Below are 57,671 nucleotides of genomic sequence, written 5' to 3'. Positions count from 1 at the left end.
TGAAGACTTTTTGCACCTACAATTCTCATTGCTTTATCGACAATCGTAATGGCTGAATTCGTAATGGTGTGCTTGACAACTGCGACCTCATTTGTCAGATAGCCTCTTCGTGATTCATCATCATAGGCCTCCGCCACACTATAAATCAGATGCCTTGCCTGGATTAATTCCAAATCAATTTCTCCTAGTAATTGTTGAACATTTGGCAATTGACTAATTGGTCCATTCAGGCTGTTAGGTGAATAATTATTTGCAAAATGCACAGCATAATCACGTGCTGCCTGTGCAATTCCTAGATAACATGCTGGGATGTGAAGAAGCCAACCACTAAACGGAGCGCCACTTGGCTTTTCAGGAAGTTCAACAAGTTTTGACTCTTCGACTTTGACATTATCGAGAACGAGATCGTGACTTCCAGTTCCTCTCATTGAAATGACGTCCCATGTATGATCAATTGTTAGTCCTTCTAAATCTTTGTGAAGCAGGAAGAATCCTACTTGTTGTTGTTCTTCAATCCACGCAGATGTTAGAAAATATGTTAATACTGGAGAAGCCGTTGTAAATGTTTTACGTCCCGATAATACCCATGAACCATCTTGTTTTACCGCATTTGTACCAGGACGTCCTCCCCGAGTTGGACTCCCTGTTTGTGCTTCACTCACAGAGCGGTTCACTAAAGCTCCATTCAGAACTTCCTTGGCAAAGAATTCAAGATTTTTATCATTCCATAACCCTTTTCCGAAAAGTTCTCCGACAACTCCGAGATTCCATCCGATGGAAAGTGCTGTATTTCCATCAAAACTCGCTAATGTTTCTTGAAGGAGTACCATATCGTACACCTTTAACCCTTCTCCGCCGTAAGCTGTTGGAATTGTACTACTCGTATAACCCATTTGGATTAACTCTTGAATGTTTTCCGTAGGGAAGATGGCTAACTCATCAGTTTGTGCTGACGTATTTTTGAAATTCATTTCTTTCTTATACAACTTCTCTAACCAAGTCTTTTGACGTTCTGTTTTGACAAATATGCTATTCACCATTTCTCCCCCTAATGTCTTCTAATGAAGCTAAGCTATCTTTTAATTAGTAGTTTATATTATGCTAATCATTCCGATAGGTTTCATCGGAATTTAACTAATAGTAAGCTACGAATAATTACTCTGTCAAGATAATTCGCTTTTTTATGAATTTACGATAAAAAATACCCCTTTCTAAATCGAAAGAGGTATTAGCTATTATATGGTTAAAAGATTACTTAACTAACAGCCTCATACACGATGCCAATTTAATCAGAAATACAGACATCTGTAATTAAATTGTAGCCATTTTCATTGATTATAATATGATATTCTTTATTGCGCACTAACGGGCAGTAAGACCCCCCACTTCAAGTCTTCAAGGACACGAGATGAATAAGTGGGATCCCCCCTCTGATTGAAGATAACCTTCATTGCGCTCATATTAGTTCAGATTAAATGAAAGGCGAAAAAGTATTTTCAACATATATGCATCAAGCGTTAATTTGTAATTTTTATAGACATAAAAACTACTTTCAAGACTTTATGCCATAGAAGGAGGCGCTGCAATTATTCTACTTTTGACAAAAATCGTCTTGTCCTTTCCTCTTTTGGAGTTTGAAATATTTCTGCTGACGTTCCTTGCTCAACAATTAATCCTTCATCCATAAATACGATTCTATCGGCGACATCTTTCGCAAAGTTCATTTCATGTGTCACAATTATCATAGTCATTCCCTCTTGAGCCAAATCTTTAATAACTTGCAAAACTTCACGAACAAGTTCTGGGTCGAGAGCAGAAGTAGGTTCATCAAAGAGCATAACCAACGGATTCAATGCAAGCGACCTAGCGATTGCTACCCTTTGCTGTTGGCCACCCGACAGTTGGGCTGGATAATGATCACATCGGTCCCCAAGTCCAACTTTAATAAGCAATGCTTCTGCTAATTGCCTCGCCTCGACCGGCTTAGTTCCATGAATAGTAATTGGCCCTTCCATTACATTTTCAATGGCGGTTTTATGAGGGAATAGATTGAACGACTGAAACACAAATCCTGTTTTTTTCCTTAATTCTCTTATCATTTTTTTTCGTTTGCGTTCTATTTTTCCACCTGCAAGCACTGTAAACTCACCAATTTCAATGATTCCATCGGATGGCTCCTCCAAGAAAGTTAAACAACGTAAAAAAGTTGATTTCCCAGATCCACTTGGCCCCATTATTACGACCACTTCACTCTTATTTATAGTTAGGTCGATTCCCTGCAAAACTTCATTCAATCCAAAGCTCTTTTTCAAATTGGTAATTTGAATAATACTCATGGTTTTCTCCTCACATTAGTATTTTCAAATATTTTATTTAACGAACTAAATAGTTGGATGTTTTAATCTCTAGTTTGTTTAATAGCGTTGTAAAGAATGTTATGAGAACCCAATAAATTGCAGCGGCAATTAAATAAATCGTGAGGGGTTCAAATGTTTTTGCGATTATCAAGCTCGACATTTGTAATAATTCCGTTACAGTGATGACAGAGACAAGTGAAGTATCTTTAATAAGCACGATAAATGTGTTTGACAATGTGGGAATAGCAATTCGTAGACTTTGTGGCAGTATTATTCTCCTCAATGCTTGTGAATAGGTCATTCCCATTGACATTGACGCTTCCATTTGCCCATTGTCCACAGCAAGTATTGATGCTCGAAAAGATTCAGACAGATAAGCACCTGCATTTAGACTCAAGGCTAAGATCCCTGATGATATCGGATCTAAAGCAATTCCTACTTGCGGTAAACCATAGTAGATAACAAAAATTTGCACAAGAAGCGGCGTTCCACGGATTATTGAAATGTAGGTACTAGCGATCCCATTTAAGATTTTAACTTTTACTATCCTTACGATTGCGGTGAAAAAACCAATAATGAGTGCAATTACTATTGATATAGCTGCCAAAAAAATGGTCATCAACGTAGCCTTAAGTAGAGATGGTAATGAATCAATAATGATTGTGGCGTCCATACATCCTCCCCCTGTCAGACAAGCTACTCAGTAAAACCATTGACTATACTATGGTTTCCTCTTTGCGTTCAATTTCAATTCCTAAACTGGCCAACTCTTCAATAAATGGTTGAAACCGATCTTTGATGATTATGCTTTCTATTGGAACAACACCTGTCTCAGTTATTTTTTTCATAGCAATCCATTTGGCTGCCAATGAAGCAGGAATAGCAGTAGTTTTTGCCATTGAAGTGATATTCCGGCCATGATCATAGTAGTCAATCATTTCCCAAGTATACTTTGTGGACTTTCCACCTTTAACCCCGCTTACCTCAACCCTTACCACAGTAATATCTTCATTCGAATCTCCAACCATTTTTGTTGCTAGTATTTTTTCTGCTAATGCACGAGGCGTAGTTGTAATTCCATCAATTGTAATGGGATCGATATCTAAAAAACCTAATTCGCCTAAAACACTCATTTTCCCCCAATGTCCTGGATAGCGAACCGTTTTTTCATATAAATTTTTCACTTTATCTTTTAAAATGAACGCTGTGCTATGTGCATCTGTAATAACAGCTTCACAGACACCTACCGGATCTGGAAAAATAATCTTCTCTAGCCCTGAAAGAGGAGGCAACTTTACAAGTTTTCCATCTTTAACGGCCATTGCAGGTTTTGTATAAAGACCTAATACGCTTTCAAGACGGAAAACTACTTGATACCATAGTGGTGGAACAGGATATCTTGGAATGCCACCGCAAGTCATGATTGCCTCTTCTGCTTCATCTAACATCTCAATACCTTGCGCAGCTAAAAAGTTTGTTATTCCGGGAGCAACACCACAGCCAGGGATGATGATTACACCTGCTTCTTGTGCTTCGTTATCCAATGCTATTTTTTCATTAAAGTTTGATCCGACAAGGTCCACTAGATGGCATTTTGCTTTTATTGCAGCTTTTACGGCTAATAAGCTCAAAGAGTGTGGTAGACATGCCACAGCTACGTCTACATCTTTTAGCACTTTTGCAATATCATCCTCAGTTTCTAACGTGGCCACTTTCCCTATCACTTTGGGATTATTGGCGATTTCTAAACACTTATCAATACTCCCTTGACTAACATCAACAGCTGTAATTGCATCAATACCAGTAAATTTAGCAATTTCACTAACTACTGTCGTACCTATCATTCCGGTTCCCAATATGGCAATGTGCAAATTAATCTGCCCCCAATACTTGGTTTTTACATGTAATAAAACATAGAGCAATCAATATCTCCCCTTTGATCACTCTATGCTTACTTTTATTTGTCTAAAGGCTCTGTTCCAAACCATTTTTTATAAATATCATTATATGTTCCATCCTCTTTCATTTCACTCAATGCTTTATTTACTTCCGTAATAAAATCTTCGTTTCCCTTATTAACTGCCATCCCTATTTCATCTTTATTTACTATGTCACTTGTAATTTTTAATGGAAGGCTATTTTCTTTAATATTGTAGGCCATTAATAACTGGTCGTTGATAATGACATCCAACCTTTTATTCGTAAGGTCTTGAATATAGTCACTTACAGCTTTGTATAATTTCACGTCAGCACCTTCGACGCTATTCGCAACTTCTTCAAAAGTTGTTCCACCACCAACGCCGACTTTCTTGCCTTTAATGTCCTCAAGTTTTGTAATGTCATCGGTATCTTCACGAGTTATTAATACGGAACCAGTTATGACATACGGGTCAGTGAAATCAACGCTTTTTTTGCGTTCTTCCGTTACAGTCATCTGCCCAATGATGATATCAAATTTATCGGCCTTTAGACCGCCGATTAGTCCATCCCATTTTGTTGCAATAAAGTTGGCTTTAACACCTAATTTTTTGGCTATTTCATTGGAGATATCTACGTCAAAACCTTGAAACTCATCTTTGTCATTTAAAAAATTAAAAGGAGGATATGTGCCTTCGAAAGCTACATTCAATACTTTCGATTTTTCAATACGATCCAACACGCCTTTTCCGCTGCTTTCTTTTTCTTGCCCTTTTTCGTTATCTGTACCACAACCCACAATAATACCAATCATAAAAATCGTGATTAGTACCAAAATTAGATTCTTCTTCATTTCTTTTCCCCCTTCTATTTACATACTATTTTCATCTGTTTTCTCCATTTTTCATCAGATAAAACAGTTTAGTCTCATGTGAATTGAAAACGCTTACTAGCTTTCCATACACACTAGAATGGCAATAGAAACTAAAGAATCATACAACTAAAATACTGATAAAGTCACTGTTAATATAATCTATCCTGCCAATTTCCCCGTACTCAGTAGCGCAACTACCATCTTTCCTATTCCTTTATTATCGAACAAAGGTATTTGAAAGTCAATCTACATATCTAATAATTCAATAATTTCTGTAAATTTAACAAGTAAAAATTACCATATTTTGTATAGATTCATATCCTCAATAAATCGTTAAACATCGTGCGGTGTAGGCAGTGTTTTTTTCAATTATCGAACAAGAATATAGTCCAATTAAAATCGATTACTCAATAATTCGTAACAAGTTAATAGACTTTTGAGCGCTTTGGAACTCCAATTATAGCCATTCCGATGGAAATTGCCGTGTGCTAAACAACGGGAATTTGGACAGGTCCCTAACAAGAGAAATTCATTCTTTTTTCCTCTCGCCTCGTACTAAACAAAGCCAACACTAAAAATATGATATGAATTTTAAAAAACTCCTCCTTCTAATGTGCAAAAAACTTAGCACATTAGAAGGAGGAGTACAGACGTTACTCCAGATCCATTTGAAAGAAATGACCGTGTTTTAAGGAAATTACGTGACCATTAATATTCATATAGCAACCTTTTCCCTTTCGACTTATACATCGCCCCATCAGCAATTTGTATCAACTCTTGAAAATCTTGCCCATCATCCGGATAAATCGCAAAGCCAAGAGATACTCCTACAGATGGGAATTCCTCAAAGTTCTCATTTTCCAATTTTTGTTGAAATTCCTGTATATAATCTGACTCAAAATCATTAGTACTTGTAGGTACTAGAATCAAAAATTCATCTCCACCCCAACGTGCTACCCTATCACTCTTCTTAACAGACTTGTTTATAATATAGGCAAGATGGATCAATAGTTCATCACCTTTATGATGTCCATATGTATCGTTAATTTCTTTAAATTTGTTGAGGTCGATCATAATGACACCTAATTTTTGATTCTTATTTCTATTTGTTCGTGTGATTTCCCGAAAATATTTTTCTACCGTTCGACGGTTGTAAGTATCCGTTAAAGGATCTTTTTCAGAGTAGTATTTTACTCGATCGAACTGCATTCCACACCACAAAGCAACCGATAAAAAGATGAATGTCAAAATAAAAAAGTTCGCTTTAAATGGAAGCTCCAAATATTGATGATAATAAAAATACCGTAGAATATTGAATAAACTAACTACTAACATCGCGATTATTCTACCACTATATTTCATGTTATTCACTCATCTCCATATTTCCTATAGGTATAATACACCACTAAAGAACTACCCGCAACTTAATATGACAATCAACACATACTGAAAAACGATTGCAGCTATTTTGCAATCGTTTTTCAGTATGTATATAACTTTGAAACGTTTTACTTTTTATTTGCCGTCTCCCAAACGTTTTCAAGCCATGCTTCAAATTCATCGCCTTTGTCACCTTCATAGGTATCATACAAATCAAGTCTCATATTTTTCAACTTTTCTTTGTACTCTTCGAACGAGTGATCTCTTGGCAAGCTTTTCTTAATTCGAAGGAAAACTTTGTTGGCATCTTTAATCAGTTCAAATCGATTTCGTGGTGGTAATTCAACATCTTCACCAAATTTCACAAGATTACGGTGAGCGGCTTCTACCACTTTATATACGGCATCGTTGTTCATTCTGTGTAAAAGTACATCGATAGTCCGTTTATGTTTCCATTGTCCTAATTCTTCAATAGCTTCTAAACGTAGTCTCCAATTCGATGCTCGGTTAACTGCCTTCCGTAATTCATCGTAATTTGGCGGCATTTCGTTTTTAATTCCATTAGTCAAGTGATCCAATCTCCTTCTATTTCAATATCCTGTTTAGTTAAGGGTAACGCTACATATTAAATACAATACCCTTCAATATGTATTGTACCATTATCTGCTGAACTACATACCTTTTTTCATGTAATCATCTGTTCATATTCCGTTCACCTAGTCAGATTATAGTTAAGTTATTAAGAAATACGGGGGGCGCAAAGATGAATATTGCATGGAAAGAAATTAAGAAGAATAAAACAAAATTTATTATTTTAGGATCAATCATTTTTCTCGTCAGCTTTTTAACATTTATCATCTCGGGGTTATCGAACGGTTTATCACAAGATAACGCAGCGTTAATTAAAGATTTACCAGATGGTCAATTTTACATGAACGCTGATGCAAACGAAACATACAACCTTTCAAGAATAGATGAAAGCGTACAAACCACTGTTTTAAATGAACAAAAAGATGCAGCTGCACTCTCCATTCAGATGGGTTTTGTCAACGATATGGACGACAAGCAGTATAGTATAGCTTTCGTTACTTCAACAGATTCAAAATCGTTTGAATCTGTCGGTAAAGGAGAAGTCATCCTAGATCGTTCATTAGAAGATGAAGGGATTAAGGTTGGCGATATATTAACCAATAATCAGTTCAGTGGTGAATTTAAAGTAATGGGCTTTGTTGAACAAAAGAAATACAGCCATGCGCCTGTTGCTTTTATTAACATGGAAAACTATAAAGAAATTTACCGTGTCAATGAAATGCAATTGATTTTTGTACCAGGTACAGAACAAGCACCAGTGGTGACGGGTTTACAATCATTTTCAAATAAAGAATTCCTCAATACAATTCCAAGTTACAGTGCAGAACAGATGTCACTTAATATGATCATTTGGTTTTTGGTTGCCATTAGCGGAATGTTGTTCGCAATATTCTTCTACATGATGAACGTTCAAAAGATTGGATTATATGGCATCTTAAAAGCACTTGGCGTTAAAACAAGCAGATTGTTCGGTATGATGTGGTACCAGATGATTTTCATCACCGTGATTGCACTTGGACTGTCAGTTGCTTTAAGCCAAGGCTTCTCTTTAATTGCACCTCAAGGAATGCCATTTAGTTTAACACTTGAAACAACTGTTCAATTATCGGTTGTATTCCTTATCATTGGCTTTATAGGGGCGACGCTGTCCGGTCTGCAAATTAAAAAAGTAGAACCATTGCAAGCTATCCAACAAGGAGAGGTTTAATATGACGATTTTCACAATTGATGAAGTTACAAAAACATTTACGAATGGTGAAGTGGACGAACAAGTATTAAAAGGGATTAATATTTCACTTCGAGAAGGTGAAATAACAGCGTTAGTAGGCGCTTCAGGTTCTGGTAAAAGTACGATTCTTACAATAGCAGCGGGACTTCAAAGTGCAACGGACGGAAAAGTGCTATTTGAAGGTCAAAACATGACTGACATGAATCAGGATCAGATCAGAAAAATTAGAGCGAGCGAGTTCGGATTTGTCTTTCAATCCTCACACCTAGTCCCTTTTCTAACCGTAGAAGAACAATTATTGCTGATGCTTGACGTTTCTGAAACCAAGCTTAAAAAACGTGAACAAAAAGTGGAAGTCGAAAAAATCCTCAAATTGGTGGATATGAATCATCGAAAAGATGCCTACCCTGCTTCATTATCAGGGGGTGAAAAACAGCGTGTGGCAATTGCCCGTGCGATTATCCACAAACCGAAGATGTTGTTTGCAGATGAGCCGACAGCAAGCCTAGATTCTAAAAGATCGAAAGACGTCATGACATTGATCCGTGAGTTGACGAAAACATTGAACATTACAACGTTGATGGTAACTCATGATGAAGAAATGCTTTCTTTTGCGGATCATATCATTACAATGAAAGATGGATTGGTGTTATCTTAGAAAAATGCACCCTTGTATAACCGGGTAATTAAAAGTGATAAAACCGCTCAAATATTTTTTGCGAGATAGATTTCCATGAAAGTATAGTTAATTTTTCCCCTTACTATATCCTGAATATAGATTGCCCGAAACAGCCATTCTCTTACATGGCTGTTTTTATTCTTATCTCATATATTTATGTTTTTCAAACAAGTGTGCAAATGGATACTCTTATTTTTTGCGGAAGTATAAAATCCTATTAGCTTTCACCCGGATTTTTCTGATGAAAGTAATTAGGCTTAACGATGTCATTGCTATAAGGTTTGTGAAAGACATGAGTCGTTGCAGGCGAAAGTGGTGGAATCAGCCAAGTCCAATTTCCTGTAATACCTCGCCCTACTGTACACTCATTTTTTTCAAAGCTTTTAAATTGCTTGGCGGCAGTATGATGGTCGACTAACGTAACACCCGCTTTTTGATAAGAATTCAACACCGCAATATTTAGTTCTACTAGCGCTTTATCCTTCCATAGTGAACGGTTTGATCTTGTATCCAGTCCCATCAACTCTGCAACTTTTGGGAGTAGATTATAACGATCTTCATCCGCCAAATTTCTCGCACCGATTTCGGTTCCCATATACCATCCATTAAATGGAGCGGTCGGATAGTTAATCCCACCAATCTCCAACCGCATATCCGAGATAATTGGCACCGCATACCATTTTATACCCAGTTCTTCAAAACACTCTAGTTGTGGATGGGTAATCGGCACTTCTTTTACTAGTCTTTTTGGTATTTCAATGATTCGGGGCGATTCTCCTTCCAATTGAAAGACAAGAGGAAGAACATCATAAGGAGTCCTCTCCCCTTTCCACCCTAACATTTCGCACATCCTCGTAAATTCAACTGATGTAGAATCTCCAATAATCTGTTCAGCCTCTTCATATCCTGCGTAGCGTATAAGCTGATGGTTCCATATTCGTATCGGATCAATTCCGCCATGTCGTGGTGGGAAAATCGTAATCGATGAACGAATTTTTCCGTCATTTGTCGCATATTCAATATGGTTCAATAATGCGCTGTACACATCTTCAGCGGTTTCTAATGCCCTCTCGTCAAACACTTGAAGCCTGTCCCAAAATAAACGTCCAATACAACGATTATTATTACGCCATGCCATTCTAGCTCCATGTTGAAGTTCTTGCGAAGTATGGCTATACGTTCCAGTTTCATTTATTTCACTTCGCACTTCCTCTATTCGCTTCATCTGTTGCTCTGTTGTCATCCCAAGTTCTGCATAACATCTATGTATGAATTGCTCGGCTTCTAGATGTAATCTATGTTTTTCAGTCTGTAAACTCAAAGTTCATCATCTCCAATATTGCCAGTATACCATTCAAAATGAGCTTGTTTCTTCTTCAATTTAGCCAGCTTTTCGAACTTTGTGTTCTAATTAATGGAACACATAAAGTACTAGATCTCCCCTGTACTTACACATGTGTTGATTAACCAAAATTCACCAAAAAGACTTACTCAAATATCAAGTACTCCGTGTATAGTTGCTTTTGGTTCGCTTTGAATTGAACCACTTCTATACCATTATCGAGATGCCTTGAATAATTCATCGAAAGCGGACCGGAAATGATCCAGTGAATATGGAGTTTTTCAATCCTTTATTACCTGCACGTAATTCAATAAAATGGTTAATCAACAGACGTTTTATTTCTCCAAAAAAAACGCAAACCAATAGGTAATCGGTTTGCGCTGTTTCATTATGATCCCATTTTTCTACGGGCACTGCTAACTTTTTTTGCTTGTTGGCTTTGCATTTTTTTAGCAGATTGTGCTGGATTGCCTTTTGCGTTGTTATCAGCAGTTTGGTTCTTCTTCGCTTCTAACTGTTGTTGTATCACTTCTTTTAAGCTTATCTTTTTCTTTGGCGCTTCGTGTTCATTTGTTTCATTGTTTTCAGTCATTTAAAATCCTCCTTACTATTGAATAATGATTGATTTTACTTCTCTCTAGTATAACCGAAATTCGATGACTACTGGGGATTTTCTAAAATTAATTAAAAAACCTATAGTTTTTCTATTTTATCAGTCAATTCACATACGGAAATAGCATACGATTAGTCCCTAGACCATAATGCGTTCAATTTGAACAATAAAACCTAAATCATGACCTATATGATGACAAGAGTCCTTTTTATATAGGAATGCAACGATTTTCCTTTCTAATAATAACTGTTTTTGCAAGTTCTTGAAAAGTGTTCAAAAGTAACCTCCACAAATTAATGAAAGATGAAAAAAATCACCGAACAATTGGCAAGCTCTCTCAAACAACAATCGTTGGTATTAAAATAAAGCCAGAGAATTAAATAATGTATCGACGATTTTAACTGTATTTCTACTTTGAAGTATAGGTGCTACAGGCTGAAGGTCAATAATCCTGAGTTTCAACTCTCCCTGCCCCTTTCCTTCACAGCAAGTCACATTCCTGTACATGATAATTTTCATATTGTAAAGTAATTGATGAAATGTAGTAAGTAGAGGAAGTGGAATCATGTTAAAAAATGCTTTAGGACGTTTTCGTTTGATTGGTATATTGGAAGGCATTTCACTACTGATCCTATTGTTTATCGCAATGCCATTAAAGTATTGGTTCGGTATGAAGAGTGCAGTAACAATCGTCGGAACACTTCATGGCTATATATTTCTAGCTTATATCGCAGCAATTGTATATACGATGATTAAGGTGAAATGGCCGTTTAGGTTTACGATTGGTGCCCTTCTTTCAGCATTTATCCCCTTTGGCAATTTCATTTTGGACAGACGACTCAAAAACTTGAAAACGAACTAAAAATATATTTATATGTTGAACTAATGATTCTATATAATCTCCAGCAAAGGCATCCCCGAGCGTTGTTGAGAGGATTCTTTATGCCAACATATTATAGTATAATAGATTCTGTCAAAAAAAAAGCGAAGCCCATTTCAATAAAAGAGGCTTCGCTTTTTTTAATTTGCTTACGCAAGCCTATTTACTCTTTTATCTCAATTACTGTTGAATTATTTCCGGTTCACCCTAAAAATGAAGATTAAGAATAATAAGCAATCCCCTTCCTTATTTTTCCAACAAATGGTTTATTTTCAGTATTATGATTAGATTATTGAAAGCCAGCTTTATACAAATTAATTAGATTTAAATAAAATTCTTGTTAATGGTAACTTTTTGCTTTATTATAGAAAAATGTTATGGAGTAATCCGTAATTAATGATACTTAAGGAGAGTGGTATGATGAGGAATTATACAAAAGAAGACATTCGCAAATTTGTAGGAGAAGAAAATGTGAATTTCGTTCGACTTCAATTCACAGATATTTTAGGTATGATCAAAAACGTGGAAATTCCCATCAGCCAGCTCGATAAGGCGCTTAACAATAAAATGATGTTCGACGGCTCTTCAATTGAAGGATTTGTGCGTATCGAGGAATCCGATATGTACCTCATACCAGATCTTAACACATGGATGGTGTTCCCTTGGCCCTCAGGAAAAGGAAGGGTAGCACGTCTTATCTGTGATATTTCTCTTGCCAATGGTTCTCCGTTTACAGGTGATCCTCGTGGGAATTTAAAACGTGTATTGACAGAAATGAAGGAGCTCGGATTTACTGATTTCAATCTGGGACCAGAACCAGAATTCTTCTTATTCAAGCTCGATGAAAATATGCAACCGACAATGGAATTGAATGACAACGGCGGCTATTTCGATCTTGCACCAATGGACCTTGGAGAAAACTGTCGACGAGATATCGTCTTGGAGTTAGAGGAAATGGGCTTCGAGGTTGAAGCATCGCACCATGAGTGCGCTCCAGGACAACACGAAATCGACTTTAAATATGCGGATGTTCTTACCGCTTGTGACAACATTCAAACATTCAAACTCGTCGTCAAAACAATTGCTCGTAAACATGGCTTGCACGCAACGTTCATGCCAAAACCCCTTTTCGGTGTCAGCGGATCAGGTATGCATTGTAATGTTTCCCTATTCAAAGACGGTGAAAATGCCTTTGTTGACGAAAATGGTGAATTACAATTAAGTACAACAGCATATCAGTTCATGGCTGGCGTTCTCGAACATGTTCCTGGATTTACAGCAATTACAAATCCAACAGTTAACTCTTATAAGCGACTTGTTCCCGGCTACGAAGCGCCCTGTTACATCGCCTGGTCTGCCCAAAACCGCAGCCCTCTTATCCGAATTCCAGCATCTCGGGGAATAAGCACTCGCATCGAAGTCCGTTCCGTCGACTCGGCTGCAAACCCATATCTTGCAATGGCGGCTATATTAAAAGCAGGTTTAAATGGCATTAAACGTGAACTCGAACCGCCAATGCCAGTCGACCGCAATATTTACGAAATGAAACCTTTCGAACTTCAAGAATTAGGTATCGGGACACTACCTACTGACCTTGACCATGCACTCATCGCGCTAGGTAAGGATGAAATTATCCAAGAAGCTCTTGGCAATCACATTTTCACAAACTTTATGGCAGAGAAAAAATTAGAATGGGAAAGTTACCGAATTACCGTACACCCTTGGGAAGTTGAACGTTATATGAAGATCTATTGATAAAAAGGTCTCGTAAGAAGATAACAGACTTTTAAACCATTGAAACTTCGATACCCCCGATTCGGTAATATGGGATACTCACCATTCATTGCCTCTCTTTGCGTGTTTGTACAGTAGATGCTATCGACACATAGGAATAAGCAAAAAGAGTCCACGAAAGCTCTTTTTGCTTATTTTTTAATTATTTGTATAACAAAAAGTAGTTATTAAACTCAAAAGGAAATGGAATCAGATTTTATACGTTTTGCCAATCACTATTAAATATTTTGACATACTACCTAAATTGTTGTAAATTATTAAAGTGCGAACGTTCCAAACTAAACGAATGATATTATTCGGATTTCGAGGTGCTATCTATGGAAAACGTATTTGATTACGAAGATATCCAGCTGATTCCTGCAAAGTGTGTGGTAAATAGTCGTTCTGAGTGTGACACTTCTATACTACTTGGCGGACATACATTTAAAATTCCAGTTGTACCAGCAAATATGCAAACAATTATTGATGAAAGTATCGCTATCCAATTAGCTGAAAGTGGTTACTTCTATATTATGCATCGTTTTAACCCAGAAAAACGAGCAAACTTTGTTAAAGACATGCAATCACGTAGTTTAATCGCTTCTATTAGCGTTGGTGTTAAAGATGAGGACTACACTTTTATTGTACAACTAGCTGCTGACGAACTTACACCTGAATTCATCACAATCGACATTGCTCATGGACATTCCAATGCAGTCATTAATATGATTCAACATATTAAAAAGCATCTGCCTGAAAGCTTTGTCATCGCTGGTAACGTTGGCACACCAGAAGCCGTACGCGAACTTGAAAATGCCGGGGCAGATGCTACGAAAGTTGGTATTGGACCTGGTAAAGTATGTATTACAAAAATAAAAACAGGCTTCGGTACAGGCGGTTGGCAGTTAGCTGCACTACGTTGGTGTGCGAAAGCAGCTACTAAACCTATCATCGCAGACGGCGGCATACGTACACACGGTGACATTGCTAAATCGGTACGTTTCGGTGCTTCAATGGTCATGATCGGTTCTCTATTTGCTGGACACGAAGAATCTCCCGGTCAAACAATTGAAAAAGATGGACAACGTTTCAAAGAATACTTTGGATCAGCCTCTGAATTCCAAAAGGGCGAAAAGAAAAACGTTGAAGGTAAAAAAATGTACGTCGAATATAAAGGTCCACTAATGGACACTTTAGACGAAATGCAACAAGATTTACAATCGTCCATCTCCTATGCTGGCGGTAGCAAACTTGAAGCCATCCGAACAGTGGATTATGTCATTGTAAAAAACTCCATTTTTAATGGAGATAAAGTGTACTGAAAATTTATAGCTATTAAAAATCCAATCAAGATATTTTATATCTTGATTGGATTTTCTATTTAGGGAGATCTTAATTGAATGAAAACAACATCAAGATTATTACTGACAGCTCAGTATTTTCATTTTAACTTCCATGATAAAACAAGTTCTAAATGCGTTTTGCGTACTTCAGAGTATTCAATCCACTTCGCGCATCTTTTAACAACAGCCTCATTTGTAACCCTCGCACTTAATATTACTTATTACAAAAAAATCGAAACTGCACTATACATCAATAACAATGCCATCACAATATTAAATTGCTTTCTATAATCCGAGAGGAATTTCTGAAATATCGAACCAAAAAGGCTCCAACAACAAGTGCTCATTATACCGACGAAACCTAGAAACAACGAAAATAGTAGTAAGTCATTTGTTGAACTATAATATGGAAGAATGAACGTTGCAATTACCGTAATACCATATAAAACACCTTTCGGATTGACAAACTGTAACAGCATCCCTGCCAAAAAACTGTTATATTTACCGCCCTCATCACCATTAGTACTAGTCGAACTAGTAATTATTTTGATTGCCAGATACAGCATATAGGCCGCACCTAGAAGCATCATAGGCAACTCAATTTTCGGAATGAAGTTATGTAGGATTAGATTAAAGTAACTCGATAATATCATGATGACAAAAAAACCTGCGCCTACACCTAGGCAAAATCGAAGTGTCTTCTTAAATCCATACTGATTCGCAAATAACATCGCCATAAAATTATTCGGACCTGGCGTAAAACTCATGACAAAAACATACAACAAGAATGTTAGTACTGGCATATTCGACCTCCCCCTAATGAATATGTTATACTGTCCATAACGGGCACTATAACGTTTTCTTTTTATTGTACAGTTCAGACGTTATATTGTACAGACAAATAGGAGTGTTTTAAAAATGGAAATTCATCTTATCATTGCCAAGAATTTAAAAGCAATAAGGGAGAGTAAAAAATTAAGTCTTGAAAAAGTGGCTGAATTGACTGGTGTAAGTAAAACAATGATCGGTCAAATTGAACGTGGCGAATCAGCTCCAACCATTACAACTATCTGGAAAATAGCCAATGGTTTGAAAGTTTCTTTTACTTCACTCATCAATCACCCTCAGCCCGACACAATAATAGTATCGAAAAGTGATATTCAAATCTTGTCCGAAGATAATGGAAAATATCGAGTATACCCCCATTTTCCATTTGATGAAGACAAACGCTTTGAAGTGTATGCAGTTGAGATAGATAAAGGTGGATTCCTAAGTGCAGATTCACATATGGAGGGGACCGAAGAGCTATTAACAATTTTTGAGGGGGAGCTAACGGTACGTGTAAATTACGAGGAGTATACCATTGAAAGCGGTGATTCCATCCGATTTAAAGCCGACAGACCCCATAGCTATCATAATTCAGGAGAAACATTGACTCGTTTAAGTATGGTATTGTACTACCCAAATTAAAAAGGGGCTGTCCATGAGTTGTAAATTATCGGCTGATGGGACAGCCTCTTTGTACCAATGCAATTATTAATCTTGCCTGCTACGTTTAATTTCCTAATGCTTTTCTATTCCACTCACTGTGGGATTTGCTCTATCTTTTCATGCACATGTAACTGTTTTATCCACAAGAATCGAGAAGCACTCTACACTAATCGTATTTATATATTACAATGATAATTTCTTGGAAAATCGAACCATAGCCTTGACAGTCAAGCAAAACCTATCCCCCTCAATCAAATCCATAGCTTGCAAAAGTTACTTCAATCTAAAATTAACCCCCTCTTCTGCAAATCATTTGCGGATTTGTTTAGCTACTATCTAAGCATAAGCAATCGATATCCTTACTAATTTTGTGAAAACCAGGTTCTTAGCGAATTTAGGGAAATTTAATATAAAAAAAGGGTTTCCTACTGTACAATATATCAGTTTGACTGATGTGAACAGTTCTCGAACAGAATATTCTCCATCAGGCCCCTGAAAAATAAGCCGTTGAGATATTCTCAATGGCTTATTTTTCACTAGAAATTACACTTGATTCAATTGTTTATTTTCATTTTTTCTTGCACTGCTTTTTCAAGACGGTTCTTCTCTTTTACGAATTGTTCGTGCGATTGACTTTGTTGTTCACGTTCGAGCTGTTTTTGCGTCTGGTAATCACTGTAATTTCCTGAATAGACATGTACTTCTCCGTCATTCACTTCCCATACTGTGGTAACGAGCGAGTCTAAAACAGCGCGGTCATGGCTAATTAATACTAGTGCCCGTAGTAATATCGCAGTTCATCGAGTAAAAAAGATATACCTTCTTGATCTAAATGCGTAGTCGGCTCATCAATCAATAGTGCTTCGTAATAATGCGTAAACAACTGTGCCAACTTCAACCTTGTTTGCTCACCACCACTTAGCTCTTCAGAATATTGCGGAACTGCCAATCTTCCAAGTAAGGCCCCGTCCGCTTCTACAACAGTGGGGCTTCCAGTTGCTCAAAGTAACCGCCCTCCACATGAAGTTTCACTGTTCCACGTGTCGGTTTAATATTATTAGCTAGCAATTTCAATAATGTACTTTTCCCAGCACCATTTTTCCCAACAATACCAATCCGGTCAAATTGATGGACAGTTAACCGTTCAATTTTCAATATTTCTTTATCTAAATAAGTCATTTCAACATTTTTTATTTCAAAACAGATTTGTTCCAAATTCACTACCTCCGAAATATTATAATTTCGTACCGATAGCTAGAATCGATACGAGCTTCTATTTCAAGCTCGTATTAAAAGAATAATAAAAATTGCATGTCGCTTCCTCCTACTTCACTTTTATAGTCACTGCCGCATTTAGAACAATAAGGAGACCTGCCGCGCTAAAGAAGACGGCTACATTCGTGAGTTCCGTAAAAAATCCAGCTAAACCTAATCCAATTGGTGCTGCCAATAACGATAGACTTGTCACAAAACTGAATACCCGTCCAAGCAATTGAGGTTCAATTTCCGCTTGGATAAAAGCATAGAATGGCGCTGAAAATAATGGACCAGCTAAACCGACTAAAAAACTCATCACTACGAACACATAGAACATCGACGGCAAAAGCAGACCGGAAATAAATAAGGAAATGCCCATCAAGATCATGCCTGCTGCCATTGTTTTAACCTTATCGAACCGATCTCCCAGTACACCTAAAAACGAAGCGCCTACAATCAAACCAATTGCAAATACGATCTCAACGATACCTGCTTCTACTACGCCTTTTTCAAAATGATTCCGTACCATAAGCGGGAAATAAGTTCCAACGGGAATGAATAGAACAGCTACAACGATCATCACGATGGTTAGCTTTAGGACAAGGCGATGTTTCACAATCGCATGATAGCCTTCTTTCATTTCAGCTATCAAGTTATCAGTGGCCATTTCTTCTGTTCTTGTTACGCTCGGAATTCGGATGAACAATAGCACGCTACAAGCGATAATAGCGCCAAAAACATCGAACAATAACACCCATTCAAGGGAGCTAACTGCCAGTAACGACACCCCTACTGCGGGTCCTGCAATATTGGTCATTGAACTCACCATCTGCCCCCAGCCTGCAACCTTTGTAAGATGCTCTTTTGGTGCAAGCAATGGTACAGAAGCTTGCATTGCCGGCATATGAAAAGCAGTCGCAAGGGATCGAACAATTAACACAAGTATGACTAACGTGATATTTGGCTCGCTATAATACATCCATAAAAACAAGAATAAACTACCCAGTGCAACAATCAGATCTGCTAAAATCATCATCACTTTACGGGAATGACGATCAACAATCGTCCCTGCAAATGGACCGAGCAAGGCTTGCGGTAAAAAGCCGGCTATCCCTGCCAGTGCTAATACAAGTGGAGAACCCGTTGTATCTGTCAACCACCAAATAATACTAAATTGAACAGCGGCACTACTCAGCAATGAGAAAAACTGTCCTGTATATAACGCAATAAATTTTCGTTTCCAATTTCTATTTTCCATTATAATCGATACCTCCTGAATTTGCGTATCGATTCTTCACCGATACGAGCTTGACTTACTAAGCCCGTATCAATAGAAAAGTAACATCATCATAGTGAAATCCCTCCAAATCATAAAATCACAATGCGACTGCTTAGAAACGACTATAGCACCTGTCTCCCTGAGTCTATAAAAAAAGTACGCATTTTACTGCGTACTTAAAAAATGGTAAAGATATCTGTAGAGCGATAAAGCTTCTACTTCCTATCTAACCTAGTACGCACAACAAATAACCCCTCAAAAGAGTGGTTAACAAAATATGTACATATCGATCAGTATAGTTGTAAAAATCCCACCTCTATCGCTCCTTTCAAAGCTTAAAATTATACTAACTTGTTCCTAATGGTATGTCAATGCATATCACGTTCTTCCATCCCCTCCCAGTTGCGTTCTTGAGGCTTTCGATTTCCCTTCAATACTAATCCAACTCTATTTTTAAGACTAATGGTTTACAATACTTTTCCTTTTGCATAAAAATCATGATCCTCTTTATTCATCTCATCACCTAACGCCTATATTATTGCAGAATCATTAGCTGACTTAACAGCATCAAGACTGTTCTTGCTTATTGGTGTCAGATTCACATTGCATACTCCTGTTTTTGGTAAATCCAGTTCCACTTTTTGTTCTGATTCAAAGTCGTACGTTAGATATTCATCTTGGGATCGACCCCTTCATAAAAAGATAATAATATACTTATATGCATTTCGGAATAAAGGTCGAGAGATGGTTTCTCTCGACCTTTATTAATTATTTATTTCCCAGTTTCAGCAAAGTACCTAATACGATCACCAATTTCATTACGAACACGTTGGAAAAAAGCCCACTTCTCTTCATTCGTTCCTTCTGCCTTTGCAGGATCATCAAATCCCCAATGATCACGCTTTACATGGGGTGGTGTCATCGGACACTTGTCAGCAGCATCCCCACAAAGCGTGACGATAAAATCTGCATCATTTAAGATTTGTGGATCAATACTATCCGAAGTTTGATTCGAAATGTCGACGCCAGCCTCATTCATGGCTTTGACAGCATTTGGATTAACTCCATGTGCTTCAATTCCAGCACTGAGAACCTGCCATTCTTCACCAAGATACTTTTTGCCCCAACCTTCAGCCATTTGGCTACGGCATGAGTTACCTGTACATAAGAAATAGAGTGTTTTTTTCGACATAATTAAAGCCACCTTTTGTGTTTTATTGTATGATTGACAGCCATAAATACAGTCCTATTAGTGTAATCAGAAGTGTAGGAACCGTTAAAATAATTCCGATTTTAAAATAGCTACCCCAAGATATCTTCACACCTTTTTGAGATAAAACATGTAGCCATAGTAAAGTGGCCAACGAACCGATTGGCGTTATTTTGGGACCTAAATCCGATCCGATGATATTTGCATAAATCAAAGCCTCGCGAATAGGACCTGTCGTAGTCGTTTCTGATATAGCTAACGCGTTAATCATGACCGTAGGCATATTATTCATAAGTGAGGACAATATCGCTGCAATAAATCCCATAGAAATCGTTGCAATAAAGAGTCCTTGATTGGCTGCCAATTGAATGACATCGCCCAATACAGCTGTAAGACCAACATTACGCAATCCGTAGACAACAACGTACATCCCAACAGAGAAGAAAACGATGGCCCAAGGTGCCCCTTTAAGTACTTGCTTCGTGTGTACAGCTGGACTTCTTTGTGCCATGGCCATAAAGAATATCGCCGTAAGCCCAGCAATAATAGAAACAGGCAATCCCGTAAACCCACTAGAGAAATACCCTAAGAGTAATACGCTTAAAATCAGCCAAGTTAGTCGGAACATTTTTATATCCTTGATAGCATCCTTCGGTTCTTTTAAATCCGAGACATCATAGTCTTTAGGAATACTTTTACGGAAGAATAACAACAACACTAAAATGCTCGCAACTAATGCAAATAAATTCGGAACAATCATTCTGGTTGCATATTCAACAAATCCGATACCGAAAAAGTCTGCTGAAACAATATTGACTAAGTTACTCACAACTAATGGCAACGAAGTGGTATCAGCTATAAAACCACTGGCAATAATAAATGGAAAAATCATCTTTTCATTGAAATTCAAATTTCTTACCATTGCAAGAACAATTGGCGTTAGTATTAATGCAGCCCCATCGTTTGCGAACAAAGCCGCAACAACTGCACCTAAAATACTGACGTAAACAAACATGCGAATCCCACTGCCTTTAGCTAATCTAGCCATATGTAAGGCAGCCCACTCAAAGAATCCGATTTCATCTAAGATCAATGAGATGATTATAATGGCGATGAAAGCAAGAGTAGCATTCCATACAATCCCTGTAACATCAATAACGTCTTGAAAGTTAACCACTCCTACTAATAAAGCGATTATTGCTCCAATACAAGCGGACCATCCAATTGATAAATTTCTAGGCTGCCAAATAACAAAAATAATTGTAATGATGAATATCAATGATGCCATTATTACTGAAACCAACGCCCTTTCCCCTTCCTACTCGCAGCAAACTCTAAGCCCTTGCGCTTCCAGTCTAGCTATAGACTCATTCTGTTCAGGAAGCTGTTCAAGAATGCTTTGAATAAACGGATAGTCTTCATGATTTTTGTTAATCGAGAAGAAAATCCATTGTCCTCTACGTTCTTCTTTCACTACCTTAATATCTCTAAGTTTACGCAAGTGTTGGCTGATTGCTGGCTGACTCATATTAAAAATCTCAACAAATTCACACACACAGCATTCATGTGACTTGAGTAGCTGCATCATGGTCAAACGGGTTGGATCTCCGAGTAATTTTAAGAGTTGCGATGCTTGCTGCATATCAATCGTTACTGTTTCATTCATTAGTCATCCCTCCTCAAATCATCATATAAGAATACACTTATATTCACAAGTGAATTATTCTACTTAACTATATTATATTGGGCTTTACTCGAAAGAAATTTTGTTAGGACATGACCAAAAGATATTATACCGATTTGAAGTTCCAATTTGTTGTTTGTATTTCTATTTAGTGAACCTCTTATTCTAAACGCCAAATAATACCCTTTTGATTTTCAAGTAAGCATTATTTGGCGTTTAGGGAAAGGATTTTCCACGCCATTACCGGATTTATTAACATATTAATCAGAATCTCCGTAATTCTCTACTCTCTTTTTCATCACCTTCGCCATTTGTTGGGAACTTGTTTCTTCTTCCCCATGCAGTTTATCAACGATGTTAAGATAATCCTCCTCATTGCGATTCTGACTTAATTTATAGGCAGCTTGAATTTCTCCTACTTTAATTTTAAATCCAACAATTCCTTTTAGTTCTTTTTCTACTAACTGAGGAGATAGTTTGTTCCATAAAACCGGATTCTTTCGATGCTTCTCGTATTTTTGTAGCATCATTATTAGGTCTTGTTTTAACTCTTCCTCATCCAAAATGCTCGCAATGCCATATACATGTACGGCTTGATAATTCCATGTTGGAACATTTTCATGCCCGTACCAAGAAGAAGAAATATAAGCATGTGGCCCCTGGAACATAACTAGTACATCATCACAGCCTTCGAATGTTCTCCATTGTGGATTCCCATATGCCATGTGCCCGGTAATATAATAATCATCTCCTTTTTTATTTAGCGCCAAAGGTAAATGACTAGCAATTGGTTTATTTTGTTTTATTGTAACAATAGTTCCAAATGAGTTCTCTTGAACAAATTCTTTAATTTCATCTACGTCTGTAACTTTAAAATACTTGGGAATATACATGATTAACCTCCTCTTTGATTACTAAAGTGGCATTTATTGCCACATTAATTGAAAATGATTGGTATGCAGATTTCATAATTCAAACACGTAGTACCGACCTAGATACACTCATACAATAAATCCCATTGAATTCGCTTTGGTACCTTCGCAAAAATAAGAAGACCGATCCTGTCTTTAAGGTTTAAATACTAATCCAATTTCCTCCAAAGAGTTTCTAAGTATAGGCAGAGAAGCTGGGCCAATACCGTGAAATTGTAAAATTTCTTTTTCGCTAAACATTGATAGTTGTTGTAACGTTCCAATACCGTGATGCTCTAACGCTCTCCTTGCAGGTGCTGAGAGCTTTGAGAGAAATCCCTTGTCCGGCTCACGTTCTTCCTCGCATATCGGACAGCTTGGACAATCACTACTTTTATAATAGTTGTGTCCGTTGCTACATATTCGTAAGCTCCTGTTTGAAGTTCCCATTGTAAAATGTCTCCTTCCTTAAAATCTATATTCCCTTAATTATAGAATACTTCGAGTATACTTTTTATTGAATGATACCAGGTTCTGAAACCATTAGTCATTCAAAGAGACTCGTGTACTCCGAACTTATTTCTTGATTAATTCCGTAATGATTTTGTTTACCATCTTATCCATTTTGGATGATTCATATCTCCGCATCCAAGAAAAAATTTCCATACCTTTAATCTGTCTTGAAGTACGGCTTCATTGCGATCACCATATGCGCTAAACGAGTACGAATGAAGCTCTCTACTTTAGATTTCCCTTAATGAACCCGTACAGTTTCAACTCCCCTCGTACATTTATGCACTATTATCAATAATATGAGTTTTTTTATTTTCCTAGGAGTTTAAGTACATTCCTCAACAAACTTCCATATATCATTTCATTTATTTCTATAAATCCAGTTTACACTCAACTATTTCATTAAATAAGCCCTTTTACAACGAAACACCCCTTTGGATAAAAATCCAAAGGGGTGTTTCGTAACTTTTTTATAAACGTCGCATTTTTTTACAAACATCGCGACTTTATTTTAAATCCACAACTTTATTTCAAAGCTACATCACATCAAAAAAATTGATACTCAAACTAACCTCACTCCACCGTAACTGATTTTGCTAAATTACGAGGTTTGTCAACGTCGCATCCTCTATGAAGAGCAGCGTAATAGCTAATTAGCTGCAAGGGGATAACGGCAACAAGAGGTGTAAGTAAGGCATGCACTTTGGGCAGAACAAAACGATCATTCTCTTCTTCCAACCCTTCCATTGACAGTATGCAAGGATTCGCTCCGCGCGCGACAACTTCTTTAACATTACCACGAGTGTTGAGACTCACTGCTTGTTGTGTAACAATTGCAAACACAGGTGTGCCCTCTTCAATCAGCGCAATCGTCCCATGTTTTAATTCCCCACCTGCGAAGCCCTCTGCTTGAATGTAGGAAATTTCTTTTACTTTAAGTGCACCTTCTAAGCTAACGTAATAGTCTAGGTTCCGCCCGATGAAGAAAGCATTTCGAGAAACTGCTAAGAATTCATGTGCGATTTGCTCCATTTCCTCTTTTGAATCCACAAGTGTTTGGATTGCATTCGCTGTGATGGCAAGCTCTTTCTTCAAGTCAATTTCTACTGTTTTCCCTCGTTTTTTGGCTACAACATAAGCTACGATAGCAAGAACTGCTACTTGAGCTGTATATGCTTTTGTCGAAGCTACAGCAATTTCCGGACCAGCGTATAACAGTAATGTATGATCCGCTTCACGAGAAAGTGTGGAGCCTGTAGCGTTTGTTAACGTAATGCTTGGGTAGCCTAACGCTTTTATTTTCACCAATACTTGACGGCTGTCCGCAGTCTCTCCAGATTGTGTAATGAAAAGAAATAACGGTTTTTCCGAAAGAAGTGGCATGTTATAGCCAAATTCACTTGAAATATGCACTTCAACCGGAATACCAGCAATTTTTTCAAAATAGTGCTTGCCGATAAGACCAGCGTGATAGCTTGTGCCCGCTGCAATTATATAAAGACGGTCAGCTTCGTTAAACGCATTTACAATATTCTCATCCATTGCAAGTTCACCTTGCTCGTTTTCATATGCTTGAAGAATTTTACGAATAACACCTGGCTGTTCGTCCATTTCTTTCAGCATAAAGTGAGGGTACGTGCCTTTCTCAATATCACTCATATCGAGCTCTGCAGTAAAAGGTGCACGATCAATAGTTTCGCCATCCAATGTCATCAGTTCGATTGCTTGTTTACGAACAATGACAACTTCTTGATCGTGTAGTTCAACGTATTGGTTTGTTACTTGTAACATCGCCATCGCATCAGAAGCAACCACATTGAAGTTGTCTCCAACTCCTATTAATAATGGGCTCTTGTTTTTGGCAACAAAAATAGTGTCTGCCTCATCAGCATCTAACATGGCGATTGCATAGGAACCATGGAGTAAAGACAGTGTGTGACGGAAAGCTGTTTCAGTAGTCATACCATCTTTAACAAACTTTTCAACAAGTTGTACGATGATTTCTGTATCCGTGTCAGAAATCATTTGAACGTCCTGTAAATACTCTTTTTGAAGGTTATGATAATTCTCGATTACACCATTGTGCACAAGTGTAAACCGACTCGATGTACTTTGATGTGGATGTGCATTCGTTTGATTTGGAACGCCATGAGTCGCCCAGCGTGTTTGACCAATTCCAGTTGACGCTAACACTGTTGAATCCACTGCTGCACGTAGGTCTGCAATACGTCCTTTTTCTTTTATAACAGTAATACCTTTTTCATTGCGGAGTGCGATTCCCGCCGAGTCATACCCACGATATTCTAACCTTTCAAGTCCCTTTAATAGAATTTCTTTCGTATCTAAATCACCAATATAACCTACTATTCCACACATATTTTTTCCTCCGATATTTGCAAAATAAGCAATACTTAACTACACCTCAGCTGAATTAGCGAAGTGTCCTTACATATTGCTTGAATGATTTTGCCTTTTTGCTCCTTTGTCCATTCGATTGCTCAAATGATTTACTAGCAAAAAATACAACCGGGCAATTGCGATTGGGAGGCTTCCGCCGAAAGTTCGATACTCCTCCACCTCGTCTGCTGAAAATTAGTAACGTCCGATTTCTTCAGCACTGGCGCTTTAACTGTTTTCCGATTTACATTTAACGCGCGATTTTCACTCCTTTTACACGCGGTGACCAATAGCTTATCTAGTACTAGTAGCTATGAATCAACTTTATCATCTTACATAACTTGCTGTTTTTTTGTCAATAAATAAAGAGAGTAAGACTAGATTTTTTTCTAATCCCCCTATTCACTAATATATGCAGAATGATAGTGAGATCACAACAGTTTTGGGAAATCAAAAAAATCAGTCACTTTCGTTAAATGGCTGATTACTCGTCCTATATTCAATTGGTTTAAGAACAAAAAGTCAGTCAAGATTAATTAGCTTTTGTATCAAAGTATCCTGCTATCCCGATGTCATACAAGGGAATAATTTGATTCTAATAACACAAGCGGTTCTCTTACTTATCTAGTTGTAACTACACTATTATTATCAGTTACTGCTTACTCAAACATATAATTCTATTCATTTTAATAGCTAGCTTTTGTGTAACATTTCAAAGTTATTAGACTGAAAGAGATGGAAAACCCGCACGACTCCACAACCATAAAGGGGTATGAACATCAATTGGAGATAACTCACTATCAATTAGTGCCTTTTCCCATGATTTAGCAACTATCTGTCTATTATCCGACGAACCATCTAATACCTCAGAAGAACATAGACCTAAATTTACGCTAGCTTTCAAAATATGCGTATCAGGAGCTATTGTAATCAATTCTCGAGACCTCCAGCAAACTCCCGTATACCTTTCCATGGCATATAACCAGTAATTGAAAATCTTAGGTCCAGAAAGATATGGAAATTCTGGCTTTCTATTGATTTCCATAATGCTTTTTAAGATGGCTATATCAAATTGAGCAGATTCAATCAATCCTATTACGTCACCTCTTTGAGATGATTGAGTTATTCCCTTAGACACACGTTGCCAAATTTCCGGGTGGCGATTGGGTTGTAAAGCAACTCGGTAATAAACCAAAATACTACGTAATTCATCCAAATTACTTTCAGATACGACTTTTGGATTAAAGATCCAACGAGAACTTTTATCCAAATAAGCTTGTGCAACCGACTCCCATAATTTATATGAGTTTCTTTGATAATTTAAAGCCATTCCTAATGTCAGTCCATTCATTAAATCATCTTTGGGAACAATTCCAATCAGAGCATCCTCTGGCATTATTTCACCACCAAGCAACCCTTCAGCATGCATTTGTATTAGTAATTTCACATTTCCAATAAAGGTTTTGTTTTCCATTCGATCCTCCGAACCTATTTCAACTATTATTTCTATAATCTCATTTGTCGTAATCCCAATGTTTGTAGGTACAATTTCACTTTTCTCCAAATTTAACTATGCTCAAGTTCACTTTTTATCGCTGTAATAATCGCTCCATCAATCGGATACATGAAGCTCCTGTTAACACGGACAGCCGACCCAAAATGAACTTCTTCTATCCCTGTTGCAGACACCAATGAAGACAGCGTTTCAGGGTTCATACCATTCCCCGCTAAAATTAGGACAGAAGTATCTTTAGACTTGTCCACCAACTTTTTCAGCTGTTCAGCAGCTTCTGGCGCTGGTGCTTGTCCCCCTGAAGTCAATATCCGCTGAATCTGTGGGAAACGAGCAATGACTTCTAAAGCTTCCAGCTGATCTTCTATCTCATCAAATGCACGGTGAAAAGTGACTTTCATCTCTCCAGTTTCCTCCAACAAACGTGAGAGGGCATCCGTATTCACTTTACGCTCTTCAGTTAGTACTCCAACAACAACTCCCGCAGCTCCCGCACGTTTAATATGGCGAATGTCAGCTATCATTACAGCTAAATCGTTGTCATCATAGTGAAAAGTTCGACTATGTGGCCGAACGATTACATGGACTGGAATATTTACACCTGCAACCACTGCTTCCACCAATCCCAAACTTGGCGTTAGGCCACCTTCAGTCAAAGCTGCGCAAAGTTCCAATCGGTCGGCACCACTTCGTTCTGCAGCAATTGCATCCGTCAAACTTGTAGCTATAATTTCTAACATCATTTTGGTTACACCTCCTATGAATGCATTTTATTTTTGTAAATCAAATACGACTTTTCTTTCCCCGACAATCACATTATTATCATTTATAATTTCTTTTGGCGCTAACTTATACAAACGCTCAATCGTTTCATGGTTTTCATAACCGATCTGCTCCAAAATAGATGCAATAATGATTGGCCACACAAGCTCGGATCCATCCATTACTTTTAATGCAAAGCCCATTCGCTCATTCTTAAGTGCAAAACCATACACGCCCTTAGCTCCACCTTTAGCAACGATATTTGGGTCCGCCAATAAAACAGAGCAAATGAAATCATGACTCGCAATCATTTCCGGATGTGCATTCATATAGCGAGTAATTTTAACGACAGCTTCTCTCATTTCTCGTTGCTGAATCAAATCTGGACAAGCAAGTTTCAGGTACGCTTGAGCAATGTTCTGAAGCGGCATTGCATACACAGGGAATCCACATCCATCAATTCCAATGCCAAAGTCTTTCTTCGGATAATTGGCCATATCAGCCATCGCGGCCAAGCTCAGCTGCTGTACCGGATGTTCCAACTTCCAATAACCGTCAATGTCGTATCCCAGCACTTTTGCCAAAGCGATAAAACCGCTATGCTTTCCTGAACAGTTATGGTAAAGCTTTCGCTGCTTCCCGTGCTTTCGATGATAGTCCGCTTTTGCTTCTTCATTCAGCGGATAGGTTGGACAGCAATAAAATTGCTCTTCATTAATTCCGACCTTTTGTAAAATCGAATCCAGCGCCTCAATGTGATAGTCTTCTCCACGATGCGAAGCAGCAAATAAAGTAGCTTCTTTGGATGTAAGTCCGAACTTGTCATCTACTCCATTTTGAATAACTGGAATCGCCTGAAATGGTTTTGCTGCCGAACGAAGAAATGTCATATGATTTTCGTTGCCAACAGAATAAAGGATATCGCCATCTGCATTGATTCCACAAATAACACCCATATGAACGTTTTCTAAAATGTCATTACGATATTCTTCCACTATTACTTGTTGGTCCACTGTTTATTCCCTCCACTTGCTCGTTATGAAAGAATTCCCTACAGGTGGTAGCTCATCACAATGAGTTCACCACTTCTCCCCATCTCCCGAACGCCTTCATCAATATAGCCACACTTTTTATACAGGGCTTGAGCTATCTCATTTTTAATATTTACAGCTAGTACGATCTCATCAATGCCAATAAAATTACTTCTAACAAATTCTGGTATAAGCATCAATGCTTTCTTCCCATAACCTTTACCTTGCTGATGAAAATCCGTTGAAAAGCTTCTAATTAATATAGCATCGTCATTAGGAGAAAAAGGGTTAACCCCTTCACCTTTATGTAAGCTAAAGAACGTTACAAGTTGCTCATTTTCTACCGCTAAAATCGAATAGCGATTCTCTTCCGTATTCGAAAGATCAATAGAATCTTTTGGGGTTCCCGTAAATCGTTGCTGTTCGCTAGTTAGTGTATAGTTTTCTATGAGTTTAGCAAAAGCATGATTATAAAAATGCAGTTTCATGTATTCTACTCCCTTCCACAAAAGTACGTACGTTCCAGTTAAGAAGTTCTATGTATGCCATTAACATAATAACCAATTACTTAAATGACTACGTCACCTCCTGCGTTTACTGAGAACCGATTATTCCAAAGAGTTAAATTCCATTATATCAGCACTTGCCCTAACAAACTTAAATTATTTCATTACAATTAAAGGATTACCATTTACCAACATTTGCAAGAAAATCCCAACACTTATAAGCAATAAAAAAAAGACTCCAAAATTTATGGAGTTCCTCCTTTGCAGTGCTTCATGACAAAACAAATATGTGAATCTACCTATATAATGGCACCTCCCATTTCTCTTTGTCTTCTTCATACTAAATACAGTTTTTATGATTTTTTGTTTTTCTCCAAGACTTTGAATGACAATGCCACCCGTGAAGAGTCAGCATATTCACTTGCTATAACGAGTTTAAGATACAAATCAATTCATTTTTTGATGAAATAAAAAAAGAACATCCCACTCCATTTTTTCAAATGAGTAGGATGTTCTTTATAAAAATATGGATCAATCTTTGCTAGTATAATACGCATTTAAATCATTATAATATTTATTCAATGAAGAGGTAGACACTTCAAACCATTCAGCAATCTCTTTCACAGTTATCGTAAGAGGTTCAAATAAGGCATTTTCTTGGCCAAATCGAATTGCTCCAGCTGCAATCGCCACTTCTTTACGTGCGTTCGGCTGCTGTTCTACTAAATAATCTTCTATTATTTCTATTAATTGCTCAGATTCACGTTCATTTTCCTCTAAAAACTCTATTGCTTTTTGGAGTACACCCGCTTCAAAGTTTGTAAATTCTCCTCCGTCGTAGCCATCCTCACCAAGTAGCTTCCAAAATGCAATTCCATTTTCTTTTAAAAATGAGGGAACAGATTGTTCTTCTTGTGATTCAAATTGCTTCACAAATCTCCCGAATGCTTTTGTATAATCGGTTGGGAAGAAAATCAAGCTTGAAATCGCCAAATAGTGATTATCTTTGGATGAGCCATCCGGTAAAATGAAGCAATACACATGGACGCCTACTGGAACAGGCTTTTCACTTTCACGTCGTAAACGTATCGTTTCGTCTTCTAATATATTTTTAATGGACATATATGTATCATCTACAGCTACTACTTCTCCAATGAAAATACGTGGATCAGACCATGTTTCTAACACTTTCACTACAGATGGACGGATAATTTTCTTTTGTTGTTTCTTCATATAATTCGTCCAAATGTCCGGTTTGTGATGGAAAAAGAATTCATCCATGACAATCGCTTCAATCATTTCCTCGACTAAATATTCCTTAAGTGGCTCACTCCATTTTTTCACCAAGCTCAAGAATTCATTTAGGTCACGTTTTTCAGGATACTCTTCATAAAACGCTTGCAAAATTCTTTCAAGCTCTTCCGATTGCACTTCTTCTATTGAAAATGTCGCTTTCGATTCACAACATTTTTTATATTTTTTCCCACTGCCACAGAGGCATGGATCATTACGTCCAATCACATAAACACGTCCTTTAACTAATTAAGAATACATTTAAGTGTAACATGACTATACAAAAATAATAAGTGTACATTTTAGTTTGCCAGTTTGCTGTATTCATCTACAACGTGTGTATTTACGGTACTATAAATGTAGAAATAAAGAACCTTATTGAATTCGCTACGACGCTAGGGCTTCGACTGCCCCTTGTAAAGCTCCTTCGCTCAGTTTATATTGGTATGGATTTATAACTCTTCCCTAATCAGAATCAGTTTTGAAGATAATTATTAGAACAATGGATACTCATCTATACTACGACACACGTCCTTTAAAATAATCAAAAAAACGACTGTCAGGGCTTTTGCCCGTTAAGTCGTCTGTCCTCTTTTTGCAGTGAAAGAACTCGCTTCTCTCCACTTGTCATTCTCCTAGGCTTTATTTGTCTTCGATGCTCCTCAATAATCGCCTGTAAATTCACAACATCTATCATGCAATATTCCCTCCGTTTCATACTCACTCAATAGCGTATGAACTACAAGCGGAATGGATACACTTTATTAACATGTTGTATTTTTCTGAAAATACAGCCATGAAAGTTATTATTCCCATCTTTTACTGTGTCAGATAAATTATCTAACGCAAAGTAATCTTTAAAATACACATACTCTCGTTAAGAATTCCTTGTATTAAGAATAATCAAAATTAGTTTCCCAGGAAATAATCTACTAACATTTTGAAAGCATCCTATTTCCCGAAGAACAAAATTAATTAATAAATAAATTTTTACAATTAATATATATTACAAAAATATTAATTCTCCATTTTTATTTACACTACTTCAACCTATTTTCTATCCCATTTTTTTCACAGTCAACTAACACTGAATTTAAAAACTATTGACGAAAGATTAAACTTTAGTTTACACTTTTCATGAAGCTCCTTTTAATAGTATAGGTAACTGATTTAGTCGTCGTTTCCTTACTACTAATTAGGGGCATTTTTTCGCAAGTAATTAATAATATTTTAAAGTAGTTCCACTTTTTTTCTACTGCAACTCTAGTGAATGCCTACTAAATATTTTATCTGCATATACCTATATCAACCGAGCGTTGGCGCCTTACTAAGGGTAGCCGAAGCCTTAAGACTGGCCGCGAAGCTGCTTGGCTTAAGGCGAGAGGCATCCCCTAGCGCCGAAGCGAATTCAATGGGATTCTTTATTTTAATTTAAGAAGAATAAATTCTATTGACTAAGAAATGTTATACTTTATAATAAGATTTGTTTTACATGAAAGGCGTGATGGTAGGGTTGGAAAATAAGCTGAAGCTTTATGGCTTTAACAACCTCACAAAGACTCTTAGCTTCAACATCTATGATGTTTGCTATGCGAAAAGTGAGCGGGAGCAAAGTGAATATATTGCTTATATTGATGAGCAATATAATTCCGATAGATTAACCAGTATCCTGTACGAAGTAACTGATATTATCGGGGCACATGTCTTGAATGTCAGTAAACAGGATTATGATCCACAAGGTGCAAGTGTGACCATTCTTATTTCGGAGGAAGCCTTTCCAATCGCATTGATTGATGAATCGTGTAATAAAGGTGAACGAACCATTTTGGGAACTCGTAAAACAGTCGTTGGTCACCTCGATAAAAGTCACGTTACCGTTCACACATATCCGGAATATCATCCCGATAATTCTATCGCTACTTTTCGAGTCGATATTGATGTTTCAACGTGCGGCACAATTTCTCCGTTGAATGCACTTGATTATCTGATTGGGAGTTTCGACTCAGACATTATTACAACTGATTACCGAGTGCGTGGATTTACACGCAATATGGAAGGCGAAAAATTGTATATAGATCATTCTATAGAGTCCATTCGGGATTATATTGACAGCAATACATTGCTGAAATACCATTGGAAAGATATAAATGTACACCAATCCAATATCTTTCATACAAAGCTACTTATAAAAGACATAAACCTGCAGGACTATTTGTTCAATACAGATGTCTCGGAGCTACCTCTTAATGAAAGGCTCGAAATCACAACCATGCTACGAAAAGAGATGACTGAAATTTTTAATGGTTCTAATATAGATGAATGAGGGGTGATTACGTGACACATCTTTTGCAACATAAAGCCCCCATAATGGAGGCGCTGAATCAATACAAATCAATGCGCGTCGTCCCTTTTGACGTTCCAGGTCATAAACGTGGAAGAGGTAATCCTGAATTAGCTGCATTTTTAGGTGAACAATGCTTGAGTATGGATGTCAATTCCATGAAACCACTTGATAATCTCTGCCACCCTGTTTCGGTTATAAAAGAGGCAGAAGAATTAGCAGCTCAAGCATTTAATGCTAAGCACGCCTTTTTCATGGTGAATGGTACCACATCTGCAGTACAGGCAATGATCATGACGGCATGCAAAGCTGGGGATAAAATCATTATGCCACGCAATGTACATCGCAGTGCGATTAATGCCCTCATTTTAAGTGGTGCCGTTCCTATCTATGTTAATCCGGGCGTACACAGTGAACTTGGCATTCCTTTAGGAATGGCCGTAAAAGATGTAGAACAAGCTATCTTAGAAAACACAGATGCTAAAGCCATTCTCATCAACAATCCTACTTATTATGGGATTTGTTCAAACCTGCAAGCTCTTACCGATCTTGCACATCAACACGATATGCTCGTCCTTGTCGATGAGGCACATGGTACTCATTTTTACTTTGGTGATAATCTTCCCGCTTCTGCTATGTCAGTTGGTGCTGATATGGCATCCGTTAGTATGCACAAATCCGGCGGGTCATTGACACAAAGCTCTTTTTTGTTGATAAACAATGACGTAAGCGAAGGTTATACGAGGCAGATTATCAATTTGACACAAACGACAAGTGGATCTTATTTACTGCTCTCTTCCCTGGATATCTCGAGAAGAAGTTTAGCGCTTAACGGAAAAGAGATATTTCAAAAGGTTGCCGAAATGGCACACTATACAAGGACTGAAATCAATAAGATTGGCGGCTATTACGCCTATTCGAAAGAATTGATTAATGGAGATACGATTTTCGACTTTGATGTTACGAAACTTTCGGTGGATACCCGCGACATTGGCTTAGCCGGAATTGAAGTCTATGACATTCTTAGAGATGAGTATGATATTCAAATTGAATTTGGCGATATCGGTAATATTTTGGCTTATATTTCTGTCGGTGACAGGCATCTAGATTTGGAACGGTTAGTCGCAGCACTCGCTGAAATAAAACGCCGCTATTCTAAGAATAAAAACAGCGTTTTCATCCATGATTACATTCGTCCGCAAGTTGCTTTCACACCGCAAGAAGCCTTTTATGCGCCTAAGCAAAAGTTGCCCATTTCGGAGAGCGCAGGTTATATTTCCAGTGAATTCGTTATGTGTTACCCCCCAGGTATCCCGATTTTGGCGCCTGGTGAACGGATTACAGAGGAAATTTTGGATTTCATTCAATACTCCAAAGATAAAGGCTGTTTCTTAACAGGTACTGAAGACAGCGACATTGCAAATATTAATGTGTTGAAGGAGTTGGCGAAATGAATTTATGGTATACAGAAAATCATTCGCCTAATGTCCGTTTTTCATTGGAAGTGGAAGAGCACCTCTACACGGGTAAAAGTGATTTTCAAAAAATCGATATTTTACAAACGTCGGAGTTTGGCCGTGTTCTCACACTAGATGGACTCGTAATGTGTACTGAAAAAGATGAATTTATATATCACGAGATGATTACGCATGTAGCAATGGCAACCAATCCGACTATAAAAAAAGTACTAGTCATTGGGGCTGGTGATGGTGGAACAATCCGTGAATTGACTGCTTACCCAACTATTGAACAAATCGACATGGTTGAAATTGATAAGATGGTTGTTGATGTCTGCAGAGAATATTTACCGCAGACAGCCTCGAAATTAGATGACCCGAGGGTTAATCTGTACTTTGAAGACGGGCTAAAATTTGTTCGTAAAATCGAAAATGATTATGATTTGATCATTGTGGACTCGACAGATCCATTCGGTCCAGGTGAAGGGCTATTCACAAAAGAATTCTACGGCAACTGTTATAAAGCGCTGAAAGAAGATGGAATTCTTGTGAATCAACATGAAAGTCCCTTTTACGCTGAGGATGCGCTTGGTATGAGGAAAGCACACCAAAAAATCGTGGGCTTCTTCCCTGTTTGTAAAGTTTATCAATTTCACATGCCAACTTATCCATCCGGTCATTGGTTGTTTGGTTTTGCGTCGAAGAAATTTGACCCTATTCAAGATTTGGATGCAACAGCATGGAATGACCTTGACCTGAAAACAAGGTATTACAATACAGACATTCATGTTGGTTCATTTGCACTTCCAAACTATGTAAAGGAGCAATTAAAAGATGTTGAATAGAAATGTTGAAACGTTTATTGGTTGTGACAATGAGTATGAAGAATCGAAAATCGTTATTTTTGGGGCTCCATTTGACTCTACAACTTCTTTTCGTCCTGGTACACGCTTCGCAAGTAAAGCAATGCGTGGTGAATCGTTTGGAATTGAGACGTATAGCCCTTATCAGGATAAAGACTTAGAGGATATCGCTGTATTTGACGGTGGCGATTTAGAATTAAGTTTTGGGAACACGACAAGAGCATTAGGACAAATTGAAGATTTCACAACTCAAATTTTGGATGACGGCAAGATTCCCTGCATGATTGGCGGGGAACATCTGGTGACACTCGGTGCAATGCGTGCTGTTGCCAAAAAACATCCTGACCTTCATGTCATTCAATTTGACGCACATGCAGATTTACGTGAGGACTATCTTGGGGAAACCCTTTCTCATGCCACCGTTATTCACAGAATATGGGACTTACTCGGAAACGACAAGATCTTCCAATTCGGTATCCGCTCTGGAGACCGCAGTGAATTCCAATGGGGTAAAGACCATGTGTTTACGAACAAGTTTAACTTTAACGGATTAGAAGAAGTCGTTGAAAAGCTTAAAGGTAAACCAGTCTATTTAACCATCGATTTGGATGTATTGGACCCTTCTGTATTTCCTGGAACAGGTACACCTGAAGCCGGCGGAGTCAGCTTTATGGAATTACTGAATGCCATGTTAACAGTAAGCGGACTCAATATTGTTGCTTGTGATGTAAACGAGCTATCTCCGATTTACGATCAAAGCGGTGTCTCGACAGCGGTAGCATGTAAAGTACTACGCGAATTGTTATTGGCAATTTGAATTCGGTGGCAGTAACTGGCACCGGGGTGTGGCGTTTGGATACATGTATAAACTGAGCGTAGGCGCCTTAAAAGGGATAGCCAACCGAACAACGAAGAGTTCGGTTTGTATAATTTCTGAGTACTTTGCAGAAATTATACAGTTAATGTCCAGAGGTTATTTCCTTTAGGTTCAAGGATATCTCGACTAATCTTGGCGGGAGGCATCCCCTAGCGCCGCAGCAGATTTGAAGGAATTCTTTACTTCAACTTTTCAATCTAAAAAAACTATATTATAGGCGGGTGTTCATTATGGGAAAAGCGTTAATTATTGGTGCTGGTGGAGTTGCAGGAGTAGTTGTTCATAAATGTTGTCAGGTTCCTGACGTATTCGAAGAAATCTGTATCGCAAGTCGTACAGTATCTAAATGTGATGCGTTAAAAGAAAAACTGGATGGCGGCCGTACTAAAATTCAAACGGCGCAAGTAGATGCTGATAATGTGGAAGAACTGGTTGAACTTATTAATAAATTCCAACCAGATATCGTCATTAACGTTGCATTGCCATATCAGGATTTAACGATCATGGATGCATGTCTTGCTACTGGCGTTGACTATGTCGATACAGCAAACTACGAACCTCTTGACGAAGCTAAGTTTGAATACAGCTGGCAATGGGCTTACAGAGAACGTTTTGAAAAAGCTGGCATCACTGCCCTACTTGGAAGCGGCTTCGATCCGGGCGTTACAGGTGTCTTCTCTGCGCATGCACTAAAGCATCATTTCGATGAAATTCATACGATTGACATTGTGGACGCAAACGCTGGTGATCACGGCTATCCGTTCGCTACTAACTTTAATCCTGAAATTAACATCCGTGAAATCACAGCTAATGGAAGCTATTTTGAAAATGGTGAGTTCATCGAAACTGAACCATTATCAATTAAACGTGTCTATAATCTTCCTGAAATCGGTCCAAAAGATGTTTACTTATTACATCACGAGGAACTGGAATCCCTTGCACTCAATATTACAGGTATCAAAAAAATTCGTTTTTGGATGACGTTCTCAGAGAACTATTTGAACCACTTAAAAGTGCTTGAAAACGTTGGAATGACTTCTATTGAACCAATCCTTTTCGAAGGGAAAGAAATCGCTCCCCTTCAATTCTTAAAAGCTGTGCTACCGGATCCAGCTTCTCTTGGGCCAAGAACAATAGGAAAAACGAATATCGGCTGTATTTTCCAAGGTATCAAAGACGGCGAAGAGAAAACGTATTATGTTTACAATATTTGTGACCATCAAGAATGTTACAAAGAAGTAGGTTCACAAGCAATTTCGTATACAACAGGTGTCCCTGCAATGATCGGTGCGATGCTGGTAATGACGGGTAAATGGAAGAATCCTGGCGTACACAATATCGAAGAGTTCAATCCTGATCCATTCATGGAAGCACTCAACAAATATGGTCTACCATGGCAGGAAAGCTTCAATCCTGAATTGATTGACTGAGGAGGGCTTGAAATTGAATATTGATTTAAATGCACTCCCCTCCCCCTGCTATGTAGTGGACGAAGGATTGCTTATTAAAAACTTGGAAAAAATGAAGTCTGTTATTGACCAGACGGGCTGTAAGATTCTACTTGCTCAAAAAGGATTTTCGATGTTCTCAGTTTATCCGTTAATCGGAGAATACTTGAACGGGGTAACATCTAGTTCCGTACACGAAGCAAGACTGGGCTTCGAAGAAATGGGCAAGGAAGTACACACCTACGCCCCTGCCTTTTCGGAAACAGAGATTGATGAGATTCTTTCTTATTCAGATCACATCGTCTTTAATTCGTTTCAACAATATAATCAATTCAAAGAAAAAATTAAAAACCATCCAAAACAAATAGAAATTGGACTTCGCATTAATCCTGAATACTCTGAAATCGAAGTCGATATGTACAATCCTTGTTTTTCGCATTCAAGGTTTGGCGTTACGCTTGAGAATTTTGAAGCGGACCAACTTGAAGGCATCGATGGCTTACACTTCCATACGATGTGCGAACAAAACTCTGATACGCTGGAGCGCACCGTGCAAGTTGTCGATGAAAAGTTTGGGGAATACATTAAAAATATGAAGTGGATCAACTTCGGCGGTGGGCATCATATCACAAGACCCGATTATGATATCGAAACACTTATCCGTTCGATACTGTTTATGAAGAATAAATACGGTGTACAAGTGTATTTAGAGCCTGGTGAAGCTGTTGCATTGAATACTGGCTATCTTGTTGCGACTGTTTTGGACACCCTCCACAACGGTATGCCAATTGCTATTTTAGATACTTCAGCAGCATGTCATATGCCTGATGTACTGGAGATGCCTTATCGCCCTGAAATCATTGGTGCAGGAATGCCAAACGAAAAGGCTTACACCTATCGATTCGGTGGACCTACTTGCCTAGCTGGAGACGTCATTGGCGATTATTCTTTTGATGAGCCATTAAAGCCTGGTGATAAGCTTGTCTTTTGTGATATGGGCCACTACTCGATGGTGAAAAACAATACATTTAATGGTGTTAACTTACCTTCTATCGCCTTAAATACCGTTAGTGATGGTATTCAAGTGATTAAACAGTTTGGGTATGACGATTTTAGAAACCGTCTATCTTAACCAAAATGAAAAACCTGTGCAAAAATACTATTTTTGCACAGGTTTTCTTTATTAATTGAGTACTTTAAGTTTCACTTTTTTGACTCCCCACTCCATTGCATTATTATAAGATGGAATGAAAACATCGATTTTATTCCCTTTAATGGCTCCTCCTGTATCTCCAGCTATCGCTTCTCCATAGCCTTCCACCCAAACCTTTGTACCTAGCGGAATAAGTTTTGGATCTACTGCAATTACTTTCTGATTTGGATTAGAACGTAAGTCAATGCCGTAAGCGGTAGTTCCTGAACAGCCCGTACAGTAGGCTGTATAGGCTGTCGCTGTAACCAGCATCTCTTTTCCATCACTTGCAGGTGGTGGCGTTGGCACGATTGCAGCCGCAATTGTATCTTTCGTTCCCGCATCTGCTACATGCCCACTGACGATTAATACATCACCAGGGTGGATCACCTCGCCTGTTAGGCCGTTCCAATTCGTGAGAGAATCTATAGTAATGTTATGATTAAGTGCAATTCGATACAAATTATCGCCTGCGTTTACTGTATAGCTTTTCGGCTTCGGAGTTGATTCCACTGGTGCGACTAATTCCTGATCTACTACTTCTTGATCAGGTACCTTACTTTCTTCTGCTTCTCCCAAAATCATGTCAACTGCATTTGAAAGGGTTTGTAAATATGTCAGTTCATCATCACTCAGTTGGGCATCTGAGAGTATCGCCGCATCTGTTACTGAATAAGTGGAAAACGCAAAAATTAGGGCTAACAAAAATATTTTCATTTTCAACAAAAGTCTCCTCCTTCATTTCAAATACGATTGCTTATCCTAAACAGCAATCGATAATTTGTTTCCACAAGTATTGCCCCGAATCTTTGAAAAACAAACATTCTAATTAAATAAAAAGAAACCCTTCTCCAAAACAACTAAAATTTGTTTTGAGAATAGGGTATTATTAGCGATTTAGCGATGAAATCTTATTACATAATGTGTAAGTTATCGAATTAAATCCACGAAAATAAAAACAACAATCAGCCATTCATTTGAATGACTAATTGTTGTTTTCACTGTAGGCAATTGTAATAGATCATTTATGTCTCCAATTAGTTTAGATAATAATCCAACCATCTGCAATCCGTAAGCAATACCATCTTCGCCCACATCTTTCGTAACATATCTTGCTGCTTTTTTCACTTCCTCAGGTGCATTCCCCATCGCAACACTATGTCCAGCATACTGAAGCATTTCAATATCATTTAAATTATCACCAAAAGCATAGACTTGATCTTTCGAGAACCCTTTCTTCTCAATGAACTTTTCAATTCCCTTCGCTTTAGAGCCGCCAAGAGGTAGAACATCCATCGAATATTCATGCCAACGGATAAAGTTCAATTTTCGCAAATTGTCTCGATATAATGTTTCTTCATGTTCTTTGCAATACAGGAGTGTTTGATAAATTTCAGTATCGTTGTAATAACTAGCGTCCATTTCTATTTGAGTAGTATCAATATTAAGGGAGGTAAGAGATTCTTCTATATCAGAATGATAGTCAAAAGTGGATCTCATAAATTCTGCACCCATATAAACAAGTGGATGATTTTGCGTTGTGGAAAAACCCGATAAATGCGCTAATAATTCTCTATCAATAGGGTTTTTATAAATGACTTCATTTTCAATTTCAACATACTGACCATTAAAACAAATGAAAGAATCAATTTCCAATTCTTTCCTCAAATCTTCGATAAAGTAAGGAGCACGCCCCGTCGCAAAGGCTACTTCATGTCCTGCTTCTTTTAAAGATTTAACAGCTTCCTTCGCAGAAGCAGGTAATTTCTTATCGTGGTCTAAAAGAGTTCCGTCAATATCAAACATAATCATTTTTTTAGTCATTTTATTTCCCCCATTACAGAATGAATTCATATTTGGTTCAATTTTAAAAGTGTGATTCTTATTTCATACTAATTCGAGGCTAATTGCGGGGTAATTCTAACATACATCAACAAATAAGATTCTTTAGAATGGCGTCGTAGGAATAACAGTGGTGTTGGTGTTTGACACAAGAATACAGCAAAACAATAAATAAAGACAACACCCCTGAACGATTAATCAAGTTCTGGGATGCTGTTTTATGATAACTGTTTTGAATTACAAATTGCTGCGGGCCATAACTGCTTGAACTACATCCTCAGCTGTTGACATCTGCAAGGCTTCATTCGCAAGTTCTACCATATCGCTTTTGTTCAATTTTAGAATTTGAGTACGGGCCTTTAAAATGGATGTGGCACTCATCGAGAATTCATCAAGGCCTAGTCCCAATAGTAAAGGAATAGCGATTTCATCCCCTGCCATTTCCCCACACATCCCAGTCCATTTTCCTTCCTTATGTGAGGCGTCAATAACCATCTTGACCAACCGTAGAATTGCTGGATTATAAGGTTGATATAAATAGGCAACGCGTTCATTCATACGATCAGCAGCCATCGTATATTGGATTAAATCGTTGGTTCCAATACTAAAGAAATCAACTTCCTTCGCGAACTGATCTGCCAGTATTGCAGTGGAAGGGATTTCTACCATGATGCCAACCTCAATAGTAGTGGCAACATTTATATTGTTATTTAGGAGTTCTTGTTTCTCTTCCTCCAAAATTGCTTTAGCCTGGCGGAACTCATCAAGAGTTGCAATCATCGGGAACATGATTTTCAAATTCCCATATGAACTGGCTCTTAAAAGAGCTCTTAATTGCGTTCTGAAAATATCCTGCTCTTCCAAACATAAACGAATAGCGCGAAGTCCTAGGAATGGATTCATTTCTTTAGGGAGATTTAAATAAGGGAGTTCTTTATCCCCACCAATATCAAGGGTCCGAACAACGACCGGTTTACCTGACATTCCCTGTAGAACCTTCTTATATGCCTCGTACTGCTCTTCTTCAGTTGGGAGTTGGTTTCTGCCCATATACAAAAACTCGGTTCTGTATAATCCGATCCCTTCTCCACCATTACTGATGACTCCCTCTAAGTCTTCCGGGGTGCCGATATTTGCAGCTAACTCAACATGATGACCATCAGCAGTAGTTGTTTTTTCATCTACTAGCTTTGTCCATTCAGCTTTTTGTTGCTCATACTTCAATTGTTCATTTTCGTATGTAGCAATGACATCCGGAGTAGGATTAATATGTACCTCTCCTTTAAACCCATCAACAATAATGATGTCACCGTCCTGGATAAGCTTAGTCGCCTCCTTCGTACCTACAACTGCGGGAATTTCCAATGTGCGCGCCATAATCGCAGAATGGGAAGTCTTTCCACCAATATTAGTTGTAAAACCTTTTACAAATTCACGATTTAACTGCGCCGTGTCTGAAGGTGTTAAATCTTCTGCGATAATAATTACTTTTTCAGAAATCATGCTCGGATTTACAATTTCAACATTTAGCAAATGGGACAGCAAACGTTTCGCAACATCACGAATGTCCGAAGCCCGTTCTCTCATATATTCATTATCCATTTGCTCGAACATTGTAATAAACATATCAGACGTTTCTTTGAGTGCGTGTTCAGCATTCACATGATCTGTTTTAATTTTATCTTCAATTGAAGTCAGAAGCTCCGGATCAAGTAAAACTAATATATGTGCATCGAAGATAGCTGCTTCATCTGCACCAAGTCCTTTTGCAGCGGTATCGCGAATTGACTCTAACTCACTTTTCGAAATAGAGACAGCTGACTGAAAACGTGAAAGTTCTTCCGGAATGTCTTCAACAGTTTTTTTACTGAAAGATAGATCTGGCTCAACAAAACGGTACGCTTTTGCTATCGCTATACCATTTGATGCAGAAATCCCATGAAGTAGGCTCATTAGTTAGTCAGTCCTCCGTTTTTCAACGCTTCTTCAAGTTCGTTAAGTGCATCCTGTTCATCGATTCCAGTGGCGCTAATTTTAAATTCTCCACCTAAACCAATACCTAAAGACATTACGCCAAGAATTGATTTTAAATTGACGTTTTTCTCATTGTAAACCAAGTTTATATCGGATTTGAATTTGGTTGCTGTACTTACTAATATTGAAGCGGGTCGCGCATGAATCCCCTGCTCATCCGTAACTATAAATTGTTTTTCAACCATTTAAATCATACTCCCTCATTAAAATAATACTTACTTACCAAGCTTATCATTTTGGGTCGGGATAGAAAAGGATCTAACCCAAAAAAACTACTCTTTTACATCTTCATTACACATTTCTGATCCTTCATTTAATTGTAATCGATATGTTATCATCGGCCCTTACTCATATAAGGAACGGACATAACTCCTATACTGGCTTCTTCCCTTAGCAGACAGCTAAATTCTCTTCACTTACTTGATTCCGGCAAGGTAGCACTTTACTAACCAGGTCCCAAAATATGATTCTCACATATACTACTAGGTATATATCGAAAAAGGAGGCACTCAATTTTGTCTGACGATCAGTTTCCAGTCCCGCACAATCCCAATAACTCGGAACTCCCCTTTGGACAGCCACATTATCCAAAAAATCAAGAACCAGTTCAATTTACGAAACAAGGTGCAGCACCGACCAATCCACCGCCATCTTCTATACCAAAACAACAAACAGGACCACTTTCCATAGATCCAGGCGCGTTGCGAGGTTGCTTATACCGCGATACTTACCTAAGTCTCGTAAACCGAACATCATTTTGGTTTCATCCAACTTACATCGATTATATTACAACCACGGGTTTTAAATGGGATGGCTATGCATGGCTTCCATGGAGAATAGACTTGGATAAAATCATATCTTTTCAGTGCACATAGTAATAATTCAATAAATAAAAAGGACCAGTTTCTACTAAACACGACATTGTAATCTTTCGTGTTTAATTGAGAAATTGGCCTTATTTATTATGTCGTTACATTGACTTACATACCGATTCCAGGCGCTATGAAACTAGATTCCTTAACTATTTAAAATCTGTACCAAACGCAAAAACCCCATATTAATGAAACACAATCGTTTTGTTACCTTCAACAATAATTCGATTTTCGAGGTGCCACTTTACAGCTTTTGCAAGAACACGTCGCTCAATTCGACTTCCAATTTTCTTCAAATCTATTACGTCGTCACGATGATCTACCCGCTCGATATCCTGTTCAATTATTGGACCTTCGTCAAGATCGTTTGTTACATAATGGGAAGTAGCCCCTATCAGTTTCACACCACGATCATATGCCCGTTCATATGGTCGGGCTCCAATAAACGCCGGCAAGAAAGAGTGATGAATGTTAATGATTCGATGTTGAAAATGATTTACAAAGTCAGGCGTAAGAATTTGCATATAGCGAGCAAGAATTAGTAAATCAACACTATATTCTTCCATTAGGCGAATCTGTTCTTCTTCTACTTTTTTCCGAATGTCCTTATTCGTAGGAATATAGTGAAAAGGAATTCCTAAAGATTCGACCATAACCCGTGCGTCCTCATGATTACTTACAACGACTACAATATCTGTGTCCAAGTCACCATTTTGCCATTCCCACAAAAGTTCCATCAAACAATGTGGCTCTTTTGAAACAAAAATAGCTGTCCGCTTCCGTTCACTTTCGTAAGCAAAGTGGTAATCCATAGAATGATTGGTAGCAATTTCCTCAAAATCACTTTCCATTTGCGCTGACTTTTCTTTCAAATTTTCACAGTGAAATTCCATTCGAATAAAAAAGTTTCCCTTTTCGGGATCATTCGAATACTGACTTGATTCAATGATATTCGAATCATGATTAAGTAAAAATGTCGACAACATCGATACAATTCCAGGTTTATCCGGACATTTTACTAACAGTCGCCCCCGATTTTCACTTTGATTTCCCTGTTGTTTCAATTTCATTTCAACTTCTGTTTTAATAGACATTTACGAACAGCTCCTAATGATAATCATGCTATATGTGTTGAAATAAAGAACTCCATTGAACTAACTATATCGCTAAGGATACTTCCCGCCCTATGCTAACTTGCTTCGCTGCAGCATTAGGACTTCGGCTACACCTTGTAAGGTGCCCTCATGTAAGTTTATATAGGGTATTCATTTATTCAACTACTATAGTTAATATTATTGGTCATACTACGCGCTTGAGCAATGTTTTCAATTGTACCCCATTTTTTAAAATCATGATAGTTTTCTTAATAGATGCTTTTAAAAGAAAAAAGTATTAATCCTCTGTTTTTGCTCATCATAATAAAAAGGAGGTGTGATACTATGGCTCAAGAAATTCTTTGCGAAGTGAGTAACTGTAAATTCTGGGGTCCCGGAAACAAATGTAAAGCGAATTCTATCTACGTAGTCAGCCAAAAAGGAAAAAAAGCAACAAGTAGTGAAGAAACGGATTGTAAAACATTCGTGCCAAGAGATTGAATGACGACGTATTCGATTATTTATAATTTAGTTCAAGCTTAGTATCATGCACTGTGGAAAGCGCCAGATTCTAAAGCAATTCTGACTGTTTTGGAATCTGGTGTCTTTCATTTTCTTGAATAATTAACAATTTATAACGTGTTTATTTACATAAATCGGATCACTCGCAATGCCGACATTAATGGCAACAACTGGTTCAGCATATAACATACTTGCAACTGAACCCGTCTCTCCCAATGAAAGTTCCGTAACCCATGTAACATAAGCAGCTGCCTCCGGAAAACCTCCAAATAAATAGTCGACAAATTAGCTTCATTTGTAGCACCCTGAATGCCTTGTAAGAGACCTGGGAAGTAAATGAAGAATGGCAGTTCCCCCCCAAGTGAAGTATGTGGTTATTTCATTGGGACGATAACATCTCAATAGTGATTTTTGGAAAACGAAGAAAAAAGATGTTACAATAGATGCGCTCAAAATGAAAATAACTCCTTTTGAAATAGTGAAAGATGTTCCCTTAGATCCAACTGTAATGAGAACAATTTCGATAATCCCGACAAACATCCCCGTGAGAGTACTTTACCGCTCTTTCAGAAATATGACAGCTATCAATGCTGTTGCAGAAGCAATGAACATTTCTGCGGCACCTGCAGACACCGTCACTTCTTCTATATATAACTCCCCAGTGATAGATACTAATCCCAATCCAACCAAGTAAACCCATCTTTAGAATATTCTTTTTTAGGGGTAACAGGAATTTAACTACAGACCAGAGGGCATAAATAACGAAAACGCTAGATGCTATTAAAAAGCGAGTATTTATCAAATGGCTCAGTGAATATCCACCTAGTAAACTAGCACGTATAGCAGCGAACCTGATCCCCATACAATGACTGTAAACAGCGCGAGTAAAAAAGCTTTTTTATTCATTCATACAGTAATCATTTCCTAAAATCATTTTTCAGCTATGTACATCTAGAGCTGATAGTCGACCTTCATCTCATTCCTGAAATTTTAACTAATAAAGGAAGATGGAATATTTATACAAGACACTGAATAGAATCACAAGTTAAAGTCAATCGAAATATAATTGAGTTCTTTTTTATGCATGGTAACCTTGAACTTCAATTTTAGCTAAATACCAAAAATCGCTTCTACTTTTCACTAAGAAGTTATAGAAGTCCATTTACACTATTTTTATTCCTCTTACTCATGTACATTCCGGTCACCATAACATATAATAGTATAAAATCCAATAAGAATAGTAGGTTTTAATGTGAAAACAATACCAAAACCTTTAGTAATGGCAAATCAATGGACGATTGTTTTGACTGTAATTATTGCACTTCTAACACAGTCAGCTTGGATATTACTCATTCCATTAATCGCAAATCTTTCAAGTTTATTGACGGGATTCCATCCGATTTTAGTACTTGTTAAGCATTTTTTAGCTAAACCAGCTAATCAATATATTCAAGAAGACTACGCGCAGTTACGATTTAACCAATGGTTGGCTGTCGGATTTTTATTCGTTGCATGTGTAAGCTTTTTATTGAATTGGACTATATTATTTAATATCGCTACGACGATGGTTGGCATAGCTGCACTCATCGCAATCCTAGGTTTTTGCATAGGTTGCTTTATACGCTTCCAATACCAACAATGGAGTTATCGACGTAATTAAGTACTGTGTAACACAAAATGAAATCAGCCATTAACATGTATGGCTGATTTCATTTTATTTGTGTGTAATCGAGACGTATTACTGGTACTTTTTCGAACCTTCTACTACTTGCTATCTTATTCTAACCCTTTGCCCATCCCTTTCAGAAAATCTAGTCCAAATTTCACGGCACGGTTCGTATCAGGATCATTTAATGCAGTCATCAATTGAAAAATACTTACTTTTTGCCCATTACCGCTATAAAGCTCAGCTTCATTCAATCCACTTTTAACGCTCGCAGCAAGTTTCGCTGTAACATCAGGGTCAATAGATGAAATCACACTAGTTGCATATAGCACATGGTTGATAATATTGGTTACTGGGTCACGTGATGCTTGGTCTACTGCAATTTTTGCGATATCATCCTTTGCTTTCACCATCGCCTTCAGTGCATCGAAGACGCCTGCGTCATCCAACTCCCCAGTAATTTCAAGTATTTTATTGAGTGCCTGGTCTTGTTCGGCAATTAATGACTGTAGCTCACCCAGTTTATTCTGTTTGATTTCTTGTGGTGTCAGTTCGTTCCATTTAATAGAAGTAATTGGTGCCGCCATCGTATATCACCTTTCTTTCTTAGCTTCAGTTAATTGTATATATCCTGGACGAGCCCATTTCCGCCCCACTTCAACACCATTTTGTGGGTGACGCTCTTTATTACGATGGTTCGACTTAGGCAACGGGTTTTCGCCTTCTTTTCGAAGTACTTCCATTCGTACCATCGTCTGTTTATACGCTGGTGTATTCGTGCGCTGATCGACTGCAGGACCGGTTAGGAAATTAATGGCTGATTCTTTTTCAACTGAGTTCATCGGCAAGAACAATTCATTTTTCTTTACACGGTCCGTTACGAGTGCTGGTAATTTTAAAGCGCCATATGGCGAAATCAAGCGTACAAGGGAACCGCTTAACACACCACGCTCTTTCGCAAGTTCCGGTGAAACTTCAACGAAAACCTCCGGCACTTTCTTCTGAATTCCATCCGATTTATTCGTCATATTGCCTTCGTGGAAATGTTCTAGCAAACGCCCGTTATTGATGTGGAGATCATATTCTAAGGGAAACTCTACAGGTTCCACCCAGTCAGACAGAGCAAAACGAGCCTTTTTATCAGGGAAATTAAATCCGTTCACGTACAACAGCGGTGTACTTTCGCCATCCAAACTGCCCCATAAGAAGCTGTCCCAATCTTCCATTACGCTATAATCAGCTTGACTAAATAACGGTGAAAGGCTAGCCATTTCCGCAAAAATCTCACTCGGATGACTGTAGTTCCATTCTGCACCGAGACGGTTAGCGATTTCCTGTACAATCCACCAGTCCGCCCGTGCGTCTCCCAATTCCGGAAGTGCTTTGTATAAACGCTGCACACGTCTTTCCGTATTTGTAAATGTTCCGTCTTTTTCAAGTGATGGAACCGCCGGTAAAATGACATCTGCATATTGCGCAGTCCTTGAGAAGAAAATATCCTGCACGACGAGAAAGTCTAGCTTAGACATGACATCGTGTACATAGTTCGCATTAGAATCGACGAGCGCCATATCTTCACCAACTATATACATGGCTTTCATGATTCCAGCATCGACGGAATGGAGCATCTGAATATTATCAAGTCCGGGCTTATCATGGATTTTCACGCCGTATGCCTTTTCGAACTTTTGACGTGCTTTATCATCAGTGACGTGTTGATAGCCTGGTAGCCATCCTGGTAGCGATCCCATATCACATGCACCCTGTACGTTATTATGTCCACGTAGTGGATAAGCCCCAGCACCAGGACGTCGATAATTACCTGTCGCAAGTAACAAATTGGAGATTGCGGCGGAAGTATCCGATCCACCAGTATTTTGTGTGACACCCATTCCCCAAAGAATACAAGTACCGTCTGCATCACGAATCATTTCCGCTGTCTTGATTAGCATATCCCTTGATACACCACATACTGTTTCAGCATAGTCGAGTGTATATTTCTCAAGAACTTCTTTGAATTCACCCAAGTAATGGACATTTTCATCAATAAACGACTGATCATGCCATCCTTTATCAATCATGTACTTTGTCACTGCCATGAGCCATACTTGATCAGTTCCCTGCTTCGGACTTATAAAGATATCAGAGCGATCAGCCATTTCATTTTTTCGCAAATCGGCGACAATCAATTTTTGTCCGTGCAGCTTATGTGCACGCTTCACACGAGTGGCCAGAACTGGATGTCCTTCAGCTGGGTTAGCCCCGACAATAATGACAAGACCAGCCTTCGCTATGTCTTTAATAGTTCCAGCGTCTCCGCCCATCCCTACTGTACGGAATAGACCGTCTGTCGCTGGTGACTGACAATAGCGTGAGCAGTTATCAACGTTATTTGTTTCAAATACTTGACGTGCTAATTTTTGAATCACATAGTTTTCCTCATTTGTAATCTTCGAAGATGAAATGATGCCAACAGCTTCTTTTCCATACTCTTTTTTTATTGTATCTAGTTTCAAAGCAACAAGGTCAAGCGCTTCTTCCCACGTAGCTTCAACAAAAGAATCGCCTTTTCGGATAAGTGGTGTCGTAATTCGTTCCTCGCTGTTGACGAAATCCCACCCGAATTTCCCTTTTATACATGTCGAAATCGCGTTGACTGGGGCATCTGAAACGGGCTGGATTTTCAAAATTTTTCTATCTTTCGTCCACACTTCAAATGAGCACCCAACACCGCAGAATGTACATACTGTTTTCGTTTTCTTCGTCCTCGTATCGCGCATCGCCGATTCAACATCTGATACGGCCATAATGCCGCTATACCCGGGCTCAACATCTTTGACAAGTTCAATCATCGGCGTCAGGATTTCCTCTTTTAGCCCGGTCATGAATCCGGCTTCACCAAGCATTGATTTTTCCATTAGTGCATTGCATGGGCATACGGTAACACAGTGGCCGCAGCCTACACAAGATGAGTCATTAATTTTCGCGCCCCCATCCCACAGAACAATTGGACGGTCCCTCTCCCAATCAATCGATAAGGTTTCATTTACCTGTAAATTTTGGCATACTTCAACACACTGGCCGCAAGCAATGCACTGATTTGGGTCGTAACGGTAAAATGGGTGTGTAAAATCAACACTTTCCTGTGTGCATTTTGGTTCATATGGATATTTTTGATGTTCGATTTCCATCATATCCACCGTATTATGTATTTTACAGTTGCCATTATTGTTGTCACACACTGTACAATACAAAAGGTGATTTTCTAGAATTCGATCCATTGCCTCCGTCTGCGCTTCTTTAGCACGAGTTGAAGCCAGCTCTACGCTCATTCCAGAGACAGCTTTTGTTGAACAAGCACGCATTAGACGGCCATCTACTTCCAAGATACACGTATCACATGTCTCAATTGGGTCCACTTCAGGTAAGTAACATATTTGCGGATGATCAATTTGATACTGATTGATCACCTCAAGGATCGTCTTGCCTTCCACGAAGTCATAATTGGAACCGTTAATCTTGATTGGCATGTATGCGCCTCCTTTTTTATAAATAAAAAACCACCATGAAAAAATACACCGACTTGACAAGTGCACTTTCATAGTGGAATAGTCTTCTAACAGGACATGTTAAACTACCAATCCATATTTCTATATTACCGTTCGATAATGCCACAGCAGTTCATACTGTAACACCTCTTAGACACTAGTATATTTTAAGTTGAAAGAATAAACAATCTATTTTTCGGCTTTTGAACTATTTTCTTTTACCACGGAGGAGGAATAAATACATGTTAAAAAGAATACATGATTTTAATGATATTATCAGAAAGCTACGCAAAGACTTATTCGGGAAGGGACCTGAAAGAATCCACACGGTTTTTGTTGATAATATGATTATTTCAACACTCTACGGGAACTTGACTCCAACTGAAAAATTTATTGCCAGTACACCAGAAGGAAAAGAAATGATCCATGCTGCAAGAACTAGAATGATTCAAGATGTCTATCAAAAAGCACCACCCGATGGCATGGAAGAACTCGTCGGGGCTAAATTTGTCCACCTTTTCTCAGACATCAAATTGGAAGAGGACATTGCAATTTCCGTATTTCTTTTCGACCGGCAAATTGAACACAAGGGGGGAAAGTAGATGGAACAAGATAAGAAACGGACTGTTTTTCGATACTCAAACGGATATTTCTCGAAAAAGGAAGACCAAATTGTAGTCGAACATCCCGTCACTATCAAAATCAATGACCAAGAATTTGCAACAATCGTTTGCTCGCCTGAGTACATCGAAGACATGGCGGTCGGTTTTTTGGCATCTGAAGGCGTCATCCCAAAGTATGAAGATATCAAAGACATTTCTCTACAGGAAGAACTGGGAATTGTCCATATCAAAACGGACAAGATGTATCCTTTTTACGAAAAATTGCTAAACAAACGCTACATCACCTCCTGTTGCGGCATGAGCCGACAAGGTTTTGTGTTTGCTAACGATGCATTAACAGTGAAAAGAATGACAGGAACCCATGTAACGCTTACCCCGGAAGATTGCTTTTTTCTGATGGAGCAAATGGATCAATCAGCAGACATGTTTCACAAAACTGGAGGTGTCCATAATGCAGCACTCTGTGATCCTACTGGCATTGTGCTGTCAAGGATGGATATTGGCAGACATAATGCTTTAGATAAAATTTACGGTCATTGTTTAAGAAATACTATTTCAGTAAAAGACAAAATAATTGTGTTTAGTGGCCGTATCTCATCGGAGATTTTATTGAAAGTGGCAAAAATCGGCTGTGAAATTGTACTTTCAAAATCAGCCCCTACTGAATTGGCATTGACACTCGCAGAAGAACTCGGAATTACTACAGTCGGATTTATACGGCAAAATTCATTCAACCTGTACACTCACCCGGATCGGATCATTATCGAAGAAAACAACAATATTTTTCAACACTAAAAAAACATTCGTGACAAAATTGGCAATGAATGCTAAGATGACTGAAATGTCTAACATTAACACATTATACATCTTTCATGTAAATAAAAGGCTATTTAAATATAGGGGCTCAGCTGCTCGAAATTACCTTTGGGGATTACAGGTTTATATCTGTTTAATTTCATATTTTCATAAAGGGGGAAAAGGTTTGAAGGGGAAGAAAACGAAGAACAGGTGGTTGATTGCCGCATCCGCAGTTGGTATTCATATTTCTATCGGCTCCGTATATGCTTGGAGCAATTTTACAAATCCATTAATCGATCAGTTTGGTTGGTCCACAAGTCAAGTACAACTCACATTCAGTATCGCCATTCTATTTTTGGGGCTGTCTGCAGCATTTCTTGGTCACTTCGTGGAGAAATATGGGCCAAGGAAAGCGGGAATCATGGCAGCTATTTGTTTTGGCTCGGGTGTAATTGGTTCCGGCTTTGCTGTAAGCGCTTCCTCGCTTCCATTACTATATTTATTTTATGGGGTACTGGGAGGGATTGGGCTTGGCGTTGGTTACATTGCGCCAGTTTCCACTCTTGTAAAATGGTTCCCTGACCGCCGTGGACTTGCGACCGGTCTTGCCATTATGGGATTCGGTTTTGCTGCAGCTATTAGTAGCCCAATTATGGAAGCGCTTATTACTTCTGTTGGGCTAAAAAACACATTCTTTATTTTAGGTATTTCTTACTTTTTAGTTATGATTTTATCCTCTTTATATCTTGAGAAGCCTGAAGAAGGCTGGGCACCCGCTGGATTTATTGAAAAAGTTAAAGCAGGAAAAATCGAACAAAAGAGAGACTTGGCACAATTGACAGCGAATGAAGCAGTGAAAACCAAACGTTTTTACTATTTATGGCTAATGCTCTTTATTAATGTCACATGTGGCATTGGCATATTATCAGCCGCAAAACCACTCGCGATTGACAGTATCGGTATGACAACTATACAGGCTGCAGCACTCGTCGGGGTCCTCGGTATCTTTAATGGAGCCGGCAGACTTGGCTGGGCGGCTACTTCTGATTATATAGGTAGACAAAACACATATACCACATTTTTTGTAATCCAAATCTTTTTGTTTGCACTATTGCCTTTCACAACAAATGCACTGCTATTTCAAATCATGCTCGCAGTCATTTACACATGCTATGGCGGTGGTTTTGCATCCATTCCCGCATACATTGCCGACATTTTCGGAACGAAACAGCTTGGTGCAATCCACGGTTATATACTAACTGCTTGGTCGGCAGCTGGTCTTGCAGGGCCTATGTTCGCTGCATGGATGAAAGATATGACGGGTAGTTACGAAAGCAGCTTGCTCTATTTCGCTGGTTTGTTTGTAGTTGCATTCGTTATTTCCATATTAATCAGAGTTGATATTAGAAAAGTTCAAGTGGAAGGCGAAAAACGCGCACTTAAGCCCTTAGAAAAAGTTGTAAGTGGATGATTATCACTGCCACAAGTAATCTCGATAACATGGATAGCCACCTCAAATTCTAAATGCTTAAGCAGCTAATCCATCTCTACCTGACAAAACAAGATTAATTATAACTTCATTTTTTCTTATATAAAAAGAAGCTCATCTGCATGCAAATGAGCTTCTTTTTATATAGATGACAACTCCTTATACTTTCGGCCGTCGTTCAATTATGTCATTACTGCAATTTAATTTCCTTCAAGTTTTTGATATCCCTCTTCAATCGCTGTAAATAGAGCTGTTCCAGCCTTCAATCCAGTAAATGCTTCAATTGCATGACGAACACCTTGTCGTTGAATTGTTTCTTGAATGAGCTTTGCTTCGGGATCTTCCAAATAATCATAACGCAATGCTGCTGCAATTCCCATCGCCAAGAAAGTCGGTGTCTCGTCAAACAACTCCACGTATTGAGTTGCCGGGCCAACCAGCCGATCATTGAATTTGAGTTTACGTAAAGGTGAGCGACCCACTCGTGTTACATCATCAGATATAAAGGGATTTGCAAACCGCCCCATAATTTTTTGTATATAATCGCCATGCTCTTGCTCATTAAATTGATATTTAGCAATGAGTAATTTACCGGTTTCTTGCAAGACATTCTCAGTCATAGTTTTGATTTCTTCACTCGCAAGTGCTTCGTCCATTCTCCTGATACCTGCCAAATAACCAAAGTAAGCAACGGCAGCATGGCCTGTATTCACCGTATATAATTTCCTTTCAATATATGGTTCCAAATCTTTAACGAATGTAATGCCTTTAACAGGCGGATTTTCACCAATGATCTCCGATTCCTCAACTACCCATTCATAAAATGGCTCCACTTGAACCGCTGTCTTGTCTTCATTTATCTGGTTCGGGACAATCCGATCTACCGCTGCATTCGGAAAGCTAAAACAGTTATCGAATTGGGATTTTTCGTCTTCAGTTAACTTTTCATATACTTTTTCTTTAAGAAAAGCACTTCCACCAATCATATTTTCACAAGCGATGATTGTTAACGGTTGTCCCGTTTGAATGAGACGCTCCTTAAGTCCATCAGCAAGTAATCCCGCGATAAAGGGCAATACATTCGGCCCAACCGCCGCTGTTACAAGATCGGCTTTGGCAATTGTTTCGATTACTAATTCCGGATCCGTCGCACTATTAATAGCCCGAACATTTTTCACAAGTAGTCCTTCGTGAGCTTCATTTGCAAGTTCAACACGGTAGTGTTTTTTTTCGTTTATCAAATTAACAAGCTCGCTGTTCACATCTACAAAGCATGTTTCAAATCCGGATTGATACAATAAGTTTCCAATGAAACCTCTTCCTATATTTCCAGCGCCAAAATGAACAGCGATCATGTTAGTTCACTCCTTCAAAGAAGGATAAGACTTCATCTTTAGATGATGCATACACAATTGCTTCTACATTTTCTTCATCAGAAACTACGATTGCAATATTCGACAGGATTTCTAAATGCTCATCCCCTTTTCCAGCAATCCCAAAGATCAATTTCACGATATTCCCATCTCCGAAATCCACACCCCCAGGCACTTGAATAATCGCAATACCTGACTCCTTCACTTCTTGTTTTGCATCGTCTGTACCATGTGGAATGGCTACAAAATTGCCCATGTACGTAGATGTCATTTCTTCACGTTGAAGCATTTTTTCTATATAACTTGACTGAACATAGCCTCTGTCAAAAAGGATTTTCCCTGTTAAGCGGATTGCTTCTTCTTTTGTTGCCAGTACTTGATTCAACACAATGTTTTCGATTGATAAAATTGGTAATGTCATTATAAAAACTCCTTTAGTCAATTTATTTTTTCATCTATGAACTGCTCAAATTTCTGTGCCAAATAAGAATGGATAAGCGTCCCCTGATTGGATTCAAACAATTCGACACTTTTTTCGTTTTCGATAATTAGCGCACTAATGAAACTCAGTACTTCTAAACCCTGTTTATGGTATTGATGGGGGGCTAACAACAGTAATAAATGCTTGACTTCGCTATCAGTTCCGTCCATTGCTGTCATAACGATTGGGTCTTTGAGTGTTTGAATCGTAAACGAAGGCTTTAGAACTTGTTCATGACGGGTGTGAAATAAAGCGAGCTTTGTTTCAGGTATTCCTATCCCACCAAGAGCTTCTCTTGCAAATAGAGCATTTGCTACAATTTCATCATCTTTTATAATTTTTTGCTTTTCCAATTGATGGCATGCTACCCGTATACACTTTTTTATCGACATATATTCATTTTGTGATGAATGCTGAAAACCCGATAATAACTCGGCTACAGTTTCCGTGTATAATTGGATATTTTTCATTCTGTTAATTATTTCATCAACGCTTGAACGAACGCGATTTAACAAGGCAACCGGTTTTTTTATAAGCATCTGCCTTCTTGCATACAGCTGAACTTGCTTAATTTCTTTTTGTGTCATAAACGGACTGACGATCATATATTCCTTAGTAAAATCTTGTAAGTAAATAGTGGAAATAATTAAGTCTCTATCTGAGATTTGAAGTTCATTCAATTCAAATAGAGATACATTCACTACTTCTGCAATTTCTGGTATTTCCCGTTGAAGTCGCGATACAAGCATTTTCGATGTTCCAATGCCACTAGAACAAACAATATAGGCTTTTAAGTCCTTTTCGCCCCTCAAGCCAAGTAAAACAGATCCGAAGTGCATAACTAAGTAACCTGTCTCTTCATCGGGAACTCGTAATTCTGGAAATACTTCTCCTACTGCATCCTTAACTAGTTGAAACAGTTCTTCATAGTCTTTACGAATATTTTTCAACAATGGATTGGTGATACCCATATTCTGTCGAACTCGATAAATCGCAGGCTTCAAATGTGTAACAAGACCTTCTAAGAGGGGCGCGTTGTCCTTCAAATCTTCACCCGTAGCATCTTCCATGTACTGAATCAGTTTCTTCGCTTGCATGAACGTTTCCAAATTGGAAGCTTCAAGTAATTGTCCTTCATTATGACGAAGCTTAGCTCCTTGAAGATGCATCGTAATATATCCAATCTCAGCATTAGGGATATCAATCTGGAAACGGGTCGCTAATTTAGTGATAATTTCGTGTGCAATATGGTATTCCGGTTCCTTTGTTAACTGCTCCAAATATATCGTATCCATCTGAATGTTTTCACCTAACATAATACGTTCAATTGCCAAAGTTAAATGTACGATGAGTCCGACATAAGCATTGTCCGTAATTGGAAATGGGAGTACTCGATTTAATTGTTGCATGACATCTTCAATAACAAGTAATTTTTTCCTATCAACAAGATGTAATAACCGTTTGGATATAGAACTTTCGTGATTCCCAGACTTCTTCTGGATACGTTCTTTAATAAATGAAAACAACTCGTCTTCTTTTAAAGTCTTGGCAATCACGTAACTCATTGCTCTTCGTTTTGCTTTTTCGGATCCGCTTATTTTAATTCCATACCCTCTTTTTTTCACTATTAAAAGTTGAAAGGGTTTTAATTGTTCTTCTAGCTTTAGTAAATCTGAACTAATCGTTGCAATCGCTACTCCTAGTTCATTTGCGAGCGCAAACAGCTTCACAGGTTCTGTTGATTCATATAATGTGCAAAGAATCATTGTTTGCCTTTCGTCCAATGTATACTCGCGAGAGGAGAAAGTATTTAGCTTTTGTTTTAATATTTCCTTATTTGTTTCTTCCCCTAGAATCTGAATGCCAACCCCAGTTTTCCTTATAAGTTCAAGGTTGTATGGACGCAATAACTTTTCTATCGTATTCAAATCGCGGTGAATGGTCCGAGGGCTGACTGCTATTTTCTCCGATAACTCTTTAATTGTTACTTCTTCACTTCTGTTGATCAATTCATCCAAGATAACTTTTTCCCGAGCTGAAATATCCACGTTAAACACCCCACTGAAATGCTCTATAATCATTGGTAAAACTCAGCCTAATTTCTTTCGAATTAGGCTGAGTTTAAGTGTACACTCATTACTTTTTCAGTTTTTCAAGAAGTTCATCGTATCTCGGACTATTTAAAAAGTTTTCGACAGAAATATGATATGCGTTTGGTGATTTTGCTTTCGCACGTTCAGTTAGATCTTTATGAGTGATTACTACTTCCGCATCGGGCGGTAAGTTACTGATAGCCATATTCGAAACCGCAACATCAATATCAGCTT

General features: G+C 38.2%; 52 protein-coding genes and 2 pseudogenes (2 of these 54 running past the window's edge). 19 read left to right on the top strand and 35 right to left on the bottom strand.

All coding sequences use genetic code 11. The annotated features are described in order from the left end of the window. The 7 genes from MKX62_RS18490 to MKX62_RS18460 form a co-directional block, all read right to left on the bottom strand. On the bottom strand, nt 1–1,037 hold the 5' portion of the coding sequence (locus MKX62_RS18490) for an acyl-CoA dehydrogenase family protein (RefSeq protein ID WP_340742054.1). Its footprint begins 139 nt before the window's first position; 1,037 of the gene's 1,176 nt are visible here — the first part of the coding sequence; it begins with the start codon at nt 1,035–1,037; the stop codon falls past the left edge of the window. A gap of 549 nt (nt 1,038–1,586) precedes the next feature. Beyond that, nucleotides 1,587–2,330, bottom strand: coding sequence for an amino acid ABC transporter ATP-binding protein (locus tag MKX62_RS18485; protein ID WP_187047876.1), 744 nt, complete (start codon nt 2,328–2,330; stop codon nt 1,587–1,589). A gap of 43 nt (nt 2,331–2,373) precedes the next feature. After that, the gene (locus tag MKX62_RS18480; protein WP_067208918.1) at nt 2,374–3,030 is read right to left on the bottom strand and encodes an amino acid ABC transporter permease; all 657 of its coding nucleotides are present in this window, start codon (nt 3,028–3,030) and stop codon (nt 2,374–2,376) included. Between the two features lie 43 nt (nt 3,031–3,073). Then, entirely contained in the window at nt 3,074–4,228 is a 1,155-nt protein-coding gene (locus MKX62_RS18475) for a saccharopine dehydrogenase family protein (protein ID WP_067208915.1), read from the bottom strand. 86 nt (nt 4,229–4,314) lie between these two features. Beyond that, nucleotides 4,315–5,127: a transporter substrate-binding domain-containing protein gene (locus MKX62_RS18470; RefSeq protein ID WP_187047695.1), complete on the bottom strand. Its 813-nt coding sequence runs from the start codon at nt 5,125–5,127 to the stop codon at nt 4,315–4,317. A 729-nt stretch (nt 5,128–5,856) separates the two neighbouring features. After that, nucleotides 5,857–6,510 (bottom strand): GGDEF domain-containing protein, encoded by a 654-nt coding sequence (locus tag MKX62_RS18465; RefSeq protein ID WP_340742604.1) that lies wholly within the window; start codon nt 6,508–6,510, stop codon nt 5,857–5,859. Nucleotides 6,511–6,656: 146 nt separating this feature from the next. Further along, nucleotides 6,657–7,073, bottom strand: a complete 417-nt coding sequence (locus tag MKX62_RS18460) for a HEAT repeat domain-containing protein (protein WP_421103118.1) — start codon at nt 7,071–7,073, stop codon at nt 6,657–6,659. A gap of 218 nt (nt 7,074–7,291) precedes the next feature. On the opposite strand from MKX62_RS18460, the gene MKX62_RS18455 reads away from it, so the two are divergent. Together MKX62_RS18455 and MKX62_RS18450 are read left to right on the top strand one after the other, a co-directional pair. Continuing rightward, nucleotides 7,292–8,326 (top strand): ABC transporter permease, encoded by a 1,035-nt coding sequence (locus MKX62_RS18455; protein WP_067208904.1) that lies wholly within the window; start codon nt 7,292–7,294, stop codon nt 8,324–8,326. Between the two features lies 1 nt (nt 8,327). Beyond that, on the top strand, nt 8,328–9,005 hold the full coding sequence (locus MKX62_RS18450; RefSeq protein ID WP_067208901.1) for an ABC transporter ATP-binding protein: 678 nt from the start codon (nt 8,328–8,330) through the stop codon (nt 9,003–9,005). A gap of 238 nt (nt 9,006–9,243) precedes the next feature. Here MKX62_RS18450 and MKX62_RS18445 read toward each other — a convergent pair whose 3' ends face one another. Then, entirely contained in the window at nt 9,244–10,347 is a 1,104-nt protein-coding gene (locus tag MKX62_RS18445) for a nitric oxide synthase oxygenase (RefSeq protein WP_340742053.1), read from the bottom strand. A gap of 409 nt (nt 10,348–10,756) precedes the next feature. Next, the gene (locus MKX62_RS18440; protein ID WP_067208898.1) at nt 10,757–10,960 is read right to left on the bottom strand and encodes a hypothetical protein; all 204 of its coding nucleotides are present in this window, start codon (nt 10,958–10,960) and stop codon (nt 10,757–10,759) included. Between the two features lie 586 nt (nt 10,961–11,546). Here MKX62_RS18440 and MKX62_RS18435 point away from each other — a divergent pair. The 4 genes from MKX62_RS18435 (at nt 11,547) to guaC (ending at nt 14,956) form a co-directional block, all read left to right on the top strand. Continuing rightward, on the top strand, nt 11,547–11,843 hold the full coding sequence (locus tag MKX62_RS18435) for a DUF3817 domain-containing protein (RefSeq protein ID WP_067208896.1): 297 nt from the start codon (nt 11,547–11,549) through the stop codon (nt 11,841–11,843). Between the two features lie 80 nt (nt 11,844–11,923). Then, complete coding sequence (locus MKX62_RS18430; RefSeq protein WP_340742052.1) at nt 11,924–12,085, top strand: hypothetical protein; 162 nt, start codon at nt 11,924–11,926, stop codon at nt 12,083–12,085. A 196-nt stretch (nt 12,086–12,281) separates the two neighbouring features. Continuing rightward, entirely contained in the window at nt 12,282–13,616 is a 1,335-nt protein-coding gene (gene glnA / locus MKX62_RS18425; RefSeq protein ID WP_067208894.1) for a type I glutamate--ammonia ligase, read from the top strand. A gap of 356 nt (nt 13,617–13,972) precedes the next feature. After that, on the top strand, nt 13,973–14,956 hold the full coding sequence (gene guaC, locus MKX62_RS18420) for a GMP reductase (RefSeq protein ID WP_187047692.1): 984 nt from the start codon (nt 13,973–13,975) through the stop codon (nt 14,954–14,956). 242 nt (nt 14,957–15,198) lie between these two features. Here the strand turns inward: guaC and MKX62_RS18415 are convergent, their stop codons facing one another. Next, complete coding sequence (locus MKX62_RS18415; protein ID WP_340742051.1) at nt 15,199–15,780, bottom strand: LysE family transporter; 582 nt, start codon at nt 15,778–15,780, stop codon at nt 15,199–15,201. 115 nt (nt 15,781–15,895) lie between these two features. Here MKX62_RS18415 and MKX62_RS18410 point away from each other — a divergent pair, with 115 nt between their 5' ends. Then, nucleotides 15,896–16,447, top strand: a complete 552-nt coding sequence (locus tag MKX62_RS18410) for a helix-turn-helix domain-containing protein (protein WP_067208887.1) — start codon at nt 15,896–15,898, stop codon at nt 16,445–16,447. A 587-nt stretch (nt 16,448–17,034) separates the two neighbouring features. Here the strand turns inward: MKX62_RS18410 and MKX62_RS18405 are convergent. The 13 genes and pseudogenes from MKX62_RS18405 to MKX62_RS18345 form a co-directional block, all read right to left on the bottom strand. Continuing rightward, a pseudogene (locus MKX62_RS18405) lies at nt 17,035–17,683 on the bottom strand (ATP-binding cassette domain-containing protein); the annotation flags it as partial. Between the two features lie 109 nt (nt 17,684–17,792). After that, nucleotides 17,793–18,983 (bottom strand): MFS transporter, encoded by a 1,191-nt coding sequence (locus MKX62_RS18400; RefSeq protein ID WP_340742050.1) that lies wholly within the window; start codon nt 18,981–18,983, stop codon nt 17,793–17,795. Nucleotides 18,984–19,776: 793 nt separating this feature from the next. Then, entirely contained in the window at nt 19,777–20,196 is a 420-nt protein-coding gene (gene arsC / locus MKX62_RS18395; RefSeq protein WP_067208883.1) for an arsenate reductase (thioredoxin), read from the bottom strand. A 22-nt stretch (nt 20,197–20,218) separates the two neighbouring features. Further along, nucleotides 20,219–21,517, bottom strand: a complete 1,299-nt coding sequence (locus tag MKX62_RS18390) for an arsenic transporter (RefSeq protein ID WP_304627124.1) — start codon at nt 21,515–21,517, stop codon at nt 20,219–20,221. Nucleotides 21,518–21,532: 15 nt separating this feature from the next. Next, nucleotides 21,533–21,880: an ArsR/SmtB family transcription factor gene (locus MKX62_RS18385; protein ID WP_067208877.1), complete on the bottom strand. Its 348-nt coding sequence runs from the start codon at nt 21,878–21,880 to the stop codon at nt 21,533–21,535. 278 nt (nt 21,881–22,158) lie between these two features. Then, nucleotides 22,159–22,791 carry an FMN-binding negative transcriptional regulator gene (locus MKX62_RS18380; RefSeq protein WP_067208875.1) on the bottom strand — a complete coding sequence of 211 codons (633 nt, stop codon included), beginning with the start codon at nt 22,789–22,791 and terminating at the stop codon, nt 22,159–22,161. A gap of 174 nt (nt 22,792–22,965) precedes the next feature. Next, on the bottom strand, nt 22,966–23,259 hold the full coding sequence (locus MKX62_RS18375; protein WP_340742049.1) for an RNA polymerase alpha subunit C-terminal domain-containing protein: 294 nt from the start codon (nt 23,257–23,259) through the stop codon (nt 22,966–22,968). A gap of 636 nt (nt 23,260–23,895) precedes the next feature. After that, complete coding sequence (gene glmS, locus MKX62_RS18370) at nt 23,896–25,698, bottom strand: glutamine--fructose-6-phosphate transaminase (isomerizing) (protein ID WP_340742048.1); 1,803 nt, start codon at nt 25,696–25,698, stop codon at nt 23,896–23,898. Nucleotides 25,699–26,440: 742 nt separating this feature from the next. Beyond that, nucleotides 26,441–27,193, bottom strand: coding sequence for a hypothetical protein (locus MKX62_RS18365; protein ID WP_340742047.1), 753 nt, complete (start codon nt 27,191–27,193; stop codon nt 26,441–26,443). 92 nt (nt 27,194–27,285) lie between these two features. Continuing rightward, nucleotides 27,286–27,975, bottom strand: a complete 690-nt coding sequence (locus MKX62_RS18360) for a copper homeostasis protein CutC (protein ID WP_187047688.1) — start codon at nt 27,973–27,975, stop codon at nt 27,286–27,288. A 27-nt stretch (nt 27,976–28,002) separates the two neighbouring features. Continuing rightward, complete coding sequence (locus MKX62_RS18355; RefSeq protein WP_340742046.1) at nt 28,003–29,007, bottom strand: asparaginase; 1,005 nt, start codon at nt 29,005–29,007, stop codon at nt 28,003–28,005. Between the two features lie 38 nt (nt 29,008–29,045). Then, nucleotides 29,046–29,513, bottom strand: coding sequence for a GNAT family N-acetyltransferase (locus MKX62_RS18350; protein ID WP_067208863.1), 468 nt, complete (start codon nt 29,511–29,513; stop codon nt 29,046–29,048). A 549-nt stretch (nt 29,514–30,062) separates the two neighbouring features. Then, nucleotides 30,063–31,052: a YecA family protein gene (locus MKX62_RS18345; protein ID WP_067208860.1), complete on the bottom strand. Its 990-nt coding sequence runs from the start codon at nt 31,050–31,052 to the stop codon at nt 30,063–30,065. Between the two features lie 1,264 nt (nt 31,053–32,316). Here MKX62_RS18345 and speD point away from each other — a divergent pair. From speD to nspC, 6 genes are all read left to right on the top strand, one after another. Continuing rightward, the gene (gene speD, locus MKX62_RS18340; RefSeq protein ID WP_231885804.1) at nt 32,317–33,147 is read left to right on the top strand and encodes an adenosylmethionine decarboxylase; all 831 of its coding nucleotides are present in this window, start codon (nt 32,317–32,319) and stop codon (nt 33,145–33,147) included. Between the two features lie 44 nt (nt 33,148–33,191). Next, on the top strand, nt 33,192–34,619 hold the full coding sequence (locus tag MKX62_RS18335) for an aminotransferase class I/II-fold pyridoxal phosphate-dependent enzyme (protein WP_340742603.1): 1,428 nt from the start codon (nt 33,192–33,194) through the stop codon (nt 34,617–34,619). Then, nucleotides 34,616–35,467 carry a polyamine aminopropyltransferase gene (gene speE / locus MKX62_RS18330; RefSeq protein ID WP_067208855.1) on the top strand — a complete coding sequence of 284 codons (852 nt, stop codon included), beginning with the start codon at nt 34,616–34,618 and terminating at the stop codon, nt 35,465–35,467. Before MKX62_RS18335 ends, speE begins: the two co-directional genes overlap by 4 nt. Beyond that, nucleotides 35,457–36,302, top strand: a complete 846-nt coding sequence (gene speB / locus MKX62_RS18325) for an agmatinase (protein WP_340742045.1) — start codon at nt 35,457–35,459, stop codon at nt 36,300–36,302. The genes speE and speB overlap by 11 nt, the downstream gene beginning before the upstream one ends. Before the next feature lie 290 nt (nt 36,303–36,592). Next, a complete protein-coding gene (locus MKX62_RS18320; protein ID WP_187047683.1) occupies nt 36,593–37,792 on the top strand; it encodes a saccharopine dehydrogenase family protein in 1,200 nt (399 codons plus the stop codon). A gap of 13 nt (nt 37,793–37,805) precedes the next feature. Beyond that, a complete protein-coding gene (gene nspC, locus MKX62_RS18315) occupies nt 37,806–38,942 on the top strand; it encodes a carboxynorspermidine decarboxylase (RefSeq protein WP_067208849.1) in 1,137 nt (378 codons plus the stop codon). Between the two features lie 51 nt (nt 38,943–38,993). On the opposite strand, the gene MKX62_RS18310 is transcribed toward nspC, so the two are convergent. The 4 genes and pseudogenes from MKX62_RS18310 to MKX62_RS18295 form a co-directional block, all read right to left on the bottom strand. Continuing rightward, the gene (locus MKX62_RS18310) at nt 38,994–39,719 is read right to left on the bottom strand and encodes a 3D domain-containing protein (RefSeq protein WP_340742602.1); all 726 of its coding nucleotides are present in this window, start codon (nt 39,717–39,719) and stop codon (nt 38,994–38,996) included. Nucleotides 39,720–40,049: 330 nt separating this feature from the next. Continuing rightward, nucleotides 40,050–40,826, bottom strand: a pseudogene (locus tag MKX62_RS18305) (Cof-type HAD-IIB family hydrolase); the annotation flags it as partial. Between the two features lie 255 nt (nt 40,827–41,081). After that, complete coding sequence (gene ptsP, locus MKX62_RS18300; RefSeq protein ID WP_340742044.1) at nt 41,082–42,797, bottom strand: phosphoenolpyruvate--protein phosphotransferase; 1,716 nt, start codon at nt 42,795–42,797, stop codon at nt 41,082–41,084. Next, nucleotides 42,797–43,063: a phosphocarrier protein HPr gene (locus MKX62_RS18295; protein ID WP_067208839.1), complete on the bottom strand. Its 267-nt coding sequence runs from the start codon at nt 43,061–43,063 to the stop codon at nt 42,797–42,799. The genes ptsP and MKX62_RS18295 overlap by 1 nt, the downstream gene beginning before the upstream one ends. A gap of 330 nt (nt 43,064–43,393) precedes the next feature. On the opposite strand from MKX62_RS18295, the gene MKX62_RS18290 reads away from it, so the two are divergent. Next, entirely contained in the window at nt 43,394–43,753 is a 360-nt protein-coding gene (locus tag MKX62_RS18290; RefSeq protein WP_338652483.1) for a collagen-like protein, read from the top strand. Between the two features lie 182 nt (nt 43,754–43,935). Here the strand turns inward: MKX62_RS18290 and purU are convergent, their stop codons facing one another. Beyond that, a complete protein-coding gene (gene purU, locus MKX62_RS18285) occupies nt 43,936–44,844 on the bottom strand; it encodes a formyltetrahydrofolate deformylase (protein WP_340742043.1) in 909 nt (302 codons plus the stop codon). A gap of 345 nt (nt 44,845–45,189) precedes the next feature. Between purU and MKX62_RS18280 the strand changes: the two genes are divergently transcribed. Beyond that, a complete protein-coding gene (locus MKX62_RS18280; RefSeq protein ID WP_082786555.1) occupies nt 45,190–45,345 on the top strand; it encodes a DUF1540 domain-containing protein in 156 nt (51 codons plus the stop codon). A 576-nt stretch (nt 45,346–45,921) separates the two neighbouring features. Here MKX62_RS18280 and MKX62_RS18275 read toward each other — a convergent pair. Then, complete coding sequence (locus tag MKX62_RS18275) at nt 45,922–46,056, bottom strand: hypothetical protein (protein WP_340742042.1); 135 nt, start codon at nt 46,054–46,056, stop codon at nt 45,922–45,924. Nucleotides 46,057–46,618: 562 nt separating this feature from the next. On the opposite strand from MKX62_RS18275, the gene MKX62_RS18270 reads away from it, so the two are divergent. Then, entirely contained in the window at nt 46,619–47,026 is a 408-nt protein-coding gene (locus MKX62_RS18270; RefSeq protein WP_340742041.1) for a DUF4395 domain-containing protein, read from the top strand. Nucleotides 47,027–47,142: 116 nt separating this feature from the next. Here the strand turns inward: MKX62_RS18270 and MKX62_RS18265 are convergent, their stop codons facing one another. Then, on the bottom strand, nt 47,143–47,619 hold the full coding sequence (locus tag MKX62_RS18265) for a DUF1641 domain-containing protein (RefSeq protein ID WP_340742040.1): 477 nt from the start codon (nt 47,617–47,619) through the stop codon (nt 47,143–47,145). A gap of 6 nt (nt 47,620–47,625) precedes the next feature. After that, nucleotides 47,626–50,562: a formate dehydrogenase subunit alpha gene (fdhF, locus tag MKX62_RS18260; RefSeq protein WP_340742039.1), complete on the bottom strand. Its 2,937-nt coding sequence runs from the start codon at nt 50,560–50,562 to the stop codon at nt 47,626–47,628. 260 nt (nt 50,563–50,822) lie between these two features. Here fdhF and MKX62_RS18255 point away from each other — a divergent pair, with 260 nt between their 5' ends. From MKX62_RS18255 to MKX62_RS18245, 3 genes are all read left to right on the top strand, one after another. Next, nucleotides 50,823–51,182 carry a DUF2294 domain-containing protein gene (locus MKX62_RS18255; RefSeq protein WP_067208827.1) on the top strand — a complete coding sequence of 120 codons (360 nt, stop codon included), beginning with the start codon at nt 50,823–50,825 and terminating at the stop codon, nt 51,180–51,182. Beyond that, entirely contained in the window at nt 51,183–51,998 is an 816-nt protein-coding gene (gene fdhD, locus MKX62_RS18250; RefSeq protein WP_187047673.1) for a formate dehydrogenase accessory sulfurtransferase FdhD, read from the top strand. It abuts the gene before it with no gap. Nucleotides 51,999–52,185: 187 nt separating this feature from the next. Then, a complete protein-coding gene (locus tag MKX62_RS18245; protein WP_340742038.1) occupies nt 52,186–53,472 on the top strand; it encodes an L-lactate MFS transporter in 1,287 nt (428 codons plus the stop codon). Between the two features lie 218 nt (nt 53,473–53,690). On the opposite strand, the gene MKX62_RS18240 is transcribed toward MKX62_RS18245, so the two are convergent. The 4 genes from MKX62_RS18240 to MKX62_RS18225 form a co-directional block, all read right to left on the bottom strand. Then, on the bottom strand, nt 53,691–54,845 hold the full coding sequence (locus MKX62_RS18240) for a mannitol-1-phosphate 5-dehydrogenase (RefSeq protein ID WP_340742037.1): 1,155 nt from the start codon (nt 54,843–54,845) through the stop codon (nt 53,691–53,693). A 1-nt stretch (nt 54,846) separates the two neighbouring features. Then, entirely contained in the window at nt 54,847–55,284 is a 438-nt protein-coding gene (locus MKX62_RS18235; protein WP_067208818.1) for a PTS sugar transporter subunit IIA, read from the bottom strand. 17 nt (nt 55,285–55,301) lie between these two features. Next, nucleotides 55,302–57,392, bottom strand: a complete 2,091-nt coding sequence (locus MKX62_RS18230) for a BglG family transcription antiterminator (protein ID WP_340742036.1) — start codon at nt 57,390–57,392, stop codon at nt 55,302–55,304. A gap of 88 nt (nt 57,393–57,480) precedes the next feature. Then, nucleotides 57,481–57,671, bottom strand: partial view of a PTS mannitol transporter subunit IICB gene (locus tag MKX62_RS18225; protein WP_067213927.1) — the final stretch only. It continues 1,249 nt past the right edge of the window; only the last 191 of its 1,440 coding nucleotides appear in the window; its start codon lies beyond the right edge, outside the window — the gene reads right to left on this strand; the stop codon is at nt 57,481–57,483.

The sequence above is a fragment of the Sporosarcina sp. FSL K6-5500 genome, from assembly GCF_038005665.1.
Taxonomy (GTDB): domain Bacteria; phylum Bacillota; class Bacilli; order Bacillales_A; family Planococcaceae; genus Sporosarcina; species Sporosarcina psychrophila.
The sequence above is the reverse complement of the archived record's forward strand: the minus strand, read 5'-3'. Positions and strand labels throughout refer to the sequence as shown.

Coding starts and splice junctions, on each gene's coding strand:
- MKX62_RS18265 (WP_340742040.1), bottom strand. CDS start 47,619: ATGGCGGCACCAATTACTTCTATTAAATGGAACGAACTGACACCACAA.
- MKX62_RS18280 (WP_082786555.1), top strand. CDS start 45,190: ATGGCTCAAGAAATTCTTTGCGAAGTGAGTAACTGTAAATTCTGGGGT.
- MKX62_RS18480 (WP_067208918.1), bottom strand. CDS start 3,030: ATGGACGCCACAATCATTATTGATTCATTACCATCTCTACTTAAGGCT.
- speE (WP_067208855.1), top strand. CDS start 34,616: ATGAATTTATGGTATACAGAAAATCATTCGCCTAATGTCCGTTTTTCA.
- MKX62_RS18460 (WP_421103118.1), bottom strand. CDS start 7,073: ATGCCGCCAAATTACGATGAATTACGGAAGGCAGTTAACCGAGCATCG.
- MKX62_RS18295 (WP_067208839.1), bottom strand. CDS start 43,063: ATGGTTGAAAAACAATTTATAGTTACGGATGAGCAGGGGATTCATGCG.
- purU (WP_340742043.1), bottom strand. CDS start 44,844: ATGTCTATTAAAACAGAAGTTGAAATGAAATTGAAACAACAGGGAAAT.
- MKX62_RS18465 (WP_340742604.1), bottom strand. CDS start 6,510: ATGAAATATAGTGGTAGAATAATCGCGATGTTAGTAGTTAGTTTATTC.
- MKX62_RS18320 (WP_187047683.1), top strand. CDS start 36,593: ATGGGAAAAGCGTTAATTATTGGTGCTGGTGGAGTTGCAGGAGTAGTT.
- MKX62_RS18435 (WP_067208896.1), top strand. CDS start 11,547: ATGTTAAAAAATGCTTTAGGACGTTTTCGTTTGATTGGTATATTGGAA.
- MKX62_RS18235 (WP_067208818.1), bottom strand. CDS start 55,284: ATGACATTACCAATTTTATCAATCGAAAACATTGTGTTGAATCAAGTA.
- MKX62_RS18415 (WP_340742051.1), bottom strand. CDS start 15,780: ATGCCAGTACTAACATTCTTGTTGTATGTTTTTGTCATGAGTTTTACG.
- MKX62_RS18400 (WP_340742050.1), bottom strand. CDS start 18,983: ATGGAAAATAGAAATTGGAAACGAAAATTTATTGCGTTATATACAGGA.
- MKX62_RS18310 (WP_340742602.1), bottom strand. CDS start 39,719: ATGAAAATATTTTTGTTAGCCCTAATTTTTGCGTTTTCCACTTATTCA.
- MKX62_RS18450 (WP_067208901.1), top strand. CDS start 8,328: ATGACGATTTTCACAATTGATGAAGTTACAAAAACATTTACGAATGGT.
- MKX62_RS18360 (WP_187047688.1), bottom strand. CDS start 27,975: ATGATGTTAGAAATTATAGCTACAAGTTTGACGGATGCAATTGCTGCA.
- guaC (WP_187047692.1), top strand. CDS start 13,973: ATGGAAAACGTATTTGATTACGAAGATATCCAGCTGATTCCTGCAAAG.
- MKX62_RS18350 (WP_067208863.1), bottom strand. CDS start 29,513: ATGAAACTGCATTTTTATAATCATGCTTTTGCTAAACTCATAGAAAAC.
- MKX62_RS18470 (WP_187047695.1), bottom strand. CDS start 5,127: ATGAAGAAGAATCTAATTTTGGTACTAATCACGATTTTTATGATTGGT.
- MKX62_RS18375 (WP_340742049.1), bottom strand. CDS start 23,259: ATGGGAACTTCAAACAGGAGCTTACGAATATGTAGCAACGGACACAAC.
- MKX62_RS18240 (WP_340742037.1), bottom strand. CDS start 54,845: ATGATCGCTGTTCATTTTGGCGCTGGAAATATAGGAAGAGGTTTCATT.
- ptsP (WP_340742044.1), bottom strand. CDS start 42,797: ATGAGCCTACTTCATGGGATTTCTGCATCAAATGGTATAGCGATAGCA.
- arsC (WP_067208883.1), bottom strand. CDS start 20,196: ATGTCGAAAAAAACACTCTATTTCTTATGTACAGGTAACTCATGCCGT.
- MKX62_RS18440 (WP_067208898.1), bottom strand. CDS start 10,960: ATGACTGAAAACAATGAAACAAATGAACACGAAGCGCCAAAGAAAAAG.
- MKX62_RS18255 (WP_067208827.1), top strand. CDS start 50,823: ATGTTAAAAAGAATACATGATTTTAATGATATTATCAGAAAGCTACGC.
- MKX62_RS18365 (WP_340742047.1), bottom strand. CDS start 27,193: ATGGAAAACAAAACCTTTATTGGAAATGTGAAATTACTAATACAAATG.
- glmS (WP_340742048.1), bottom strand. CDS start 25,698: ATGTGTGGAATAGTAGGTTATATTGGTGATTTAGATACGAAAGAAATT.
- speD (WP_231885804.1), top strand. CDS start 32,317: ATGAAAGGCGTGATGGTAGGGTTGGAAAATAAGCTGAAGCTTTATGGC.
- MKX62_RS18380 (WP_067208875.1), bottom strand. CDS start 22,791: ATGTATATTCCCAAGTATTTTAAAGTTACAGACGTAGATGAAATTAAA.
- MKX62_RS18335 (WP_340742603.1), top strand. CDS start 33,192: ATGGAGGCGCTGAATCAATACAAATCAATGCGCGTCGTCCCTTTTGAC.
- fdhD (WP_187047673.1), top strand. CDS start 51,183: ATGGAACAAGATAAGAAACGGACTGTTTTTCGATACTCAAACGGATAT.
- MKX62_RS18385 (WP_067208877.1), bottom strand. CDS start 21,880: ATGAATGAAACAGTAACGATTGATATGCAGCAAGCATCGCAACTCTTA.
- glnA (WP_067208894.1), top strand. CDS start 12,282: ATGAGGAATTATACAAAAGAAGACATTCGCAAATTTGTAGGAGAAGAA.
- fdhF (WP_340742039.1), bottom strand. CDS start 50,562: ATGCCAATCAAGATTAACGGTTCCAATTATGACTTCGTGGAAGGCAAG.
- MKX62_RS18410 (WP_067208887.1), top strand. CDS start 15,896: ATGGAAATTCATCTTATCATTGCCAAGAATTTAAAAGCAATAAGGGAG.
- speB (WP_340742045.1), top strand. CDS start 35,457: ATGTTGAATAGAAATGTTGAAACGTTTATTGGTTGTGACAATGAGTAT.
- MKX62_RS18430 (WP_340742052.1), top strand. CDS start 11,924: ATGCCAACATATTATAGTATAATAGATTCTGTCAAAAAAAAAGCGAAG.
- MKX62_RS18455 (WP_067208904.1), top strand. CDS start 7,292: ATGAATATTGCATGGAAAGAAATTAAGAAGAATAAAACAAAATTTATT.